Source organism: Acinetobacter sp. TSRC1-2, assembly GCF_049895885.1.
Lineage (GTDB): Bacteria > Pseudomonadota > Gammaproteobacteria > Pseudomonadales > Moraxellaceae > Acinetobacter.
This window is the reverse complement of record NZ_JAFCTF010000003.1, coordinates 172741-218841: the sequence shown is the minus strand read 5'-3', so window position 1 is coordinate 218841 and position 46101 is coordinate 172741. Positions and strand designations below refer to the sequence as shown.

Here is a 46101-nt window from a genome sequence, read left to right as displayed (position 1 = left end):
AATTCTTCGGTAAATTAAAAAGATTGGAATGAATCAAGCTGTCTTCAACATGCCGTACAATTCTTGAGGCTGTTGGCTCTGAAACTCCGTAACTTGTAGCCACATGAAATAATGTTCGGTATTCCCGCCAATAGCTCAAACAGAGAAGAATCTGATCTTCCACGCATAACTTGGATGGTCTACCTTTAGCAGGAATACGCTCCTGCAATTGCTCAACCATCAAATAGAAAGTTGACCATGAGATGCCAGTGTATCGCTTGAACTGTGTTTCAGAAAGCTTTTTTAAATCGATGTATTTCATCCGTAGATTATGCACGAATGCTAAAAATTCTGGGGTACAAATATAAATCAAAAAGAAGATCATTTTTTGATTTATGAAAGAGATCTATTATTAGATTTTATAACATCATTATTGCCATATTTGACTGATTTAATTTTTATACCTTTGGGTAGGCAATATCTCTACTTCTGAAAGGTCAAAATGAGAACATCAAAATATATTTTGAGTTCGCAAGAAAACCTTTTTGTTTCCCATAAACAACATCCTGAGCCAGTTTTAAGCACTGCTTTAAAATGCAGCGCAAGGAATGGGAAACGTGTGGCATCCATGCCACACTCATGAATCCAATACTTGTTAAAATCTATTTTTGATTTTAGATTTACAATTTATTGGTGGTCTTTGAAAAATGATTTATGAAAAGAAGTCTTTTAAAAACCTTTTAATGCTAACCATTCAAACAGCTGATGATAGACATTTTCGCGCACCGATTTTTCCGACAGCACCAAGTCATGTAAGCCATTTTTTATCTCGCTGATGGTGACATCACCGTTAATTTTTTTAGCATATTTATCAATATGTTTTACATCTAAAATCAAATCACTACTTTGTGCATATTTATGCCATTTTTTAGGATTTTTAGTTTGATCTGAATGCATCACTAAAGCAGGGATTTTTAAGGTCACGCCTTGATGAATTTCCTTTTGCGCTTCAAAAATTGCCCGTACAAAACTTAAACGAACCAAAGGGTAAGTGATTTTTTTCCATTCAAGATTAAACTCCCATTCTCCTTTTAAGCTTTTGTGCAAACTGGTCACATACCATTTATTCAGTTCACTGGGGAATTCTAAATCTGGACAAATTTTACCGACACGGCTTAAATTAGGCAGGCCCAGTTTTTTCTTGATTGGATTCATGTTGAAGTCGTAAAAGGGGCTATTGACCCACAGTGCTTTAATTAAAGGATGATCCGGATAATGCGCTGCATATAAAGTCGTGATTAGACCGCCAGTCGAATGTCCGCTCAGTATAATAGCATCATGACCTTCTGCGCCAATAATGTCTAAGGCTTGAGTGATTTCAGCATCGTATTCAGCAATTTCACGCACGTTATAATATTTTTGATGGGGAAGGTGGGAACGACCGTATTTACGTAAGTCGAGTGCATAAAAGTCAAAACCATGCTGGTTGAACTGTTTTGCCATTTCAGTTTGAAAAAAATAATCAATAAACCCATGAATATATAAAACTGCCTTGTTGGTTGTTTGCACCGTTTTTTTACGCACCAAGGTAGCTATAACTTGACCTTCATAATCATCGGGGAAATTTAAGGTGGCTTGTTCATAGCCTGAACCTAAGATATCAAGTTGATAAAGCGGTTCAATTATCTGTTCTGTCATTATTGTGCTCATTTGGAATTATCAATTTTCTTTTATCCTTCATGATGAGCAGTGATTTGTCAAATGACTTTAAGATCAATAATAAAAAAAGGGCAATCTAAATTCCACATCTTTAAGAAAATGGAGTTTAGATTGCCCGAAATGTAAGTCAGAGATTGGAAGAGAGGACTTACATGGAGGTTTTACATCGCTGCTTTAAAAATATCGACGACTTGAGCATTTGCCTTTAACGCTGCTTTAAAGATATTCACCACTTGATCATGTGTTGCTTTGCGTGGATTGGTTAACATACAGGCATCTTTCTGTGCATTTTCAGACATCACATGAAGATCTTGCTCTTTCACACCAAGTTCCGACAAACTTGAAGGAATACCAATCGATGCTGATAATTCACGAATGGCATCAATGGCTGCATAAGCTGCTTCTGTTACGGTCAGTCCAGCAATATTTATACCCATTAATTGTGCAATTTTGGCATAACGGTCAGGGCAGGCAATCAGATTGAACTCACAGACATGCGGCAGTAGTATTGCATTACATACGCCGTGGGGCAGGTTGTAAAAACCGCCAAGTTGATGTGCCATGGCATGTACATAACCTAGCGAGGCATTGTTAAAGGCCATACCGGCAAGGTATTGCGCATAGCTCATGGCATCACGTGCTTCTAAATTCTCACCATTGGCAACCGCAGGGCTGAGCCATTCACTAATCATGCTAATGGCTTTTTCTGCACAGGCATCGGTAATTGGAGTGGCTGCTGTCGATACATAAGCTTCAACAGCATGTGTCAATGCATCCATGCCTGTTGCTGCAGTTAAACTGGCAGGTTTAGCGACCATCAGTTTAGGATCATCAATGGCTATCAATGGGGTGCAACGCCAGTCTACAATTGCCATTTTTACATGGGTATCGGTATTGGTAATAATACAGAAGCGCGTCATTTCAGATGCTGTACCTGCCGTAGTATTGATGGCGATCAGTGGCGTCATGGGTACTGTGCTTTTATCAATCCCTTCGTAGTCACGAATATGACCACCGCCCGCTGTTACCAAGCCTATACCTTTGGCACAGTCATGCGATGAGCCACCGCCTAAAGAGACGATGAAATCACAAGCATTGTCGTCATAGGCTTGTACGCCGTTATGTACGTTAATATCGGTAGGATTCGGTTCTGCACCCGGGAAAATGTGACTGTCGACGCCAGCTTCTTTTAAATAAGCTGAAATGGTATCTGCGACACCAAATTTAAAAAGACCTGCATCTGTCACAATCAGGGCTTTTTTAGCACCTAAATTTTGTGCTTTAGCCCCAATTTCTTTGGCACAGCCTGGACCAAAAAGAGAAACACAGGGAATATAAAAACCGTTCGTTTGATCTGCAATATTTTTAAAAGCCATGGTGCGATTCCTTCTACCATTGGTATGTTGTTATCGGTGACCCTCACCGTGAATTGAGTATCAAAGGAACAGCGAAGGAATCCTACCTACCAAACACCTACCATTTTAAGTGATTGAATTTTTATTGTTTTTTAGATTTTTTTTGGGTGATTATTCAATCAGAATTTAAGAATTCATTTTTTTTACTGTAGTGGATAAATCAGGATAGTTTTAGAAGAACTGTTATGACAAAAAATGTAAATCAGGTTTAAGGTTGAGATTTTTGGATTAATGAATAGAGATGAAAGGTATTGGTTTGATAAAAATATAATTTTCTATTTGGTAAATAAGTTATTTATGTTATTTATTACATGATCAATGTTTTTGCAGATTGAGGATTTGAAATCCGTATTTTTCATCGGGCAAAGGAATTTAAAATTTTATAAAAGTACAAGTTAGAAGATATTATTAAAAAAAACTTGATCATATTGTTGAGCGTAAATTATAGTCAATTCATATGATTTTTATATTAAATTCCTAAGGATAGGGGAGGTTTAATGAAAGTCGAACATACGAATGATGCAACATTATTATTACATGCAATTCATAAAGTTTTACTCAAAGAATGGGATCCTTTAGGAATTCGTAGCATTCCTTCGATGCGTGACGAATATGAAGATTATTTACCTAAACTTTTTATGATGATTTGTGACAATGCAGATGAATCAGAGATTTTTGAATATTTATGGCGGATCGAAAATAAAGTCATGGAAAAAAGAGGCAATAGGCAACATACCTTGCGTATTGCCAGTTTACTCAAAGATTTGCAATTGAAAAAATGAAGTCAAATTTTTTAGTAGCAAGCAGAATCTTTTTAAATATAAATGATTGACTGCAAGGATGTTAATGAGGAAAACCGGTGCTTGAGCACCGGTTTTTGTTTTTAGAATTTCTTTTCCAGACTCATTAATACACTTGGAATCGCCTGATTCCTCCGTGATTCATAAAGACTACCATCGGCCTGACTGGTGAGGCGTTCTTTATAATCTGTGCTGAGGATATTGCGTGCATTGAGTGTGGTTGCCCAGCCATCGGTAAAGCGTTTGGTGATGCTGATATCCATGTTGACACGTTCATTGCTGGTACGGTCATAAGGCTGGTTATCCAGAACACGGGTAAACTCAGGCACATAGTTCAGATTGACACTGGTTGAAATGCGCCAGGGCTGATAATTATAAGATAGACCCGCACTTGCTGTATAAGGCGCAACATCGCTGACTAGACGTTCTTGATGGTTTTCATCTTCAACTTTTGCACGCACGGTAGACAGCTGTCCATTTAACATAAATGAATGACCATTTTCCGTTTGTTTTAATGCATAACGTCCTGCAAGTTCAACTCCATAAGTGCTGGCATTGTCCCGATTTTGTGGGCGTTCTACAAAACGCGTACCTTCCTGACGAATCACTTTTTCGATGTAGTCATCAATTTCACGTTGATAGGCAGTGATATTGATACCACCTGACGAGGTGTTGTAGCCCAAAGTCGACTCAAAAGCAGTGATTTTTTCAGGACGTATATTAGGATTACCACCACGATCTGGATTGTTCAGGCTACCGGCATCGCTATCGGTAGATACTGAAACCGTTGGCAATAAACGATCTGCTTTAGGGCTACGAAAAGCCTGGCTAATATTGGTTTGTAATGACCAGTGATCATCAAAATCAAAACGATGCGCCAAGACTGGGCTTAAGTGACTGTCGCTATAATCCACTAAACCAGAACGCTCGATCCATTCTTGACGGGCACCTAAAGTCACGGTTTGGCGATCGGTAAATTTCCAGCTACCTTCTGCATATAAGGCATAGAACTGTTCGTCTAAACTTTGGCTGACATTGCTGTCGAGTTCATTGGCACGAGCATTTGCACCAAATTTAACCTGTCGAGTTTCATTGAATTTTCGAACACCATCATAAGCAATACCATATTCATTTACGGTTTCATCGGTATAGCTGTTGAATAGAGGAGATTGAGCCGACTGAGTCGATTCCGTTTCATTCTGCTGTTCAACTGAAAGCCGAATCTTATCTGAATTGCCTTTGTCTTTACGTTCATAACGCGTATTTAAGCGGATACTGTCATTTTTATCATGCTGAAACTGCTCGCCACGAACACCATCACTTTCGTTATTACGATAGAATAATTCCGCAACCAGTTTCTGCTGATCATCTAATTCATATTCAACACGGGGTGAGACCATTTGTGACTTGCGTTCAGTCACTCGTTTTTGCTCGCGCGTTTCGCTACTGGTTTGTGTTTGCGTGATCGAAGTCGTGTCATTCCACATCTGGTTGGCAGACAGACTGTATAACCATGCGTTATCACGACCATCGACCTGAACACTCATATTCTTACGTTGTTCTTCTTTTTGATCAGATTTAGCTAGACCATATCCGAGACGGACATTTCCGCTTAAGCCTGCATTGTTTATCGGTTCTTTTAAAATAATATTAATTACGGCAGAAGATGCGACAGAAGCTTGAGCCACACTCGGCTGTTTGGTGATTTCAATCCGCTCAATCATGTCTGGAGTAATGCTGTCGACTACCGACATACCGCCTCGTGGACCGCCTTGAACCGCTTCGCCATTAATCAAGAATACCGGAGCACCGCCACCACGAAAACGCATACCTGAAGCACCGCCACCCCCACGTGGACCTTGGCCGGATGTTGGCATTTGAAAACCAGCTGCACGACGTAAGGCATCATTCACGGACTGATCACCAAATTGCAGCATTTCTTCGCGAGTAACAATGGTTTTCGCAACTGCACTGATATCAGGATCTTTTGCCGTTGTCGGGGTTGCTTCAAACTTTAAGGTTGCCAAAGTTTGTACTGGAGCAGCTTGATTAGTAGCGTTGTCTGTTGTATTTGTAATGGTATCAGCAGCCCAAGTTAGGGGCATAAAAGTGAACAATGCACAACTTAATGCACTTAATTGCCAACGCGGTTGTATGCGTTTCATTATTTGATGTTCCGAATGTAATTTTAGGTAAGATAACGTAAAAATGTGGAGAAAAATTGTGGAAACGAGCAGAATAAAAAATAAAAGATAAAAATCTGATCGCAAGTAAAAATAATCAAAATGAATGATTTAGCCCCACTACATTGATTTGAACTATGAGGTTAGGACGATGATCGAATTTTAATAACTGAACCTAGGGGCGATAAATAAAATCTCCCCTATCTTTAAAATGATTCACTGAACCTTGTGTTCAAAGTTAATATCCATTTGTAAACTAAATGCTCATCTTTTTTAGTAATTACACTCCAGCTTTATAGATAAAGCGGGCTTTAAATGCTTGGCGTGGGCGTTGCCATACTGTTCTAAGAGGATGAGGATTCCAAAGTATATTTTGAGTCAGAAAGACAAAAATTATTTGTTTCGTATCAAACAGCTTTGGATGTTCAATTCTTTCTCATATTTTATATGGACGCATAACATCAGTTAATTGTTAAAACGATAAAATACAGTTCTGGCTGATTTTTTCAATAAGTGCTTCGCTGATGCTGATTTGATCCCATTTGACCATTTGCTGAATCAGCCATTGAAAATCTTCAAGCTTGGGCTGAGATGATTCATTGACAAAATGACGGATAATATTTTGAATGGAGTGAAATTTTTGCACATGAATGCTGTCTGAACATTGAAACTGGATAATATTGAAGTCAATCAGCATTTGCCAAACTTGCGTATAATCCGTTAAAGCTTTCAGTTCCTGTTGTGCTTTTTGAAGTGCCTTAATTAAAGCGCGGTGAGTGTTGGGATATTGTGCTGCCCAGTCTGCTGTTACTGCCAGAACTTTATCCGCCACTTGGGGAATAATATCCTGACTGCATGCCACAATCTGGCTGATACCCAACAGTTCACCTTGCGTATTCCAGGGTTCCCCAACACAAAAACCATCAATCACATGATTACTCAAAGCTTCAACCATATAAGGAGGCGGAAGTATCGCGAGTTTCATGTTCTGTGCAATATTACGGTCAGCAAGGGCGAGCCATTCTCTTAAACAATAGTGATGAATCGACTGTTTAAATACATGCGCCAGTTGAATATTTTTTTGCTGTTGAATCGCAGCGACTAATTTTTGTGCCGATTGTTGCGCTGTATCTTGATTAGAAATATTAAGTTCAAAGCATAATTTTTGACTCAAACTAATAAAGGCACGGTTATGACTTAAAACCAAAGCCGTTTGCAGGGGAATGCCCAGCTGGTCTTCACCCAACGCTGCAGCAGGAAGCATGGCAGAGAGACAATGTGCAGCATCATCCTTCAATTGGTTGTGTAACAGTTGTTGAGCATCTAACAGACGTCGTGCCATTTCTCCAATGGTCATACGATGACTCATGGCGTTTTTACGAAGTAATTGAAACGCCTGATCTTCAGTGAGTGAATGTAGTTTCATCATTAACACTTTGGCTTTTTCCACATCTTTACGGTCGGCCAGTTTATTTTTGGTATCTTCCAGATCACTGAGTAATTTCTTGTGTTTTTTAAACTGTTCAATCGAGATTTCTAAAATGCTTTCCAGTTTAGAAGGGTTAATACCATCGACGATATAAGCTGTGACACCGGCATCGATGGCACTTTTAATGGTGTCTTTATGGCTATTTTTAGTGAATAGAACTGTTGGCAAATCGAATTGGCTGACACAGCTTTCAATGATGTCACGATGTGGATGGTCCATATCCAATAAAATCACGTCGGCATACAATTGTTCTAAACGGAACATACTTAAATGGTCAATGGTCAGGCAGGCGACCACCTCGAAATTGTGCTCGATCAGGGAGGCCTTTATATAATTGGCACGTTCTTGATCGTCATCAATCAGTGCGATTTTCAGTTTTGGCATATGGGCTAAAATATCATCAGGCAAAGCCTGAAAGAAAAGTCATAGCAAATGCAAAGCAATTAAAATGCCAAACCAGTTAAAACTGCATTAATTCAATAAAAATCAGATATAAAACTTAACCATCAGCGGGTTGTGCACTGTATTAATGCAAAAATGCGCTACAAGGAAGCACAACCGCAATCCATTTCCTTAGCTCTAGCGTTGTTCATCAGATGAACTTGCTGTGATGATGAATATCAAAAATGATTAATGCATCATAAAAATTTATAAAAAATATTGAGTTAATGATATTTTTATCATGTTGGCATAGACATTGCTTAATTCATGTTGAGTCAAAGACGACTCTAAAGAATTTGTAGACGGCCAACGATGTCCGCTCTGATCGAATCTGGTATGCAGCTATCCGCATAGCAGACAACCCAATACGTTCAGTTCAGGAAGGAGAAGGTTATGTCTTCAAATTTATATGAAAAAAAAGCCACAAAAATAAGTCTTTTTAATTTTAGCAGCGCAGCGATGAGAGCCTTCCACATGAGTTGGCTCGCTTTTTTTGTCTGTTTCTTTGCCTGGTTTGCCTGTGCGCCATTGATGCCTGTGATTGCAGGTGAGTTCCATTTAACCAAAGATCAAATCGCCAATATTAATATTGCTGCAGTCGCAATTACCATTTTGGTTCGCCTGATTGTGGGGCCTTTGTGTGATAAATACGGTCCGCGAAAAACCTATACTGCCTTACTCATTATCGGCAGTATTCCTGTCTTTGGCGTGGCCTCTGCCAACAGCTATGAATCTTTCCTTTTCTTCCGCTTATTGATTGGCGCGATCGGTGCCAGCTTCGTCATCACGCAATATCACACCAGTATTATGTTCGCACCGAATGTGGTCGGGACTGCCAATGCAGCATCTGCAGGTTGGGGGAATGCCGGCGGTGGTGCAACACAAGCCTTAATGCCGTTAATGCTGGCTGCCTTGGTGATGTTTGGGGTGGAACAGGCGATGGGTTGGAGAATTGCTTTATTGGTGCCGGGTATTCTGATGCTGATTGTCGGAGCCATGTACTGGAAATTTACCCAAGACTGTCCACAAGGCAACTTTAAAGAACTTCGTGCGCAAGGCATTCAAGTTGGTAGCGATAAAAAAGGCGGCATGGCGATTCTGATGCATGCTGCACGCAATTACCGGGTCTGGATTTTATTTGGTGCTTATGCTGCGTGTTTCGGTATTGAAATCTTCATTCATAACATCGTGGCAATGTACTACGTTGAACATTTTAGCTTTGGCTTAAAAGAAGCGGGTTTGGCAGCCGGGATCTTCGGTTTGCTGGCACTGTTCGCGCGTGCTTTAGGCGGAATTGTCTCGGACAAAGTCGCAATGAAAAAAGGCCTGGATGGTCGTACCAAAGTGCTGTTCGGCATGATTTTGATGGAAGGTTTGTTCCTCATCGTGTTCTCTCAAATGAATACCGCAGTTCTCGCAATTCTGGTCATGACCATATTTGCACTCTTTACGCATATGGCTTGTGGCGCAACGTATGCCTTGGTGCCATTCATTGACCGTGATGCTTTGGGTGGTGTTGCTGGCATTATTGGTGCAGGCGGTAATGTCGGTGCAGTCGCCGCAGGTTTTTTGCTCAAAGGTGTGCTGGATATTCAAACCTGTTTGATGGCACTCGGTGGTTTGGTGGTGATTGCAGCCAGTTTTGTCCTAATGATTCGGTTCTCGGTTGAGCATAAAGAAAAAGAACAAAAACTGTTTGAAGATGCAGTGCTTGAACGAAACAACATGGCTTAAATCAGAAGATTAAAAGAATAGGAGAGGCAATATGAAACTGGTAATGATTGGCCACGGCATGGTTGGACACAAATTTATTGAATCGGTACTTGAGCATGCCGGTGATGAAGTTGAAATCACGATTCTGGCGGAAGAACCACGTTTAGCCTATGACCGCGTACATTTAACCGAATATTTCACTGGGAAATCTGCCAAAGACCTCACCCTTTGCCGTTCAGACTTTGCCGATGCTTATGGGATTGATTTACGCCTCAATACCAAAGCCAATGCAATCGACACTTTAAATAAAACGGTGACCACCCATCATGGTGAGGTACTTGCTTATGACAAACTAGTGCTTGCCACTGGTTCATATGCTTTTGTTCCTCCTATTCCAGGCAATCAGCGTGAAAACTGCTTTGTATACCGCACCATTGACGATCTGGATGCCATTCGTGCAGCAAGTTTAAATGCAAAAACCGGCGTCGTCATTGGTGGTGGTTTGCTGGGTCTAGAAGCAGCTAAAGCCTTACGCGATTTAAACCTGGAAACCCATGTGGTCGAGTTTGCACCCCGTTTAATGGCGGTACAAATTGATGATTTAGGCGGTAAGGTTTTACGTGCAAAAATTGAGAATCTGGGGGTGAAAGTTCATACTCAAAAAGCCACTCAATGTATCGAAGCAGGAAGCACTACCACGCATGTGATGAAATTTGGCGATGGTTCTGAACTGGAAACCGACATTATTTTGTTCTCTGCCGGTATTCGCCCACGTGATGAATTGGCGCGTCAAAGCGGTCTGGTGCTTGGTGAGCGTGGCGGTATCGTGATCAATGATTATTGCCAAACTTCCGATGCTGACATTTATGCCATTGGTGAATGTGCATTGTGGCAAAACAAAATTTATGGCTTGGTGGCTCCGGGCTACGACATGGCACGTATTGCTGCGAAACATGTTATGGATCAAGCCTGCAACTCATTTGCCGGCGCGGATATGAGTACCAAGCTGAAACTGATGGGTGTAGATGTAGCATCGGTGGGTGATGCGCATGCCATGACGCCGAATGCCTTAAGCTATTTCTATGCCGATGAAGATGCCATGATTTATAAAAAAATCGTGGTGAATAGCGAAAAAACCAAATTGCTGGGTGCTGTACTGGTGGGCTGTGCCAAAGAATATAATGACCTGCTGCAAATGATGCTGAATGGCTTGGCTGTACCAGAAAATCCAGAAAGTCTGATCATGCCGGGTTATGCACAATCATCAGCGAAAACAGGTGGCAGTGGTGTCGATTTACTGCCAGACAGCGCAACCATCTGTTCATGTAATAACGTCTCTAAAGCAGATATTTGCAGTGCCATCGCCGATGGCTCAACCTCGCTCGGTGCCTTAAAAAAATGCACCAAAGCCGCAACAGCTTGTGGTGGATGTGCAACACTCCTGACGCAAGTATTGAAATCTGAATTACAACGTCAAGGGGTGACTGTTAACAATCACCTTTGCGAGCATTTTGCCTATTCACGTCAAGAGCTATATCACTTGGTGCGGGTCAATGAAATCAAAACTTTTGATGATCTGATCGGGCAACATGGTCATGGTCTGGGTTGTGATATCTGTAAGCCAACGGCGGCGAATATTTTGGCCTCTTGCTGGAATGATTTTGTACTCAAACCAAGCCATGCAGGATTACAAGACAGTAATGATTACTACCTCGGTAACGTTCAAAAAGATGGTTCCTATTCGATTGTACCGAGGATCGCAGGCGGTGAAATTACCCCGGAAGGTTTAATCACGATCGGACAGGTTGCGAAAGACTATGGTCTATATACCAAAATCACCGGTGGACAACGGATTGACCTGTTTGGTGCGCAAGTGCATCAACTGCCTGAAATTTGGGAAAAATTAATTAATGCCGGTTTTGAATCCGGTCATGCTTACGGCAAATCATTGCGTACTGTTAAATCGTGTGTCGGTAGCACGTGGTGCCGTTATGGTGTCGATGATTCTATGGGCTTGGCCATCTTCCTGGAAAATCGCTACAAGGGCTTACGTTCACCACACAAACTGAAAATGGCGGTCTCTGGCTGTACCCGTGAATGTGCTGAAGCGCAAAGTAAAGATGTCGGTGTGATTGCCACTGAAAAAGGCTGGAACCTGTATGTGTGCGGTAATGGCGGCATGAAACCACGCCACGCGGAGCTACTTGCGTCTGATCTGGATACCCAGACTTTAATTCGTTATATCGACCGATTCTATATGTTCTATATCCAAACCGCAGATCGTCTGCAACGTACGTCAGTATGGCGCGACAATCTGGAAGGCGGTCTGGATTATCTTAAAGCTGTAGTGGTTGAAGATTCTTTAGGACTAGCTACCGAGTTAGAACGCCGTATGGATCACGTGGTCGGCACTTATCAAGATGAATGGCGCACTGCAGTTGAAGATCCGGAAGTACGTAAACGCTTTATCACCTTTATTAATGCCAAGGCTGAAAAACAGAATGATCCACATATTCAGTTTGCTGCTGAACGTGGACAAATTCGCCCAAAAACGGCAGGGGAAAGAGATCTTAATCGTATTCCTGTGGTTGACGCTTAAAGAATTAATGAATTAAAAGCTTCTTTTATTAAAGCATTTTTTTTCTCTTGCACTTGGTTTTAAAGCAGTGCTTAAAACCAAGCTCAGGGAGAAAAAGAAAGAGGGTGTAAAAATTGATGAAAGAAGCAAAAGAATAGGACGGATAAGATGACGATTTTAAAAGAAATGAATGAACTGGAATGGGTTGAAATTTGCAGCCTTGATGACATCATCCCAAATACCGGTGTTGGTGCGCTGATCAATGAGCAACAAATTGCACTGTTCCGTGTCGGTAATGAAAAACGGGTGTATGCCTTAAGTAACCAAGACCCCTTTAGTCAAGCTTTTGTCATGTCGCGCGGCATCATTGGCGATCTGCAAGGTGAGCGTGTTGTTACATCTCCGATTTATAAACAACATTTTAGTCTGGCAACTGGGCGTTGTCTGGAAGATAAAGATCAAAAGTTATTGGTCTTTCCAAGCAAGATTGAAAATGGCAAGGTTTGGGTCAGTCCAACACCGCAAAAAACCTATATTACCAATAATGGCACTTCAACAGACAAGATGAAACTGGTGCTGGTGGGCAATGGTCTGGCGGGTATGCGCTGTCTGGAAGATTTACTGGATATGGCACCCGAGCGTTATGAAGTGACGGTCATTGGCGAAGAGCCGTGGGGTAACTATAACCGAATCATGCTTTCACCCGTGTTGTCGGGCGATAAAACCATTGATGACATTATGCTGCATCCACATGCCTGGTATAGCGACAAAAATATTCGCTTTATTGCCGGTGATGCTGCGGTGAAAATTGATCGCGCACGTAAACAGGTCTGTACCGAAAAAGGCGAGATCGTTGATTATGACCGTTTGATCTTGGCAACAGGTTCTAAACCTTTTGTTCCGCCTATTCCCGGCTCGGACTTAAAAGGCGTGATCAGTTTCCGTGATATTTATGATGTCAATACCATGCTGGATTACTGCAAAAACAAGAAAAATGCCGTGGTGATTGGTGGTGGATTACTGGGTCTTGAAGCGGCTTATGGTCTGAAACAGCGTGGCATGAATGTGACGGTTTTACATTTGATGGATCGCATTATGGAACGTCAATTGGATAGTCGTGCAAGTCGCTTGTTAAGACAAAGTATTGAAGCAAAGGGCATCAATATCATCACTCAAGCCAATACTGAACAACTCATTGGTGAAAATGAGCATGTCACCCAAATCAAGCTGAAAGATGGCACGGTGCTGGATGCTGATCTGGTGGTTTTTGCCGTGGGTATTCGTCCGAATATGGCATTGGCACAAAGTGCGGGTTTACGTTGTAACCGTGGTGTGATGGTGAATGACACCATGCAAACTTTTGATCCAAGTATTTATGCAGTGGGTGAGTGTATTGAGCACCGTAATCAAACTTTTGGTTTGGTTGAACCACTTTGGGGCCAAGCCTTTATTTGTGCATCACATTTAGCCGAACATGGCAGCTTAACTTTTAAAGCACCGACAGTTCCGACGCAACTTAAGGTTAGTGGTTGTGATGTATTTTCGGCAGGCCGAATTGATTTAGAAGATAGCGAACCACAAGATGATTATGAAGACATTATTTTGAATGATGAAAAACGTCAGATCTATAAACGTATTATTATTCAAAAAGATAAGGTGATTGGTGCGGTGTTGTTTGGCGATACTGAAGATGGTGCTTGGTATGCAGAGCTGATTTCTGATCAAACCCCAATTGCAAATATTCGTAATAAGCTGCTCTTTGGTAAAGATTTTGCATTAAAGAAAGCAGGTTAATCACATGAGTGGTATTTGTTCAATCTTAAATATTTGCACAGCCACACTTTGCACTAATAAGTAAAGAGTAATTGCATAGGCATGATCTTACTTTTGAAAGATCAAAAGTAACAAAAATCTTTGTTTCCCATACATTACGTCCTGTAATGATGGGAAACGGTGGCATCCATGCCACCTCGACAGAATACATGCTTACGTGAACTCTAAAGATTTAGATAGCTTGGAAAATAGAAGAAATTATTCAAGTGAATTTATTCGATAAAAAGGAGCATCTATGAATAGTATTCCCGTTATGGAACTGCATAGCTCCACAGAAATAAATACCAAAATCACCAATACCACCTGTCCATATTGCGGGGTGGGTTGTGGTGTAACTGCGACTGTACAGGATACAGCTTTAGGTCAAAAAGTTTCGGTTGCAGGGGATGTCAATCATCCAGCCAACTACGGCAAGCTGTGCATTAAAGGCAGTAATCTGGCTGATACATTGGGGCTGGAAACGCGTGTTCTTCATCCCATGCTCGGCAGGAAGAATCAGCGTGAAAGCACTGACTGGGATACTGCAACGGATTTAATTGCCAATAAGTTTCAGCAATGTATGGATCAATATGGTCGTGACAGTATTGCCTTTTATGTGTCCGGGCAATTACTGACTGAAGACTATTATGTGGTGAACAAGTTCGTCAAAGGTTACCTCGGTACAGCCAATATCGATACCAATTCACGACTCTGTATGTCATCTGCGGTTGCGGCACATAAACGTGCCTTTGGTGAAGATATTGTTCCGGCGAGCTATGAAGATTTTGAATATACCGATATGGTGGTGCTGGTCGGTTCCAATACTGCATGGTGTCATCCGGTGCTATATCAACGCATCATGAAAGCCAAAGAACAACGTGATCTGTTTGTGGTGGTGATTGACCCACGCTTTACCAGTACCTGTGAAGCAGCAGACTTACATTTGCCGATTTTACCGGGGCAAGACGTCGCATTATTTAACGGCTTATTACAATATCTATCGAAAAATGGTCATGTAGACCAAGATTTTATTGCTGCACATACTCAAGGTTTAGAGCAAGCTTTAACACACAGTCAAACTGAATCGTCCATTGAAGATGTCGCAGTGCGTAGCGGTATTTCACTGGAAAAACTGCAAGTTTTTTATCAGAAATTTGCCAAAACTGAAAAAGTCATGACCCTGTTTTCGATGGGGGTGAATCAATCTTCACAAGGCGTCAATAAAGCCAACAGCATTACCAACTGTCATTTATTCACGGGAAAAATTGGCAAGCTCGGCGCTGCACCATTTTCCATGACTGGGCAGCCGAATGCCATGGGTGGACGTGAAGTCGGTGGTTTAGCCAATATGCTGGCGGCACATTTAGAACTGGAAAATGAAAGCCATCAGCAACTGGTGCAAAACTTTTGGCAAAGTCCTTATATCGCCAAGCAAGCTGGTTTTAAGGCGGTCGATTTATTTCATGCGGTAGAAAGTGGCAAAATTAAAGCCATCTGGATTATGGCCACCAATCCGGTGGTGAGCTTACCCGATGCTGACCAAGTCAAACGTGCCCTAGAAAAATGTGAATTTGTAGTGGTGTCTGACATTTGCCAAGATACCGATACCACTCAATATGCTGATGTGCTTTTACCAGCACTGGGCTGGGGAGAAAAAGATGGCACGGTGACCAATTCCGAACGCCGTATTTCAAGACAGCGTGCATTTTTAGATGAGCCAGTTGAAGCGAAAGCGGACTGGTGGGCGATTAGCATGGTCGCTAAAAAATTAGGTTTTAGCGGTTTTGATTTTAAAAACAGTCATGATATTTTTTTGGAACATGCTCAATTGTCGGCAGAGCAAAATTCAGATCCGGAACATCGAGGTGAAACCTCCACTTTCCGTTATTTCAATTTAAATGGCTTAAGCGATTTAAATAAAACTGAATATGATGAACTGGAACCGGTGCAATGGCCGGTCTGGACTAAAGATCAAGCAGATGGTTCCGTAGCTCGACTTTATCCTAAAGGTCAGTTTAGTCATGCTGATGCTAAGGCCAAATTTATTGCCATTACTGCGGTAGATCCGGTCAATCAGGTGTGTAGTGAATTTCCTTTGGTGCTGAATACCGGCCGGATTCGTGATCAGTGGCACACCATGAGCCGTACCGGACTATCTGCCAATTTAAGTACCCACCGCGCAGAGCCTTTTTGTGAAATTCATCCGCATGATGCCCTGAAATATGGGGTCAAAGATGGCGAACTGGTAGAAGTCAAATCGAAATGGGGTAACTGTGTTTTACGCGCCACGGTTAGTGATCATATCCGCCGTGGACAGGTCTTTGCACCCATTCACTGGAATGACCAAGTCGCGTCTGATGCCCGGATTGGTAAAGTGGTCAATCCAGTCGTAGATGCCATTTCTGGTGAACCCGAATTTAAACATACCCCTGTGATCATCCATCCATTTTATAGCCAATGGCAAGGCGTATTTTACGTGCGGCAGGGCTTTGAAAAAGTCGTGCAATCATCCATTGAAAATACGGTGTGGTGGACGAAAATCACCACAGCCAAAGCCATCCGTTATGAACTGGCAGATCGTAAAAAATTTCTAGAGACCACAGAGCATTTAAAAGAACTATTACCGTTTCAGGATGAAAGTTTTGAATGGCTGAATATTGAAGATCAGACTGCGCATATCAGTCACAGTGTTGTATTGAAAGATGGTCATTTAATTGCCAGTTTATATATTGCACCGAAAGCACTATTGCCCGATCGGGATTGGGTCGCCAATCTGTTTAAACGTGAACGTTTAAGTGCGATGCACCGTAAGGCGCTGCTTGCCGGACAACCGATATCGATGGCAAATAATGAAGGGCCATTGGTGTGTAGCTGCTTTAAAGTCGGTAAAAACCGCATTATTGAAACCATTAAAACCCAAAATATCACCGATGAAAAACAGGTCACTGCATGCTTAAAAGCAGGTGGTAATTGTGGTTCATGTCTGCCTGAAATTCGTGGCTTGATTAAAGCCTGTCAAAGTGAGGCAGTGGAATGAAGATAAAAGTGAAGCAAGGAATGAATAAATCAGTTTATCCCGATACTGATCTGGTCATTTTAGCCGGTGGACAGGCACGGCGCATGAATGGCATCAATAAGCTGTTGCAAAAATTTGATAATCAAATTCAGCTGATCAAGATTCATCAACAGCTTAAATCCAGTGTTGCACAGGTTTGGATCAATAGTCATCGTGATGGTTCAATCTATCAAAAAATGATTCCGAGCATTCATTGCTATCAGGATGATGAAGGTGGTTTTTTAGGACCACTGATGGGAATAAAAAGTGCCTGGTTCCATGTACAGGCAGACTATGTGCTGTTTGTACCTTGTGATGTGACTTATATCCCTTCAAAAGTGCTACTCAAACTACATCAGGCTTTAGCCAAAAACAGCTTGGCAGAAGTGGCTTATGTTGAAATGAACGGTGAGGCACTGTACCCATTTTGCTTGGTTAAACGCAGTAGCTTGGCCACATTCACGAGTCATCTTGAACATAAACAGCGCAGTTTAAAGCAGTGTTTTATAGATTTGCACGCACAAGTGGCACGTTTTAAAAATCATGCACTATTTTTTCACAGTATTAATTCAATGGATGAGCTGCAACAGCATCAACAACTTAAATTTCTGCATTAAACCTGAATACTTCGCCTTTGGCACAAAGTTGGAACACTTATTGCAAATCTAATCATAACAAGATTGGGCGAGTTAAGGCTTGCGCACAATGTGGGTGCAATCACAACAAGATGCCGGAAAATGGATGTTCAACATGAATATGATGACAGAGCTTAAAACCGAAGCGCAATTTGTCGATCAATTTGGTCGTGGCAAGCGCAAACTGCGGATTTCAGTGACCGATCGCTGTAATTTTAAGTGTGTCTATTGCATGCCTGAACATCCAGAATGGATGAAAAAACACGACTTGCTCAGTTTTGAAGAACTCTACCAATTTTGTGATTTTATGGTGCATCGTGGTATTGAATCTATTCGGATCACGGGTGGGGAACCGTTAATGCGTCAGGGCGTGGTGCATTTTGTTGCGCAACTGCAAGACCTAAAAAAGCTCGGGCTGAAACGCATTTCCATGACCAGCAATGCACATTATCTCAAACAATATGCACATGCTTTAAAACAAGCGGGACTGGATGATTTAAATATCAGTTTAGACAGTCTGGATACTGCCCAGTTTAAACAACTCACTCAAAAAGATTTAGCACCGGTAATGGATGGAATCCATGCTGCTCAAGCCATTGGACTACCGATTAAAATCAATAGCGTATTAATGAATGGTAGCAATGACGATCAAATTCTGCCTTTGGCACGCTGGTCAGTTGAGGAAAAAATCAACTTACGTTTTATCGAATTTATGCCACTGGATGGTGACCGTAAATGGTCGGGCGCACATGTGGTTAGTGAACAACAGATTTTAGAAATATTAAATACTGAATTTACAGTAACGAGCCAAGACGTTTCTTCAGTTCGTTCAAGTTCAGATCCGGCACGACAGTATTTTATCGATGGTCATCCGATCGGGATAATATCCACCATTACCCATTCATTCTGTGGAACGTGTGATCGGGTACGTTTAACTGCACAAGGCGACTTTTATAACTGCCTGTTTGCACCGAAAGGTTTGAATCTAAAAAATGAAATCAAAGCCCTGACTTTAGCTACAACCTTGAGTGAGGTGAGCTTATACAGCGCTTTATCAAACTATATTTGGAACAAAGAACAGGGTTTTCACGCCATTGAGCAGCGTTTAAAAAATCAAAGTATGGATAAAAGCAGTCGCAAAATCAGCATGCATATGCTTGGAGGCTAAGATGCCACAGATCAAAATCAAAATTGAATCCTTCGGTGCGGTAGAGCGACAGTTACCCGCGCATTTAGAAATACAATGTAATCCAAATACACAGGTTGATGAGATTTTGGCTCAGATTGCACAGGATTATCCTGCGGCTTTTCAACTCTTAGAACGCTGTGCCTGTGCCATCGGTGAAGACATTATTTCACGTCAAACTCAATTTCACGCGGACAGTACTTTAGTGCTGCTTTCACCCGTGGCAGGAGGCTGAAATGGATGTATTGAAACAATTTTCACGGATTCAGGATACCGCCTTGGCATTAGGTAGTTTTGATCAGATTCAGACTTTTCCTGAATGTGGGGGTATAGGTGTGTTTATCGGCACCGTGCGCAATCATCATGAAGGCAAAGCGGTTAAAGCGCTGAAATATACGGCTTATGCACCTGTGGCAGAAAAAATGATTCGCCAGATTGAGCAGGAGATTCAAGCCAAATATGGCGTGTCTTATGTGCGCGTCATTCACCGTGTGGGTGCTTTAGACATTAGTGACAAAGCCATTATCGCGATTGCCTATGCAGCGCATCGCAGAGAAGCCTTTGCTGCCTGTGAAGAGGCGGTAGAACGGGTCAAGCATGAAGTGCCAGTCTGGAAAGAGGAATTTTATCTGGATGGCAGCAGCCAATATGTCGAAGGCTGTTGTATCCGTAAGGATGGCGTAGAAGAGAAACATCCTGATCATCATCGAGTGAGCTCTGAACATGACGCACATCAACATTGCCATCATGCGAAAGAGCATGATCCACCAATGGCCGCTTTAAGTTAAAAACACCTGTATAGCAAAAATGAATCAAAGGAACATGCAATGAAAAATGTCGGGATGAAAGCAGAGAGTTATCGAACTGCAGTGGCAACAGGAATTTTGCACGCACCGCCGCATTGCATTAAATTGCTACGTAATGGCAATACCGACAAAGGCGATGCTTTAAAGACGGCGCGAATTGCAGGAATTCTGGCTGCGAAACGGACTGATGAGCTGATTCCACTGTGTCATCCACTACCGATTTACCGTGCCGATGTGGAATATGAACTGTTTGAAGCGCATGTCGAGATTATAGCAGTTGTGGAAACCATTGGCCCGACGGGCGTAGAAATGGAAGCTTTAACCGCAGTAAGTCTGGCCGGTTTAACTTTGTATGACATGCTGAAACCGCATTGTGAGCCTGAAGATTTATGTCTGGATCAGGTTAAATTACAAAAGAAAAAGGGTGGAAAATCACACTTTACTCGTGTACTCAAAGAAACGTTATCGGCATCCATTATTGTACTGTCAGATACGGTAGCATCCGGTAAAAAGCCAGATACCGCAGGTCAAAATGTCTTGGAAATATTACAGGAAGCTAATTTCAGCAATATTTCATATCAAGTGATTCCAGACAGTCCAGAACAGTTGCTGACATTGATAGCACAGCAAAAAAATCATTATCCATTGATATTAACGGTGGGGGGTACAGGGCTAGGGCAGAAAGATTTAACCGTGGAAACCATTCAGCCTTTATTAAAACGGGAAATTCCCGGATTAATGGAAGCATCGCGCAGTTTTGGTCAAAAGCGTACTCCGTATGCTGCTTTAAGTCGTGGCGTGGCCGGTTACATCGACAACAGTCTGGTGATGACCTTGCCGGGGAGTCGTCAAGGTGCGAAAGAATCCTTGATTGCAGTGCTGCCTGCATTAGTGCATTTGTTTGATGTACAAAAAAATATTCCCCATCCAGGGGGATATGAATAATGTCAGAATGCGGCGCTGAACATGGCCTGATTACTGTGGATCAGGCTTTGGATCTGGTTTTAAATAGGACCAAGTCCTTAACAACTGAGACTCTTGAATTAAATCAGGCTTTAAATCGCTATTTAGCAGCCGATGTTTACTCGAATATCAATCTGCCCTTATTTTCGCAAAGTGCGGTAGATGGCTATGCTCTGTGTGCCCAGTCAGCGATTGAGCCTCATGCAGAATTTGAACTGATCGGTGAAATTCAAGCAGGACATTTGTCCGAACTACAACTCAAAGCAGGACAAGCCGTTCGAATCTTTACCGGTGCCAAAATTCCTGTGGGAACGACTACGGTCGCACGTCAAGAAATTGTCAAAGTCATCAATATATCCAAAATTATAATGACTGAAAATTTAAAATCCAATGCCGATATTCGGGAGGTTGGGGAGGAAATTTCAATCGGACAATTACTGGCAAATAAGGGGCAAGCCCTCTCTGTCGGTGCAATTGCATCTTTAAGTATGGCAGGAATCAGTACGGTTTCAGTATTTAAATATCCTAAAGTGGCAGTCATCATTACAGGTGATGAGGTGGCGACAACAGTAGAGGATTTTGTATCCGGTAAAATCTTCGATGCCAATGCACCTTTAATTAAAGCTTGGTTTCAAAATGCAGGACAGCAGATTGAAATTTTCCATGTAGCGGATACCGAAGAGGCAGTCAAAGAGTTAATTCAGAAATTATCGAAAAGTTATGATCTGATTTTAACCACAGGCGGCGTATCGGTCGGGGATTATGACTTTATTCGACCTGTAACTTTGGATCTGGGTTTCGAACAAATTTTCTGGAAAGTGAAGCAGAAGCCGGGCAAGCCGATGTTCTTTGCGCAGTTAGAACGAGCTGATGATTCACATTGCTATTTATTGGGTTTACCGGGTAATCCTGCGGCCGTGTATGTTGGGATGCAAATTTACACCTCAACTTTGCTGAATGCTTTGCAGGGGCAGAAACAACAACCGAACTGGTTTAGTGCGGTACTGACTCATGATATGAAATTGGATGGCCGAGAACGTTTTTTAAGAATGTCAGCCAGCTTTGATCAATCGATTTTAAAAGTGAAAAGTCTGTCCAAACAGCAGTCGCATATGCTGAGTAATTTAATGCAGGCCAATTGTCTGGTCCGGATTCCTGCGGGATTGGCGTTTTCAGAAGGGCAAATTCTGCAAGGTCTATTTATTCACTGATTAGGTAAATGCACATGAAAAAATCCCTGTTTTTATCAATGTGCCTCGCCATGATATTTTCCTCTGCATATGCAGGCACAGTCAAAGTCTATGCGGCTGCAAGTCTTGGCAATGCCATGACCGATATTGCCAATATTTACCAAGCTAAACATCCACAAACTAAAATTGTATCCATGTTTGGGGCTTCATCCACTTTGGCGAAACAGGTGGAAGCAGGTGCCAGTAGTGATCTGTTTTTATCAGCCAATCAGGACTGGATGAATTATTTAGTTCAAAAAAATGTGGTCGATTCAAGCTTGGTTAAACCACTGCTGTTTAATCAGCTTGTCGTCATCAGTCCAAAACATCTGAATATTCTATTTAAAGCACAGCAAAATTTTAATTTTGCACAGTCTTTTAAAGGACATCTCTGTACTGGGCAAATGGAATCTGTCCCTGTGGGTAAATACGCCAAACAAAGTCTGATCAAGTTAAATTGGTTCAATAGCCTGAAGGGTCGCATCGTCGGTACGGATGATGTGCGTTCTGCACTCGCTTTTGTAGAACGAGGCGAATGTGAGGTGGGGATTGTCTATAAAACCGATGCCTTGATCAGCCAGAAAGTCAAAATTATTGGAGTATTCCCGAGTAATTCACATAGCCCGATTGTGTATCCACTGGCATTGACCAAACAGGGTACAAAAAATAAAGAAGCCATACAATTTGAACAGTTCGTAAAAAGTAGTCACTTAGCCAAAACCATTTTCCAGAAATATGGTTTTAATGTGAAATCTTAAGCAAATACAGCAGGAGACAGCGACCCTATGTTAAGTCCCGAAGAGCTCAGTGCACTGTATCTGTCTGCCAAGGTGGCTTTGTTTGCAACAATCTTTAGTCTGCCTTTTGCTGTCGCCTTAGGCTGGTATTTGGCGCATTATGAATTTCGGTTGAAGTTCCTTGTAGAAGCCCTATTACAGTTGCCCATGGTGTTGCCGCCAGTTGTTCTGGGTTATTTGCTCTTGATACTGTTCGGCAATCAGGGATTTATGGGCAAATATTTAAATGCGATGGGTATACAGTTGGCATTTACCTGGAAAGGGGCGGTTTTAGCGTCCATGATTGTGGCATTTCCACTGATGGTACAACCGATTCGTCTCTCCTTTCAGTTAATGAATCAACAGCTAGATCAGATCGCAGGTTCATTGGGTGCGGCACCGTGGAAAGTGTTTTTGACGATTAATTTACCCTTGGCGATTCCCGGCATCGTGATTGGGAGTATTTTGTGTTTTAGCCGAAGTCTAGGTGAGTTTGGCGCAACCATTACTTTTGTCGGCAATATTCCTGATGAAACCCGCACCATTCCGATTGCGATTTACTCATTCCTGCAACAACCCAATGGCGAAAACATGGCCATGCGTTTGGTTGCCTTGTCCTTGGTTTTAGCGTTTTCAGCCTTAATTGCTAATTATTTTATTCTGCAAAGGTATCAACGGAAATTGGGAGGCTGATATGTTGAAATGTGATTTTCAATATCAACACGCTGATTTTATGTTAAATGTTGAACTGGAGATGTCGCAGCAACTTTTAGGCATTGTCGGTGCTTCGGGTTGTGGCAAAAGTACATTGCTAAAAAATATTGTTGGGCTGTTACAACCTCAACAGGGTTCCATCCAGTTTAAGCAGCATATCTTGCTGGATACACAGCAAAATATTCATGTACCGATGCATCAACGTAAAATTGCTTTAATTTTCCAGAATGCCTTGCTGTTCCCACACATGAATGTACAGCAGAATCTACGTTATGCAGAAAAATTAGTAGCCAACTTGGAAGGAAAATTTCAGTTTGAAGAAGTGCTGGAATTACTGGAATTAAGACCCCTGATTCAGCGTAAAGCACATCAACTTTCAGGCGGGGAAGCACAGCGTGTGTCGATTGGCCGTGCCTTATTATCTTCACCGAATTTATTGTTACTGGATGAGCCTTTAACCGGATTGGATAGCAAACTAAAACAGCAGATTTTACCGTTTTTAAAACGGATGAAAGATGAGCTGGATTTACCGATGATTTATGTCACTCATCATCTGCAGGAACTGGAATATTTAGGGGCAGATATTGTGCAGTTAAACCAAGGGCAACTACAGAATAAGTAAAATCCAATATCTAAGAGATAATCTTACTTCATTTAATAAAAAATGAAATAGCCTAAGCATTTCAAATCCTAAGATGCTCAAGCTATCGCCATAAAAATTAAAATAAATTATTCAGGTTTTTGATATTCATTGATGACTTCAAGTGCGGCACGAAAGGCTTCTTGGGTTGCGGGCGCGCCACAGTAGGGCAAGCTGTGAAGCAATACTTCCTGGATTTCTTCTACCGTCGCCCCGTTATTGAGTGCACCACGGACATGACCCTTAAGCTCAGTTGGGCTTTTTTGTGCAGTTAAAAATGCAATGGTAATGAGTGAGCGGTACTTACGTGGCAATACACCTTCACGTTGCCAGGTTGAGCCCCAGGCATGTTCATTAATCCAGTCCTGCAAGGGTTGAGTAAAGGGCACAGTATTGTCTTGCGCACGTTTTACGAAAGATTCGCCCATGACTTCGGTACGGACTTTTAAGCCATTTTCAAAATCTTGTTGTGACATATTTTTTACTCTTTCAAGTTCTATAAAAAAGAAGTGATCAAAGTTTATTCCCTAATCACGTTCATGCGTATAGTTTTATGGTCGTAGCTCGATTGGAATTTTTACTTACTTTCCTACGACGTGTATTTTAATGAATCATTGAGTACTCAAATACAATCAAAGCAGCCGGAGCTACTGTAATTGTTACCTGACTATTTTTAAAATGTTAGGCTGCATTTGAATCAGAGACGATCAATTTTACACCTGTCGCTGCTTGCATCTGCTTTAAAGTTACGTCTTTAGCAAGTTCAACCAGTTTAACCCCGTCAGCCGTAATATCCATCACGCCTAAATCGCTAATCACCCGGTTGACTACACCTTTACCGGTTAAAGGCAGGGCACACTGATTGACGATTTTCGGGCTGCCGTCTTTGGCATTGTGTTCCATTAGCACCACCACTTTTTGTACCCCAGCAACCAGATCCATGGCACCACCCATGCCTTTAACTTTTTTACCCGGGATCATCCAGTTGGCCAGATCACCCGTTTCAGACACTTCCATGGCACCTAAAATGGCAATGTTGACATGACCACCACGGATCATGGCAAAAGATTCTGAACTGGAAAAAAAAGCTGCACCTTTGCGTGCAGTCACAGTTTGCTTGCCTGCATTAATCAGGTCGGGATCAACCGTTTCAGCGGTAGGAAATTCATCAATACCTAACAAGCCATTTTCTGACTGTAACCAGACATTGATGCCTTCAGGAATATAGTTGGCAACTAGGGTCGGCAAGCCAATCCCCAAGTTCACATAGAAGCCATCTTCAAGCTCAAGTGCAGCGCGCTGCGCCATTTCATTGCGAGTCCAGGCCATGATTTAAGCCTCCGTCTTTAAGGTCATTTGTTCAATGCGTTTTTCAGGTGAAGCATTCACCACAAGTCGATTGACATAGATGCCCGGCAAATGGATATCATCCGGATTAATTTCACCGATCTCCACAACCTGTTCAACTTCAACCACGGTGAACTTTCCTGCAACAGCACATTCAGGGTTAAAGTTACGTGCGGTTTTACGGAACACGAGGTTGCCGGCTTTATCTGCCTTATAGGCTTTAACCAAAGCCACATCGGCAGTCAGTGTGTTTTCCAAAATGTATTCTTTACCATCAAAAAAACGGCTTTCTTTACCTTCAGCAATCAGTGTGCCGACACCGGTTTGGGTATAGAAAGCGGGAATACCTGCCCCACCGGAACGCAATTTTTCAGCCAGGGTGCCTTGCGGGGTCAATTCAACTTCAAGTTCACCATTTAAATACTGACGCTCAAATTCCTTGTTTTCACCGACATAGGATGAAATCATTTTTTTGATTTGTTTGGTTTGCAGCAATTTACCTAAACCAAAATCATCCACACCGGCATTGTTGGAAATACAGGTTAAACCTTTCACTCCAGTTTGTTTTAATGCATCAATCAGTGCTTCAGGAATACCGCATAATCCAAAACCACCCACGGCTAAAGTTTGGTGATCCGCGACAATATCTGCTAATGCTTCTTGTGCACTGGCAACGACTTTATTCATGACTCAATTTTCCCATGATTTTTTAGATCAATAGCCTAGTTTTTTAGATCAATACCCTAATTTTTAAATCAATACTTAGGCATCAACTTTTGCAAGTGCAGAGACTTCGTCTAGTTCATCTGCATGCAAGAAATGGGTGTGGTGGGGCGCACGTTTATTTCGGCTCCACTGTTCCAGCATTTCGTATTTCATTTCTTCCGTGATCATGGCGATTTTTGCCGGTGCTTTTTCATCATCATATGCCAGCTCTAAACGATGACCATTTGGATCGAAGAAGTAGATTGAATGGAAAATGCCGTGATTGGTGATTCCTAATACGTTGTTGCCATTGGCTTCTAAATGTTCTTTTGCTTCAAGTAGTGCTGCGCGATCTTTTACTTTTAATGCAATGTGTTGTACCCATTTTGGTGTGTTTTCATCACGACCCATTTCAGGTTGTGTCGGCAATTCAAAAAAGGCCAAGACATTGCCATTTCCCGCATCTAAAAATAGGTGCATGTAGGGATCAAAGGCTTTGGTTGAAGGTACATAGTCTTCAGCAAAGGCTAAAATAAAATCCATGTTAAGGTTCTTTTTGTACCATTCCACAGTTTCTTTGGCATCTTTACAGCGGTAAGCTACATGATGAATTTTTTCAATTTGAATCGCCATATAAATATCCTTATTTAAAATTTAAGCTGCATCGGCTTGCGCTTCAGGCGCAGCGTGCTGGAATGCAGAGAGCGTATTGCAGTGTTGATAAATCGCAGCAATTTTGGGGTAAGCTGCTAAATCAATATTGAAACGTATTGCGTTATACACTTGTGGCACTAAGCAGCAATCAGCAAAGGTGGGACTTTCACCAAAGCAGAATTTGCCATTCGAATCTTGAAGCTGTGTTTCTAATCCGGCAAAACCGACTCCCACCCAATGTTTATACCAAGCGGATTTTTGGTCATCAGACACTGTTAAAGTACCGGATAAATATTGCAGAACCCGTAAGTTGTTCAGTGGATGAATATCGCAGGCAATGCTTTGGCTAAATGCACGAATCAAAGCACGCTGTTCAATGTTTTGAGGCAATAAAGCTGTTTCTGGATGCTTTTCTTCTAAGTATTCCAAGATGCTTAAAGACTGAGTCAGGGTGAAACAACCTTCACTCGCATCCTCAACCAAAGCAGGTAATAGTTCACTTGGATTAATCTGACGGTATTCAGCGCTATGCTGCTCCCCGCCATTTTTAAGCAAATGCACAGGGATAACTTCAGCTTCCAGACCTTTTAAGTTCAAGGCAATGCGTACACGGTATGCAGCAGAACTTCGAAAGTAGCTATACAGTTTCACTGAGTTTCTCCTCAGCGACATCTGTAGCGAAGTCAAATTCAATCGCAGGCAGCACTGTGCCAGACACTTCACCAAAACCGATGCGTAAGCCATCTTTTTCACAGTAGCCTTTCATGATCAGTGTGTCGCCATCTTGGATAAAGCTGCGCTGCTCACCATTGGAAAGGGTCAGTGGTTTAGTCGCATTCCAGGTGATTTCCAGTAATGAGCCATAAGAATCAGGTGTAGGACCAGAAATTGTCCCTGAACCCATCAAGTCACCGACTTGCACGTTACAGCCTGCAATGGTGTGATGTGTTAACTGTTGAGACATCGACCAGTACATATATTTGAAGTTGGTTTGGCTGATCACGTCTGCTTGTTCTGCACCTTCGGCCTGAATTTCTACAGATAAGTTGATGTCATAACTGTTATTTGAATGATCTTCACGTAAGTAAGCCAGCGGCTTTGGTCCCTGAACAGGTGAGCTTGTTTTAAATGGCTCTAGAGCTTCCATGGTCACAATCCATGGCGAGATTGAAGATGCAAATGTTTTTGCATTAAAAGGACCTAGCGGTACGTATTCCCACTGTTGTAAATCACGTGCCGACCAGTCATTGAACAGCACCATACCGAAGATATGATCCCAGGCATTTTCAATGGAGATGGGTTCACCGAGTTTATTGGGTTTACCCACAATGAAACCGGTTTCAAGTTCGAAATCGAGTTTGCGACAAGCGGAGAATACAGGCCGATCATTATGTGGAAGTTTGATCTGGCCTGATGGACGTACCACATTCGTACCACTCACAATTACCGAGCTGGCACGACCGTTATAACCGACTGGAAGTTCGGACCAGTTGGGTAAAAGTGCATTTTTAGGATCACGGAACATGCAACCGACGTTGGTGGCGTGTTCTTTAGACGAGTAGAAATCGGTATAGCCGGGAATATGTACCGGTAAATGCAGGGTTACATCTGCTTGTTTAAAGAAAGCCTGCTGACGTAAGGCTTGATTGTCACGCAGGGTTGCATTATCTGCAGATAAAATATTTTGCAGTTCTGCACGCACTTTAGACCAGTTGGCTTTGCCAGATTCAATGAACTTGTTCAATGTCGGTTGATTGAAGTAAGTATCACCTGAATTGATTTTTAAGAAGCCATTCGCTTCAAGAGCAGCAAGATCGACCACCCATTCGCCCAATGCGACACCTACACGACGCTCGCCTTCAGCTGATTCACTAAATACACCAAAAGGTAGGTTCTGGATTGGGAAATCCGAATCTTGTGCGACCTCAATAAATGATTTTAACTGACCTGTCATATAAACATTCCTTGTATCGAAAGGGAGTAATTTCTGGATATTGTCTGACTCATTGAGTTCTAAGAATTATCCATCTGACTTAGACTTTGTTTTTGAATGTTTTAAATTTAAATTTTCATTTAAAAACAAAGAATTAATAAAGTTGAAAAACTTATATAACGTTTGTCTAAGCAATCTTGATTTCTGCTGTTCATCCCATAATACTTATTTTATAAAATTACGCAATATATAATTTAATTATGTATTTCGTAATTAATTTGAAATTTTAGAGGATGAGAAGAAAAAAATAAAGCTACCCAAAAAGCCATTTTTTCTTGTGCAATGCTTTGAAATTGAGTTGCTTCGAGTAGAATGCTGGTCATTCCAGTAATGAGTTTGAAAACCGATGTCAGAAGAAAAAATACAAGGTGGGGTTCAATCTTTAGAAGTAGGGTTAAAGGTACTTGATGCGCTGATTGCACATCGAACCCCCATGATGCTGAAAGAACTTGCTGAAAATTTGTCGATGCATCCTGCAAAAGTTCATCGTTATGTGGTGAGTCTGGTACGAATGAATTACGCCAAACAGCAGGGTGATGGACGATATGCACTGGGGGAACAGGCATGGCGTTTAGGTTTAAGTTGTATTCAACGAACCGACACGATTCAGGCGGCTCAACCGATGATTTACGATTTGCACCGCAAGATTGACTGCGGTTTACAGATCAGTAAATGGACATCACAGGGACCATTGATCGTGCAATGGATTGAACCGAATCAACAGGTTTCAGTCATTACGCGAGTGGGTTCAATTATGCCGTTATTGAACTCAGCAACGGGTCGTGCCTATGCTGCATTTATGGCAGAAGATATTGTTCGACCATTGATGGAACGTGAATGGCAACAGAAACAGGCGCTCAATCAACAGGTTTATCCTGCCAATTGGGACGAGTTTCTGGAATTGAAACAAAGCATCATCCAGCAAGGTGCTGCGACAGTTTCAGGCGATATGCTGGTAGGTGTAAATGCGATCTGCGTACCAATTTTTAATAGCCATGGCGAGATTGAATTTTGTATTGCAGCGTTAGCAAGCGAATTGCATCTTCCTATTGATTTTAAACACGAAAGAGTTAAAGCGTTGAAGGAAACAGCAGCAGCTTTAACTCGTTACATTACTCAAGGCTAAAGTCTATCTGAACTGTGTTTTCTCCTTGAGTTGTGTAGTCTGCTTATAAGGAAACGGGGAAAGCACAATGAATGACTCGAACAATTTTTTCTATGGTTGTGGATTTTTGCATTAATGGCAGTATCAGGTATCCCCATTGCACTGATCATTACTACTTTCACTATTTATTTAAATCAGTTTATCCAGACTATTGGCATTTCACTGACGTAATTTGCTTTGTGTTCAAGTTTAAGATCATGACCCTGCAATGACCTAATATCTATGCCCAGCTTATTTTGCAGTATTTGTACTGATTTGGGTGGGATGCCTTTAGCTTAAGATCATCATTATTTTATTGCATGTGAATGCTTATTCTGGTGAATGGGAGTGCCAAAATAGAATGCCTATTTTGGCCGAATTCGTGCCTTGAGGTAAAAAGCAGGGATAAAGGATTAAGATTAAACCTATAAAAGTAGTGATATAAAAAAAGCCCTGATCATTGATCAGGGCTTTTTCGTATTCTGGAGCGGGAAAGGAGACTCGAACTCCCGACCCCAACCTTGGCAAGGTTATGCTCTACCAACTGAGCTATTCCCGCAATGGTCTGCATTATAGAGAATTTCACAAAACTGTCAACTCTATATGGATGTAAATGATTAATTAATCAGCACGACGCCAAATGGTACCTTGACGGGTATCTTCCAAAACCACACCTTGATCGAGTAAAGACTGGCGAATTTCATCGGCTTTGGCAAATTCTTTGGCTTTTTTCGCATCTTTACGTTGTTGAATCAAATCTTCAATTTGTTCTGCACTTAAGCCCAAAGCTTCCTGACCAATATCAGATTTTAAGAAATCGTCCACATTGTGTTGAACTATGCCAAGAATGTTGGTGAGGTGGCGTAAAGTTGAATAATAAAGCGTTGCCTGTTCTTGGTTTTCATCTTTCACTGCGCGGTTGAGTTCTTTATTGATTTCGAACAATACCGCAATTGCTTCAGAGGTATTGAAATCATCGCGCATTGCCGCATTAAAACGCTCAACCAAATCGTCATCTAAAGTAGCAGTAGTTTTTTCACCATACACCGCCTGATACGCTTTAAATGAATGATAGAAACGCGAAAGGGTATTTTTTGCTTCTTTCAGTGCAGTGTCCGAGAAATTGACTGGACTGCGGTAGTGTGACGAGACAATAAAGTAACGAATCACTTCAGGATGAAATTTATCCATCACATCACGAATGGTGAAGAAGTTGCCTAAAGACTTCGACATTTTCTCGCCATCGACATTAATAAAGCCGACATGCATCCAGTAATTGACATATTGTTCATCAGTCGAAGCTTCACTTTGTGCAATTTCATTTTCATGATGCGGGAACATCAAGTCGGAACCGCCACCATGAATATCAAAATGATTACCTAGGCAGCAAGTCGACATGGCTGAACATTCAATATGCCAGCCCGGGCGACCATTGCCCCAAGGTGAAGCCCAAGAAGGTTCGTTTTCCTTGGTATGTTTCCAGAGCACAAAGTCAAATGGATGTTTCTTTTCAACTTCGACATCGACGCGCTCAGAGGCTCCGGCTTGCATATCTTCGAGTTTACGACCAGATAAACGACCGTATTTAGCAAATTTTTCAACCTGGAAATACACATCACCATTTGATGACGGATAAGCCGTGCCTTTGTTGACCAGATTGCCAATCATGTTTTGCATTTGATCAATATAGTCAGTCGCACGTGGTGCTTCATCCGGGGCTAAGCAGCCCAGATTTTCAGCATCGTCATTCATCGCTTGAATAAAACGATCGGTCAAAGCGGTAATGCTTTCGCCATTTTCATTGGCACGTTTAATAATTTTGTCGTCAATATCAGTAATATTGCGAACATATTTTACCTTCCAACCTTGACTGCGCAAGAAGCGAATAATGTAGTCAAATGCAACCATGACTCGAGCATGTCCAATATGACAGTAGTCATATACGGTCATACCGCAAACATACATATCGATATGTCCCTCCACACGCGGAACAAATTCTACTTTTTTACGTTGCTCTGAGTTATATAGAACAAAAGGTTGCATAGGTCTTCAAAAGGCTAAATATAAGATGGCTCATCTTAACCTAAGCATTTTTTTTCATAAAGTTTTATACGCTTTTTTTATATGCGTGTGAAAAGTTATACATTTAGAAACGTGAGATTTGCATAGATATGATAAAATTGCGAAAATTATTTTTGCTTGAATAGAGTCAACGCTTTACAGCGTTAAGGTAAACCTACTTTGAACCCACCAAATATGCCAAATCAAATAGACTTCCAAAAAGTCGCATTAGAAACTTTGCGTATAGAAGAACAAGCGCTAGGAATATTGGCGACGCAAATTGATGACCGTTTTAGTCATGCATGTGAAATTATTTTGCATTGCCGAGGACGATTAGTCATTACCGGTATGGGAAAATCTGGTCATATTGGTCGTAAAATGGCAGCAACCTTTGCATCTACCGGTACACCATCTTTCTTTATGCACCCGGGTGAAGCAGGGCATGGCGATTTAGGCATGCTGGTGCCGGGTGATGTCCTGATTGCAATTTCAAACTCGGGTAAGAGTGATGAAATTATGATGCTGATGCCCTTGATCAAACGTCTAGAAATTCCTTTAATTACCATTAGCGGTGATGATAAAGGGCCGATGCCGCAAAATGCAGACGTGGCTTTAACCTTGGGCAATATTCAGGAGGCTTGTCCACTGGGTTTGGCACCAACTTCAAGTACTACGGCAACTCTAGCCTTGGGTGATGCACTGGCTGTGGCTTTGCTTGATGCACGTGGTTTCACTGCGGATGATTTTGCCATGTCACATCCGGCGGGTGCATTGGGTAAACGTCTCTTGCTGCATGTCAAACACTTGATGCATACCGGTGCAGAATTACCAAAAGTATCTCCAGATACACCAATGAATCAGGTTTTATACGAAATTTCAAACAAACGTCTAGGTTTAACCACAATTGTAGATCAAAATGATGCTCTACTTGGTATTTTTACCGATGGTGATTTACGTCGTCTAATTGATAAGCAACAAGGTTTTGATGTGAATTTGGTTGTCTCGGAAGTGATGACTAAAAATCCTTTAACCATTTCGCAAGAAGCTCGCGCGGTTGAAGCATTAGAGCGCATGAACGAAAAGAAAATCAATCAATTTGTTGTTGTAAATGATGTAAATAAAGTCATTGGTGTCATTAGCATGCATGACTTGATTCAAGCTGGGGTAAATTAATAAATGGCATCTTATATTTTATTGGAACAGGCGCGTCATATTGAAGCTTTAGTTCTTGATGTCGATGGTATTTTAAGTGATGGCTTTGTGACACTCACCAATACTGGGGATGAAATTAAATCTTTCGATATTCGTGACGGCTTAGGTATGAAACTTGTACAGCAAGCGGGTGTCAAAGTCATTATTATTACTGGACGTAAAAGCAATATTGTTGAAAAGCGCATGTCTGATTTAGGTATAGACCTGGTTTTTCAAGGTCGTGAAGATAAAGGTACTGCATTGCGCGAAGCATGTGCACAATTGAATGTTGCTCCAGAAGACTGTTTATATATGGGTGATGACTGGCCTGATCTTTCTGCATTTGCCATTGCAGGTATGAAAGTGACTGTGCCGAATGGTCATGTCGAAGTCCGTCGTCGTGCCGACCTGGTGACTCAGGCAATGGGTGGACGCGGGGCAGTACGTGAAATCTGCGATATGATTCTGATGGCGAAAGGGGCTTACGAAACGCTTCTTGAAAAATATACGTCTATCCCACATTAATAGTTAAATAATTCATTTAATTTGAGTTAAGTACCACACTTATGGATACAAAAGTTTTATACGTAACTGCTATAGCCATTGCAGCTATAAGTGGTGGTTACTACTATTACAGCGGTAAGGGCAATAAACTTGAGGTTGATTCAGCCAGGAGTATGACCTATTCCGCTGAAAAAATTAATCTTACCCAAACTGATGATAACGGTCATTTGTATGTCCGTGCTCAGGTCGATCGTCTTGAACAGGACATGCAAAAACAAACCTCAAAACTCACCAATCTGAATGCGTCTATGTATAAAGATGGCGCAGTCGATGCTACTTTCTATGCCAAAGTCGCGAATGGTTATGATGATAATGAGCGCGTTGTTTTGTCTGGAGATGTATTAGCGGTAAAGTTGATGCAACAGGGCAAAATGCAGTTTCGAACCACAGAGTTGACTGGATACCCTAAAACTCGTGAAATTGAAACCAATAAACAAGTAATTGTGCAATCTCCGCAAGCTGAATTTGTAAGCCAAGGTTTGAAAGCCAATTTTAATACCGGTCAATACGAATTTTTTAATATTCGAGGAAAATATGAACCAAAATCTTAAGCTTACATTTTCTAAAACCTTGCTTCAGCAAGCAGCTTTAGTCGGTTTGGTTGTATTCTCATCGGCAACGGCATTTGCAATTCCTTCTGACAGAAATCAGCCTATCTCCCTAGTGGCTGACCGTGCAACTTATAATGAAAAAACAGGTGTCACGACCTATACGGGTAATGTCATCATCGAGCAAGGCACAATGAAATTGCAGGCTAATTCCATTGTTGCCAATTTGAATAGTCAAAAAGAAATCAGCACCATTACCGCGACAGGTGGTCCTGCGCGTTTTCAGCAAAAAGTAGATGTCAATAAAGGTATAGCCAAAGGGCAGGCACAAAAGATTCTTTATAATGCCCAAACCGGCATTATTACCTTGTCTGGCAGCGCATCGTTACAGCAAGATGGGGCAAGCATTCGTGGTAATACCCTGAAATATAGTATGAATAAGGGTGATATTGAGGCTACAGGGACTCCAAATAGCACAGGTTCTTCATCAGGCCGTGTACAAATTGTAATTCCATCTTCCAGCTCAAAATCGTTCCCGGGAGCACGTGATTAATGGATCAGTCGTTAAATCAACCACAAACCCTGTGTATTAAACATCTGGCAAAAAACTATAGTAAAAGATGGGTGGTTAAGGACGTTTCTTTTCAGATGCAAAGTGGGCAGATTGTCGGGTTACTTGGGCCAAATGGTGCAGGTAAAACCACGAGTTTCTACATGGTGGTTGGTTTAGTCCGCATGGATAAAGGCGAGATTTATTTAGATGATCTTGATTTGTCTGATTTGGCCATGCATGAACGGGCCCGTAAAGGGATTGGTTATTTACCGCAGGAAGCTTCTATTTTTAGAAAATTGACCATTTCTGAAAATATTATGGCGATTCTTGAAACCCGTAAGGATTTAAACAAGCAGCAACGCCAACAGCGTTTAAATGACTTGCTGGCTGATTTTAAAATCACCCACATTAAAGATTCTTTAGGGATGAGTGTTTCGGGTGGTGAACGTCGTCGTGCTGAAATTGCCCGTGCCTTGGCTGCGGATCCTAAGTTTATGTTACTCGATGAGCCTTTTGCTGGGGTCGATCCTATTTCTGTAGGCGATATCAAAGACATTATTCGTACTTTAAAAGATCGGGGGATTGGAGTCTTAATTACTGATCATAATGTACGCGAGACACTCGCGATTTGTGAGCGTGCTTATATTGTCAGTGAAGGAGCCGTGATTGCAGAAGGAACACCGCAAGAAGTACTTGAAAATGAAACAGTGCGCCAAGTGTATTTAGGTGATGATTTTACGGTTTAAAAAGTTTAAAAAATGTTCAAAATAAAAGATGATCTTGTTATAAATAAATGACAAGATCATCTTTATATGTAATAAGTATTAAAACAATAATTACGTTACAAAAATAGAAGTGTTCTTTATAAAGTACGTTAAATATTCATATAATAAAAATTATCATTCAAATAATGCTAAAGAATCAAAACAACAAGATAGATTTGTGTCAGAAGTTATTGCTAAGAAGCATGCAGTGTTTGATATGCAATATATCTCTACACAAATCAGCTATGCACAGGCAGACAGTTCAAAAGATTTCATGCAATCGCTCAAGTCGGGGATGAATCAAATTTTTGTTCCTAAATCCAATGAAAACTACAATAAATCCGATATTCATGCTCTCAGTAACTTTCAATTGGATACCGCTAAATTTCAGGAATTACCTCTAATACAAGGTACAGATCGAACACATGCTTTTTCCAAGAATCAACCGATGTTTGAGCCTGTTATGTTACTCAATTAAGCTTCAATAAAACCATCCTTCGAGCATTACAGCGTAGTCCAAATGTTTCACAGAGTATCTGAGTTTTAGCTGCATAGGATGCTTATATTAATGTTGCCAAAGCTGGGTCTTATCCACAGCTTTCAGGTAGATTTGTCGACCGGAGACTTAACTTCCGGGGAGCGTGGACGCCAACTCATTGGTCTCAATACCGCCTACATGCTATACGATTTTGGTTAGGTGAAAAGTGGGGTTGCTGTTAATGTCCAGCAGGCAAAGCTTGTAGCTGAACAGGCTAATTTAATTGCGCAATTCTTACAGGAGGTTTTTTTTATTGTCTGCAGATGCTTTAAAACACGTTATAATTTTACAGTGATTTTTTTATTGTTAGATTTATGCCCTTTACGATTACCTCAGCCGTTACTTTCGAAGAAGACATCAAAAAAAGTCGCTTTCAAGCCATTGCTGTGCCTGTTGAAAGTGAACAGGCAGTAAAGGATTTTTTAGAGACTCATAAAGATCTCACCACAACACATCAATGTTGGGCATGGAAAATTGGACACAATGTCCGTTTTAATGATAATGGTGAGCCATCGGGAACCGCGGGAAGACCTATTCTAGCCACTATTGAAGGCAATGAATTAACCAATATTCTGGTTCTGGTAAATCGCTGGTACGGTGGCATCAAACTCGGAACAGGTGGCTTGGTTCGCGCTTATGGTGGCTGTGCAGGACAATGTTTATTACTGGCTGAAAAAATTGAACTGATTGAAAAGAAAAAAGTCAGTTTTGCCTGTCAGTTTAATGAATGGTCGATCTTTCAATACGAACTCGATCAACAGCAAATCGAATTTAAAGCAGACTATACCGCAACGGGGGTAGAGGTTGAAGCTTTACTACAAATTCATCAAATTGAAGCCTTGTCATTAAAAATTCAGGATGTGACGCGCGGTCGTGAACAACTCAAAATTGTAGAAGAACCACAGAATGACTGAACAAGATCCATTGTTAAAATATCGTGAACAGCATAAGCACCGTTTGAATTATATGCCGTGGTTATATTGGTCATTAAAACCGAAAAACCGGGATTGGGCCGAAGCATGGCAAAAAGAATATCAAGCCTATTTAATGCAAATGGAAACGGTTGAGATTGGGGAAAACTGTTTTATTTCACCTCTGGCGCATATTTTTGCTGAGCCGGGCCGAAAAATTTTGATTGGGGACAATACCTTTATTGCAGCAGATTGTACTTTGCATGGACCCTTGGAAATAGGCAATGAAGTTGCGATTAACCATCATTGCATTCTTGATGGCGGACGTATGGGGATTAAGCTACATGATCAGGTCCGGATCGCTGCATATTGTCATTTGTATGCCTTTGATCATGGTATGGAGTTAGAGCAGCCAATTTACCAACAACCCGTACGTTCACGGGGTATAGAGATTGGGCAAGATGTTTGGCTGGGGGCACATGTCGGTGTGAAGGATGGCATAAGCATTGGATCGCATGCCGTGGTGGGAATGAATAGTATGGTGACTAAAGATATAGAACCCAGAGCCATCGTTGCAGGCAATCCTGCCAGATTTATTCGTTATCGGGATTAAAAAATTCTAATAAAATTAAGATAGATATCATCGTAAGTTGTGATTACATAAAAGCATGCACAGTAGGAAAGAGATATGCTAAGTTAAAAGTAATAAAGAGACTTAAAGCCTTCAACGGCGAAAAGCGAGGCGAAAATAAAATGAAACGTGTAATCGCTTGTATTGATTCTTCTCCATGCGTAAATGCAGTTGCTGAAGCTGCAGCATGGGTTGCGAAGCAGACCCAGCGTGAATTGGTGTTATTACAGGTTTTAGATTATTACCCTGCCAGTTATCACTTGGGGGAAATAAGTGGGGTGATAGGGTTTGAAAGTAATGCAATGTTACTGAAAGAACTGGCTGAACTTGAACAGAAACAAAGTGAATTGGCACTCAATTATAGTAATAATCTACTCGATCATATTAGCGAACTGATTCAGCAAAAGTATGGTTTAAATGCCTCACATCTACAAGAAAAAGGCGATTTTTTAGAGCAAAGTTTTAATGTGCTTAGAGATGACGACATTGCGATTATTGGTCGAGTCGGGGAGCGGTCTGCAGAGCGGAATAAACCAATTGGCAGTAATGTTGAAAACTTTATTCGCGGGGTAAATTGTACCGTAATGACCGTAGGTGAAAACTTTAAGCCACCGACGCGCTTTATTTTTGCTTATGAATATTCACCCACCTGCGTCAATTTAATGAAACGAATTGCACAAAGTGATTTGTTAAGACTGTTACAGTGTCATGTACTCTATGTGGGTGATCATCCAGAAATATTGAATGAACCAGCACAATATTTAGGTGATGCCGGGCTTGATGTGGTAATGGAATATCGTTATGGCGATGTTTCTGAAAATATACTTGAATATCAAAGTGAACATGAGATACAGCTGATTGTACTCGGTGCATTTAGTCACAGCAAAATTCACCAGTTCTTTTTGGGCAGTGTTGCAACGACTATTTTCCGAAATTCAACTGTACCGTTATTGGTTGTAAAATAAGCAAAAGTGTTGCTTATAAAGGATGCTTAAAAATTGGTCATAGTTATCCGCATAACTTGTGGATAACTATATGGACAGTCTGTGTAAATTGCTAATAAATAAATAAAAAAACACTGCGATTGTTTTTTGATCTTTGTGTCAAATTATTTCACTATGGCCAATGCAAAGCCATCATGGCCCTTGCTGCCTACGGTTTGCAATGCAGTACAAGACAAGATTCGGGGATGGTTTTGTAAAGCGACAAACATCTCGCGGATACCTTCAATACTGGGTTTGTGATTTTCAGGATTGATGATATCGCCAGCACGAATTACGTTATCAAGGAAAATAATGGTTCCCGAATGAGACAAGTCTAGGCTTAATTCTAAATATTCAGGGTAACTCTGTTTATCAGCATCAATAAAGATAAAATCGAAAGCTTCGAAGTCAGCAGGCAAGGCTTTTAATACATCAGCTGCACGTCCAACTTTCAGGTCTACCGTTTGCGGAAGTTTGGCATTGTCGATGTTTTCTTGACCCAAAGCGGCATGTGTATCGCGACCTTCAATGGTTAAGATATACCCATCTTCAGGCAGGGCACGGGCCAGCCATATGGTGCTGTAAGCTGCAAAAGTACCGAGTTCGAGTACACGCTTACACTTGTTCATCTGAATGAGCATTTGCAGCAGCATGCCCTGATTGGGAGCGACTGCAAGGTGATCTGGAAAACCTCTTTCTTCGGTGTTTTTTAAAGTCTGTAGAAGAATAGGGTCTTCTGGAATTAAATGTGAATCGATGTAGGCATCAATCTCTGTCCACATTTTTTGCATAGTTTCGTCACCTTTGTTGCGATGCAAGCATTTTAAACCTTTCCATTCAGAGTGCAATTTATCGTTTAGGTTTATTGAAAATAGGGCAATAAAAAAGAGATCCTCAAGATCTCTTTTTATCTGAACTAGCTTCTAGTAATTGCACATAGATGAATGACGCGATAAATCAGGTCCCCAAGTACGGTAACCTTGGGTATCAATATGGATTTGACCTGAAGCATAGAGTCCAAGTCCCATATTCAGGCTTTGACCATGTTGCGCCCAGAATTGGCATAATTTGAATTTTGAATTTTCGATGAAGGCGTAGTCTTCAGCTTGAGGATATGCAGGTCCAATACGGAAATCGATGGCAGAGTTAAATAAATGACGAGATGAGTTTGCCCCGCCCGCACACTGATTCAGTGGTAAATCACGGTAAACTGAAGTGACTTCAAAGTCTGTGAGAACTTTAGCTGCAACCAGATATTTAAATACACGCAAAGTCGAAATTTGATTGTCCCACAATTCACGGTTTGGAATCATGTATTGTGAACGGGCGCATTTTTGCCAATCACGTGCTGTACGCATCAGTTCAAAACTGGGAATGATATTGCCCACGCCATTACGTTCAAGAAACACTTCATATTCACGCACGCGTCGTAAATTATCGCCTATAGCCACCCAAGCATTATAAGCATAAGGAACTGTTTTAGGCGGAATAGGGCGTTCAATGATGATGCGTTCTTGTGGAATGAAGATCCTTTTTCCATCGGGAGTCGTGCTGGTACGTCCTTGTTTCTGAGGAGATGTCGTACATCCAATCATGACAAGCGGGATTAAACTGAACCCGATTAATCCCTTTAGAAAATGCTTCATTATAGAAATCAAATATTTATAAATACCTGTACTATTTTAATCTAAATTAAGGGATAAAATTTGAAAATATTGCAATCAAATGTGTGTTTTAGGTATAAAAAAAGATCAGCAATTGCTGATCTTTTTTTTAGTCTAAAAATACTGTTATTTTTCCAAGTATTGTAACTTGTCAGTTTTACCATTCCATTCTTCACGGTCAGCAGGCTGATCACCGATCTGAGTGATATTTGGCCATTTTTGTGAAAGTTCAGTATTCAGTTCAATAAAGACTTCTTGACCTTCTGGTAATTCATCTTCCGAGAAAATAGCATTCGCAGGGCATTCAGGTTCGCACAGTGCGCAGTCAATACATTCATCAGGGTTGATGACGAGGAAATTCGGACCTTCGTAGAAACAATCCACTGGACAAACTTCTACGCAGTCTTGGTATTTACATTTAATACAATTTTCAGTGACAACAAAGGTCATGGCGACAGCTACCTAAAAAATATGGTTCTAATTACTCTTGCTGTATTTTAGGCAAAAATGCATGTAAGTAACAATTGCTTTTATTGATATTTGTTATATATAGGGCTGTTAATTTTAATAAAACCTGAATATCTGCCTAAAAGTGGGTTATAAATGAAAAAGACTCCTGTTTAGAAGTCTTTTTCATATTCAGGACGGTTTTAAATTAAGCCTCTAGCGCATCTTTCAAAGCATAAATTTGTTGTAGTGCTTCACGGGGTGAAAGATTATCGACATCTAAAGCTCTTAATAGATTCAGCGCAGGCACATCTTTTTCCACTTCCACAACACGTTCAATCACCTGAATGGAAGACTTATCCGCCACACTGAATAAATCATTTTGTACCGCTTTATTCAGTTGATGATGTTGCTGTTTTTCCAAAATCTTTAAGCGATTTTGGGCGTCTTTAATGACGCTGGCAGGAATACCGGCTAATTTCGCCACTTGCAGACCATGACTTTGACTGGCTGGTCCATGCTGAACTTTATGCAATAAAATTAAATTGCCATTTAATTCTTTGGCGGTAACATGGTAGTTATCGATGCCAGATTCTTTGCCGAGCTCAGTGAGTTCAAAATAATGGGTCGCAAATAAGCATAGGCATTTAATGCGTTTGCTTAAGTCAATTACACAAGCCCAAGCTAAAGATAAGCCATCATAAGTACTGGTACCGCGTCCTACCTCATCCATTAATACCAAAGACTGATTGGTGGCGTGATGCAGAATTTGTGAGGTTTCAGTCATCTCAACCATAAAGGTCGATTTGCCGGTGGATAAATCATCCGCTGAACCAATACGGGTAAAGACCCGATCAATTGGACCTAATACTGCAGATTTGGCCGGTACATAGCATCCACAATAGGCCAATAAACTAATCAGTGCAGTTTGACGCATGAAGGTCGATTTACCGCCCATATTGGGCCCCGTGACAATAGCCATACGGTGGTTAAAATCTAGAGTTGTATCATTTGGAGTAAAAGCTGTTTTGCTTAATGCTTCAACTACAGGGTGGCGACCGGCTATAATTTTAACCCCAATTTCAGGGCTGAATTCTGGACGCGACCAGTTGCGTAAACGCGCCTGATGAGCAAAGTTAGCCAGCATGTCAATCTGCGCAATCGCGCTGCTCATCATTTGTAAATTGCCGATGTCTTGACGTAATTCATCCAGCAGCATTTCAAATAACATTTTTTCACGTGCCAGCGCACGCGATTCACTGGATAGCACTTTATCTTCAAAAGACTTGAGTTCTGGCGTGATATAGCGCTCTGCATTTTTTAAGGTCTGGCGACGAATGTAGTGATCGGGTGCCTGCTCAGCTTGCGCGCGGGTCAGTTCAATGTAGTAGCCACTAACACGGTTATAACCAATTTTCAGGGTTGAAACCCCAGTATTTTCACGCTCTTGAGTTTCCAGATCAATCAGGAACTGACCGGCATGATCACGAATTTTACGAAGTTCATCCAGTTCACTGTCAAAACCTTCTGCAATGACATTGCCATCACGTAGTAATACCGGAGGGTGTTCAACAATAGCGGACATCAGGCGTTGGTATAGCCCTTTAAAATCACCCAATTCATGATCTAATTGCTGAATTAAGCTAGATTGCTTTGCCTGAGTAATCGGCTGAATGGCATGGCGTAATAAAGGAATTTGCGCACAGGCTTGACGCAATTGGACTAAATCACGTGGACGTGCACTGCCTAAAGCAATGCGACTGAGCACACGTTCAATATCACTAATGTCTTTCAGGACCAAGCGAATTGGTGATTCATGATAGCCATTGAGCATCGCTGCAGTTGCATCAAGGCGCGCATCAAGCAGTTTAGTGTCACGTAGCGGCTGCATTAAGGTGCGGCTGAGTAAACGCCCGCCCATCGCAGTTTGACAGTCATTGATCAGTTGAAACAGCGATGTTCCATGATCAAACAATGGCTCGACTAACTCTAAATTGCGACGCGTGACTGGATCTAAGGCAATAAAGTCACTGCTTTGTTCCAGTTGAATGGAACGGATATGCGGTAAAGCCGTTTTTTGGGTTTCTTTGGCATAGTGAATCAGTGCGGCTGCCGCAGCTTTCGCAAGCGGTAAATGATCAATCCCGAAACCTGACAGTGTCGATACGGCCAACTGATCACATAAGGTTTTTTGCGCATTATTTACGTTGAAATCGACATTTGGACGCTTGGTGACCGGGCACTCAAGTTGCTTTTTGATTTGCTCAATAATATTGGGATCAACAATATCTTCATCAACCAGAATTTCGCTTGGCATTAAGCGAGAAAGCTCAATCGCGAGTTGCTCATGTTGAAAGTCTTGTTGTTGGACTTTGAAAATACCTGCGCTTAAATCTAACAACGCAATACCAATTTGGTTTTGTTGAATGCAAAGCGCGACCAGATTGGAAGATTGATGGCTATTAAGCAGCGCATCATCAGTCAGTGTACCCGGCGTAATAATTCGAACGACACCACGTTCCATAGGTGCCTTACCGCGAGTGCCTGCGCTCTCGCCTTCACCGAGCTGTTCACAAATGACAACGGTTTCGCCTTTCTTTACCAGACGTGCCAAATAACCTTCAGCGGCATGGTAAGGTACACCCGCCATAGGAATCGGTTCACCATTGGCCTTGCCACGATGGGTTAAAGTAATCCCCAGTAATTTGGCAGCTTTATGAGCATCATCAAAAAACAACTCATAAAAGTCACCCATACGGTAAAACATGAGTGAGTGAGGATGCTGCATTTTGACGCTCATGTATTGCTGCATCATGGGCGTTAAAGTGGAAAGATCAGCCATGATTTCCGGGTAACTCATTGAGGTAAAATCCTTAAATATTTGAATAAATCTAGATCACTAAAAACTTGGCTGTCTCACCAATTTCAATTTTTTGCATGAAGATAAGTCAATTTAGTACTAAGACATTCAGCTTATATTTTTTGATTTTCTGGCCAGCCATGTCCATTAAAAAACTTAACTTCATTCGAGTGGCTTATCTTATCAAATTTGCATGAGTAGAGAAGAATGCTTTGCAATAAATACGTAAAAATGAGGAAACAGTTTTTTTGTTTTTCTATAAGGATATTAAGGGTGGATGAATATAGCTGTAATAAAAATCAATAGGCTAGATTTTAAATATTTTAATGATCCTTAAAATAGCCTAAGCAAATATATTTATACCAAATTGAATAGTAGATCAGTCGACAATGCTTTATCCACATGATCGACTGAAATTGATAAATCTTCGTCCTTAAGGTTTATGTAAACCTAATTGGATGAGATGGAGACGCAATATTCGACGTAATTCTAAAATGGCTTCTGGTGTTTCTTGAATAGAATGTCCGCCTTTAATGATCTTTTCAGAAACAGCTCCATCTAAGTGGGCGCTTTTATACGGCACAATATCATCGGTAATAATATTCAGATCCTCACTGTTGGTAATATTGCCCATAATAGAGTGGAAAATAAGACCTTTACGTGGAGTAATATCTTTAGTGAGTTCCATAAATTTTGATTGATGGCTTAAGTCGCTTGGACCATTTTGAATAAGACCATGATCAATCTGGGTTAATAGTTCTTTAACGTCCAGATCCTGGTTTTGTATGCTGTCACCGATCGCAGACAGGAAGGCACCAGGTATACGAATAATTTTACGTGCTGCCTTGGTAAACCAGCGATCTGCATAATCGGTTCCTTTATGCGGTGATGCGAGAAAAATTGCACGACTAAAATTAGGAATATCCTTCATGACCAAGCGTTGTGAAACGATTGGTAATTTTTGATATTTATTTAACTGGCGATTTTTCATCATGGCTAAGGCTTTTTTGGTCACATCTGCATCACTTACCAATAACCGGGCAATAATACCACCCATACTATGTCCAATCAGAACTGCATCTTTTTTGGCTGGTGCTTTGGCATCAACCTGTACAAAAGCTTGGTTAAGAAGGGCATAGATTTGAAAGCGACTTTCAATAATCGGCATATTGGTTGAATAGAATACTTGCCAAACCTGGAAGTTTTCCCGCAGTACCGCATCCCCCATAATATCATTAGTCAGTCGAATCCATGCTTCAGGACTACTGGCTAGACCGTGCACCAAAACAATGATTTTTTTATTCGGGTTGTAGGGCTCCAGCATGTATAAATGCGGCATGGTGAGATGATCATCACGATCAATCAGGGTTAAATAGGCAGCTTTGCCTAGATTATTTTGTGCCAGCCATAAACCATAGGGAGTCGAAAAGTTACCTGCAAGCGGGTAGGTCTTACCGGCCATGGTTACTTTTTCATATTTGTAAGGATCAAAGGCTTTTATTTCAAACTCTGACTTATTTAAAATGTCCTCAATATTGGTCGCAGATTTTGGCTGAGCGGTAATCGTGGCTGCCAAATAACGGGCCTGATGAATATTCGGATTGATGCCATTTTTGTAGCTAAAATTCATCGGGTCGATAATATATTTGTTTTTACCTTCGCCAATATCATCTTTAACTTGCGGTAAAACGACGACAAATTCTGAACCAAAACCATCACGGCGGTTAATCGAACGTAACCCTGAAAAATTCAGGTTATAACTTGAAAGTAACTGCTCAATTTTTTGTTCTTTAAGCTGTGGGTAATAATCAAAGTTAATGCTGTAGATGCTTTTTCCAACTTTGATCCGGTGTTCAACTTCCGTAGTTTTGTGACGCAGCGCATAAGCCGAAACCAATTTAGCCAAAGCTAAGTTGTAAAAGTCACGAATTTGAACCTGCCTGTTATCAAAAATACGGTCTTGGGGGCCGCGTTTTGTTTTAAACATGTAGGCATAACTGTATCGAATACTTTTATCCAACATGTAAAGCTGTTGGTCCAAACATTTATCATAAGTCACTTGCTGGAGCTGTTGTTTTTCTTGTGACTTGGTGTCAGCTAATATGCCGACCTTACAATCGCCTGAATTTTCAAAGGTTAAGGCTTTGGCTAAGTAGACTTCACTAGCAGTAGATAATAATTGTTCATCTTGAATTTGGGGGATTTGTTGCAGTTCCTGCACACATTGTTCAGGTTCATCAGAGCAGATTTTTGCTTCACGACCTGTCATTGAAAGCACGTTTAAACTGGCTTCACTCAATTTGTTGCGGGTGAGTATGCTTTCTCGTTCATTGGCGATGGTGACGTTGATGGCTTGGTTTTTAACACTTACGATTTGACATCCTGTCAGCAGAGAACTACTGAATAGCGC

Annotated in this window: 40 protein-coding genes, 1 tRNA gene and 2 pseudogenes (1 of these 43 only partly in view); 24 read left to right on the top strand and 19 right to left on the bottom strand. The window is 41.4% G+C overall.

Features of this window, described 5'->3' with window-relative positions:
• The 3 genes from ACP69Y_RS05735 to mdh form a co-directional block, all read right to left on the bottom strand.
• Positions 1-301 (bottom strand): helix-turn-helix domain-containing protein (locus ACP69Y_RS05735; RefSeq protein ID WP_425916932.1); only part of this gene is annotated, 301 nt, incomplete at its 3' end.
• 407 nt (positions 302-708) lie between these two features.
• On the bottom strand, positions 709-1677 hold the full coding sequence (locus tag ACP69Y_RS05730) for an alpha/beta hydrolase (protein ID WP_425916930.1): 969 nt from the start codon (positions 1675-1677) through the stop codon (positions 709-711).
• A 182-nt stretch (positions 1678-1859) separates the two neighbouring features.
• Positions 1860-3074, bottom strand: coding sequence for an iron-dependent methanol dehydrogenase (gene mdh / locus ACP69Y_RS05725; RefSeq protein WP_425916928.1), 1215 nt, complete (start codon positions 3072-3074; stop codon positions 1860-1862).
• Positions 3075-3610: 536 nt separating this feature from the next.
• Between mdh and ACP69Y_RS05720 the strand changes: the two genes are divergently transcribed.
• A complete protein-coding gene (locus ACP69Y_RS05720) occupies positions 3611-3895 on the top strand; it encodes a hypothetical protein (protein WP_425916926.1) in 285 nt (94 codons plus the stop codon).
• A 101-nt stretch (positions 3896-3996) separates the two neighbouring features.
• On the opposite strand, the gene ACP69Y_RS05715 is transcribed toward ACP69Y_RS05720, so the two are convergent.
• The 3 genes and pseudogenes from ACP69Y_RS05715 to ACP69Y_RS05705 form a co-directional block, all read right to left on the bottom strand.
• A complete protein-coding gene (locus ACP69Y_RS05715) occupies positions 3997-6078 on the bottom strand; it encodes a TonB-dependent receptor plug domain-containing protein (RefSeq protein ID WP_425916924.1) in 2082 nt (693 codons plus the stop codon).
• A gap of 490 nt (positions 6079-6568) precedes the next feature.
• Positions 6569-7384 (bottom strand): annotated as a pseudogene (locus ACP69Y_RS05710) (ABC transporter substrate-binding protein); the annotation flags it as partial.
• A pseudogene (locus ACP69Y_RS05705) lies at positions 7382-7969 on the bottom strand (ANTAR domain-containing response regulator); the annotation flags it as partial. The pseudogenes ACP69Y_RS05705 and ACP69Y_RS05710, both read right to left, overlap by 3 nt.
• Positions 7970-8419: 450 nt before the next feature.
• Between ACP69Y_RS05705 and ACP69Y_RS05700 the strand changes: the two are divergent.
• The 13 genes from ACP69Y_RS05700 (at position 8420) to ACP69Y_RS05640 (ending at position 24115) form a co-directional block, all read left to right on the top strand.
• Positions 8420-9760 (top strand): MFS transporter, encoded by a 1341-nt coding sequence (locus ACP69Y_RS05700; protein WP_425916922.1) that lies wholly within the window; start codon positions 8420-8422, stop codon positions 9758-9760.
• Between the two features lie 31 nt (positions 9761-9791).
• Positions 9792-12338 carry a nitrite reductase large subunit NirB gene (gene nirB, locus ACP69Y_RS05695; RefSeq protein ID WP_425916920.1) on the top strand — a complete coding sequence of 849 codons (2547 nt, stop codon included), beginning with the start codon at positions 9792-9794 and terminating at the stop codon, positions 12336-12338.
• A gap of 147 nt (positions 12339-12485) precedes the next feature.
• On the top strand, positions 12486-14111 hold the full coding sequence (gene nirD, locus ACP69Y_RS05690; RefSeq protein ID WP_425916918.1) for a nitrite reductase small subunit NirD: 1626 nt from the start codon (positions 12486-12488) through the stop codon (positions 14109-14111).
• A gap of 274 nt (positions 14112-14385) precedes the next feature.
• Positions 14386-17166, top strand: a complete 2781-nt coding sequence (locus tag ACP69Y_RS05685; protein WP_425916916.1) for a molybdopterin-dependent oxidoreductase — start codon at positions 14386-14388, stop codon at positions 17164-17166.
• Positions 17167-17186: 20 nt separating this feature from the next.
• Positions 17187-17801: a molybdenum cofactor guanylyltransferase gene (mobA, locus tag ACP69Y_RS05680; protein WP_425916914.1), complete on the top strand. Its 615-nt coding sequence runs from the start codon at positions 17187-17189 to the stop codon at positions 17799-17801.
• Positions 17802-17934: 133 nt separating this feature from the next.
• Positions 17935-18987 (top strand): GTP 3',8-cyclase MoaA, encoded by a 1053-nt coding sequence (gene moaA, locus ACP69Y_RS05675; RefSeq protein WP_425916946.1) that lies wholly within the window; start codon positions 17935-17937, stop codon positions 18985-18987.
• Between the two features lies 1 nt (position 18988).
• On the top strand, positions 18989-19240 hold the full coding sequence (locus ACP69Y_RS05670; RefSeq protein WP_425916913.1) for a MoaD/ThiS family protein: 252 nt from the start codon (positions 18989-18991) through the stop codon (positions 19238-19240).
• A 1-nt stretch (position 19241) separates the two neighbouring features.
• The gene (locus ACP69Y_RS05665; protein ID WP_425916911.1) at positions 19242-19793 is read left to right on the top strand and encodes a molybdenum cofactor biosynthesis protein MoaE; all 552 of its coding nucleotides are present in this window, start codon (positions 19242-19244) and stop codon (positions 19791-19793) included.
• A gap of 6 nt (positions 19794-19799) precedes the next feature.
• Positions 19800-20756: a bifunctional molybdenum cofactor biosynthesis protein MoaC/MoaB gene (moaCB, locus tag ACP69Y_RS05660; RefSeq protein ID WP_425916944.1), complete on the top strand. Its 957-nt coding sequence runs from the start codon at positions 19800-19802 to the stop codon at positions 20754-20756.
• A complete protein-coding gene (locus ACP69Y_RS05655) occupies positions 20756-21985 on the top strand; it encodes a molybdopterin molybdotransferase MoeA (protein ID WP_425916909.1) in 1230 nt (409 codons plus the stop codon). Before moaCB ends, ACP69Y_RS05655 begins: the two co-directional genes overlap by 1 nt.
• A 14-nt stretch (positions 21986-21999) precedes the next feature.
• Positions 22000-22761, top strand: a complete 762-nt coding sequence (gene modA / locus ACP69Y_RS05650; RefSeq protein WP_425916907.1) for a molybdate ABC transporter substrate-binding protein — start codon at positions 22000-22002, stop codon at positions 22759-22761.
• A 27-nt stretch (positions 22762-22788) separates the two neighbouring features.
• Positions 22789-23472 (top strand): molybdate ABC transporter permease subunit, encoded by a 684-nt coding sequence (modB, locus tag ACP69Y_RS05645; RefSeq protein ID WP_425916905.1) that lies wholly within the window; start codon positions 22789-22791, stop codon positions 23470-23472.
• A 1-nt stretch (position 23473) separates the two neighbouring features.
• On the top strand, positions 23474-24115 hold the full coding sequence (locus ACP69Y_RS05640; RefSeq protein WP_425916903.1) for an ATP-binding cassette domain-containing protein: 642 nt from the start codon (positions 23474-23476) through the stop codon (positions 24113-24115).
• Between the two features lie 107 nt (positions 24116-24222).
• On the opposite strand, the gene ACP69Y_RS05635 is transcribed toward ACP69Y_RS05640, so the two are convergent.
• From ACP69Y_RS05635 to fahA, 6 genes are all read right to left on the bottom strand, one after another.
• On the bottom strand, positions 24223-24609 hold the full coding sequence (locus tag ACP69Y_RS05635; RefSeq protein ID WP_131289657.1) for a carboxymuconolactone decarboxylase family protein: 387 nt from the start codon (positions 24607-24609) through the stop codon (positions 24223-24225).
• 205 nt (positions 24610-24814) lie between these two features.
• Complete coding sequence (locus tag ACP69Y_RS05630) at positions 24815-25462, bottom strand: 3-oxoacid CoA-transferase subunit B (RefSeq protein WP_425916901.1); 648 nt, start codon at positions 25460-25462, stop codon at positions 24815-24817.
• 3 nt (positions 25463-25465) lie between these two features.
• Positions 25466-26167, bottom strand: coding sequence for a CoA transferase subunit A (locus tag ACP69Y_RS05625; RefSeq protein WP_425916899.1), 702 nt, complete (start codon positions 26165-26167; stop codon positions 25466-25468).
• Between the two features lie 75 nt (positions 26168-26242).
• A complete protein-coding gene (locus ACP69Y_RS05620) occupies positions 26243-26818 on the bottom strand; it encodes a VOC family protein (protein WP_425916897.1) in 576 nt (191 codons plus the stop codon).
• Between the two features lie 21 nt (positions 26819-26839).
• Positions 26840-27490 carry a maleylacetoacetate isomerase gene (gene maiA / locus ACP69Y_RS05615; protein ID WP_425916895.1) on the bottom strand — a complete coding sequence of 217 codons (651 nt, stop codon included), beginning with the start codon at positions 27488-27490 and terminating at the stop codon, positions 26840-26842.
• Positions 27477-28793: a fumarylacetoacetase gene (gene fahA / locus ACP69Y_RS05610; protein WP_425916893.1), complete on the bottom strand. Its 1317-nt coding sequence runs from the start codon at positions 28791-28793 to the stop codon at positions 27477-27479. The genes maiA and fahA overlap by 14 nt, the downstream gene beginning before the upstream one ends.
• Positions 28794-29178: 385 nt before the next feature.
• Between fahA and ACP69Y_RS05605 the strand changes: the two genes are divergently transcribed.
• Positions 29179-29958, top strand: coding sequence for an IclR family transcriptional regulator (locus tag ACP69Y_RS05605; protein WP_425916892.1), 780 nt, complete (start codon positions 29179-29181; stop codon positions 29956-29958).
• Positions 29959-30459: 501 nt separating this feature from the next.
• Here the strand turns inward: ACP69Y_RS05605 and ACP69Y_RS05600 are convergent.
• A tRNA-Gly gene (locus ACP69Y_RS05600) sits at positions 30460-30535 on the bottom strand.
• 62 nt (positions 30536-30597) lie between these two features.
• Entirely contained in the window at positions 30598-32019 is a 1422-nt protein-coding gene (gene cysS / locus ACP69Y_RS05595; RefSeq protein WP_425916891.1) for a cysteine--tRNA ligase, read from the bottom strand.
• 213 nt (positions 32020-32232) lie between these two features.
• On the opposite strand from cysS, the gene ACP69Y_RS05590 reads away from it, so the two are divergent.
• The 9 genes from ACP69Y_RS05590 (at position 32233) to ACP69Y_RS05550 (ending at position 38702) form a co-directional block, all read left to right on the top strand.
• A complete protein-coding gene (locus ACP69Y_RS05590; protein WP_425916889.1) occupies positions 32233-33210 on the top strand; it encodes a KpsF/GutQ family sugar-phosphate isomerase in 978 nt (325 codons plus the stop codon).
• A gap of 3 nt (positions 33211-33213) precedes the next feature.
• Positions 33214-33753, top strand: coding sequence for a KdsC family phosphatase (locus ACP69Y_RS05585; RefSeq protein WP_425916887.1), 540 nt, complete (start codon positions 33214-33216; stop codon positions 33751-33753).
• Positions 33754-33794: 41 nt separating this feature from the next.
• Complete coding sequence (gene lptC, locus ACP69Y_RS05580; protein WP_425916885.1) at positions 33795-34343, top strand: LPS export ABC transporter periplasmic protein LptC; 549 nt, start codon at positions 33795-33797, stop codon at positions 34341-34343.
• Positions 34327-34893 (top strand): lipopolysaccharide transport periplasmic protein LptA, encoded by a 567-nt coding sequence (gene lptA / locus ACP69Y_RS05575; protein WP_425916883.1) that lies wholly within the window; start codon positions 34327-34329, stop codon positions 34891-34893. The genes lptC and lptA overlap by 17 nt, the downstream gene beginning before the upstream one ends.
• The gene (gene lptB, locus ACP69Y_RS05570; protein WP_425916881.1) at positions 34893-35639 is read left to right on the top strand and encodes an LPS export ABC transporter ATP-binding protein; all 747 of its coding nucleotides are present in this window, start codon (positions 34893-34895) and stop codon (positions 35637-35639) included. The genes lptA and lptB overlap by 1 nt, the downstream gene beginning before the upstream one ends.
• Positions 35640-35835: 196 nt before the next feature.
• Positions 35836-36135, top strand: a complete 300-nt coding sequence (locus tag ACP69Y_RS05565) for a hypothetical protein (protein WP_425916879.1) — start codon at positions 35836-35838, stop codon at positions 36133-36135.
• 374 nt (positions 36136-36509) lie between these two features.
• Complete coding sequence (locus ACP69Y_RS05560) at positions 36510-37109, top strand: IMPACT family protein (protein WP_425916877.1); 600 nt, start codon at positions 36510-36512, stop codon at positions 37107-37109.
• Positions 37102-37719: a DapH/DapD/GlmU-related protein gene (locus ACP69Y_RS05555; protein WP_425916875.1), complete on the top strand. Its 618-nt coding sequence runs from the start codon at positions 37102-37104 to the stop codon at positions 37717-37719. Before ACP69Y_RS05560 ends, ACP69Y_RS05555 begins: the two co-directional genes overlap by 8 nt.
• A 140-nt stretch (positions 37720-37859) precedes the next feature.
• Positions 37860-38702, top strand: a complete 843-nt coding sequence (locus ACP69Y_RS05550; protein ID WP_425916873.1) for a universal stress protein — start codon at positions 37860-37862, stop codon at positions 38700-38702.
• Positions 38703-38845: 143 nt separating this feature from the next.
• Here ACP69Y_RS05550 and ACP69Y_RS05545 read toward each other — a convergent pair whose 3' ends face one another.
• From ACP69Y_RS05545 to ACP69Y_RS05525, 5 genes are all read right to left on the bottom strand, one after another.
• On the bottom strand, positions 38846-39511 hold the full coding sequence (locus ACP69Y_RS05545) for an O-methyltransferase (RefSeq protein WP_425916871.1): 666 nt from the start codon (positions 39509-39511) through the stop codon (positions 38846-38848).
• A gap of 132 nt (positions 39512-39643) precedes the next feature.
• Positions 39644-40366, bottom strand: coding sequence for a peptidase M15 (locus tag ACP69Y_RS05540; protein ID WP_425916869.1), 723 nt, complete (start codon positions 40364-40366; stop codon positions 39644-39646).
• Between the two features lie 144 nt (positions 40367-40510).
• Positions 40511-40834, bottom strand: coding sequence for a ferredoxin FdxA (fdxA, locus tag ACP69Y_RS05535; RefSeq protein WP_053580096.1), 324 nt, complete (start codon positions 40832-40834; stop codon positions 40511-40513).
• Between the two features lie 205 nt (positions 40835-41039).
• Complete coding sequence (gene mutS / locus ACP69Y_RS05530; protein WP_425916867.1) at positions 41040-43691, bottom strand: DNA mismatch repair protein MutS; 2652 nt, start codon at positions 43689-43691, stop codon at positions 41040-41042.
• Between the two features lie 433 nt (positions 43692-44124).
• Positions 44125-46101: the 3' portion of an esterase/lipase family protein gene (locus ACP69Y_RS05525; protein ID WP_425916865.1), read on the bottom strand. The gene runs 33 nt beyond the window's last position; 1977 of the gene's 2010 nt are visible here — the last part of the coding sequence; the start codon falls outside the window, past its right edge — the gene reads right to left on this strand; the stop codon is at positions 44125-44127.

What these genes read in the sequence shown, in the direction of transcription:
- ACP69Y_RS05655 (WP_425916909.1), top strand. Translation starts at nt 20,756, where the DNA reads ATGTCAGAATGCGGCGCTGAACATGGCCTGATTACTGTGGATCAGGCT.
- nirD (WP_425916918.1), top strand. Translation starts at nt 12,486, where the DNA reads ATGACGATTTTAAAAGAAATGAATGAACTGGAATGGGTTGAAATTTGC.
- ACP69Y_RS05640 (WP_425916903.1), top strand. Translation starts at nt 23,474, where the DNA reads ATGTTGAAATGTGATTTTCAATATCAACACGCTGATTTTATGTTAAAT.
- nirB (WP_425916920.1), top strand. Translation starts at nt 9,792, where the DNA reads ATGAAACTGGTAATGATTGGCCACGGCATGGTTGGACACAAATTTATT.
- ACP69Y_RS05545 (WP_425916871.1), bottom strand. Translation starts at nt 39,511, where the DNA reads ATGCAAAAAATGTGGACAGAGATTGATGCCTACATCGATTCACATTTA.
- ACP69Y_RS05730 (WP_425916930.1), bottom strand. Translation starts at nt 1,677, where the DNA reads ATGACAGAACAGATAATTGAACCGCTTTATCAACTTGATATCTTAGGT.
- moaA (WP_425916946.1), top strand. Translation starts at nt 17,935, where the DNA reads ATGAATATGATGACAGAGCTTAAAACCGAAGCGCAATTTGTCGATCAA.
- ACP69Y_RS05635 (WP_131289657.1), bottom strand. Translation starts at nt 24,609, where the DNA reads ATGTCACAACAAGATTTTGAAAATGGCTTAAAAGTCCGTACCGAAGTC.
- lptB (WP_425916881.1), top strand. Translation starts at nt 34,893, where the DNA reads ATGGATCAGTCGTTAAATCAACCACAAACCCTGTGTATTAAACATCTG.
- lptA (WP_425916883.1), top strand. Translation starts at nt 34,327, where the DNA reads ATGAACCAAAATCTTAAGCTTACATTTTCTAAAACCTTGCTTCAGCAA.
- ACP69Y_RS05560 (WP_425916877.1), top strand. Translation starts at nt 36,510, where the DNA reads ATGCCCTTTACGATTACCTCAGCCGTTACTTTCGAAGAAGACATCAAA.
- ACP69Y_RS05670 (WP_425916913.1), top strand. Translation starts at nt 18,989, where the DNA reads ATGCCACAGATCAAAATCAAAATTGAATCCTTCGGTGCGGTAGAGCGA.
- modA (WP_425916907.1), top strand. Translation starts at nt 22,000, where the DNA reads ATGAAAAAATCCCTGTTTTTATCAATGTGCCTCGCCATGATATTTTCC.
- lptC (WP_425916885.1), top strand. Translation starts at nt 33,795, where the DNA reads ATGGATACAAAAGTTTTATACGTAACTGCTATAGCCATTGCAGCTATA.
- ACP69Y_RS05590 (WP_425916889.1), top strand. Translation starts at nt 32,233, where the DNA reads ATGCCAAATCAAATAGACTTCCAAAAAGTCGCATTAGAAACTTTGCGT.
- mutS (WP_425916867.1), bottom strand. Translation starts at nt 43,691, where the DNA reads ATGAGTTACCCGGAAATCATGGCTGATCTTTCCACTTTAACGCCCATG.
- fahA (WP_425916893.1), bottom strand. Translation starts at nt 28,793, where the DNA reads ATGACAGGTCAGTTAAAATCATTTATTGAGGTCGCACAAGATTCGGAT.
- fdxA (WP_053580096.1), bottom strand. Translation starts at nt 40,834, where the DNA reads ATGACCTTTGTTGTCACTGAAAATTGTATTAAATGTAAATACCAAGAC.
- cysS (WP_425916891.1), bottom strand. Translation starts at nt 32,019, where the DNA reads ATGCAACCTTTTGTTCTATATAACTCAGAGCAACGTAAAAAAGTAGAA.
- mobA (WP_425916914.1), top strand. Translation starts at nt 17,187, where the DNA reads ATGAATAAATCAGTTTATCCCGATACTGATCTGGTCATTTTAGCCGGT.
- ACP69Y_RS05630 (WP_425916901.1), bottom strand. Translation starts at nt 25,462, where the DNA reads ATGGCCTGGACTCGCAATGAAATGGCGCAGCGCGCTGCACTTGAGCTT.
- modB (WP_425916905.1), top strand. Translation starts at nt 22,789, where the DNA reads ATGTTAAGTCCCGAAGAGCTCAGTGCACTGTATCTGTCTGCCAAGGTG.
- ACP69Y_RS05685 (WP_425916916.1), top strand. Translation starts at nt 14,386, where the DNA reads ATGAATAGTATTCCCGTTATGGAACTGCATAGCTCCACAGAAATAAAT.
- ACP69Y_RS05700 (WP_425916922.1), top strand. Translation starts at nt 8,420, where the DNA reads ATGTCTTCAAATTTATATGAAAAAAAAGCCACAAAAATAAGTCTTTTT.
- ACP69Y_RS05715 (WP_425916924.1), bottom strand. Translation starts at nt 6,078, where the DNA reads ATGAAACGCATACAACCGCGTTGGCAATTAAGTGCATTAAGTTGTGCA.
- ACP69Y_RS05550 (WP_425916873.1), top strand. Translation starts at nt 37,860, where the DNA reads ATGAAACGTGTAATCGCTTGTATTGATTCTTCTCCATGCGTAAATGCA.
- ACP69Y_RS05540 (WP_425916869.1), bottom strand. Translation starts at nt 40,366, where the DNA reads ATGAAGCATTTTCTAAAGGGATTAATCGGGTTCAGTTTAATCCCGCTT.
- ACP69Y_RS05665 (WP_425916911.1), top strand. Translation starts at nt 19,242, where the DNA reads ATGGATGTATTGAAACAATTTTCACGGATTCAGGATACCGCCTTGGCA.
- ACP69Y_RS05625 (WP_425916899.1), bottom strand. Translation starts at nt 26,167, where the DNA reads ATGAATAAAGTCGTTGCCAGTGCACAAGAAGCATTAGCAGATATTGTC.
- ACP69Y_RS05620 (WP_425916897.1), bottom strand. Translation starts at nt 26,818, where the DNA reads ATGGCGATTCAAATTGAAAAAATTCATCATGTAGCTTACCGCTGTAAA.
- ACP69Y_RS05720 (WP_425916926.1), top strand. Translation starts at nt 3,611, where the DNA reads ATGAAAGTCGAACATACGAATGATGCAACATTATTATTACATGCAATT.
- ACP69Y_RS05585 (WP_425916887.1), top strand. Translation starts at nt 33,214, where the DNA reads ATGGCATCTTATATTTTATTGGAACAGGCGCGTCATATTGAAGCTTTA.
- mdh (WP_425916928.1), bottom strand. Translation starts at nt 3,074, where the DNA reads ATGGCTTTTAAAAATATTGCAGATCAAACGAACGGTTTTTATATTCCC.
- ACP69Y_RS05605 (WP_425916892.1), top strand. Translation starts at nt 29,179, where the DNA reads ATGTCAGAAGAAAAAATACAAGGTGGGGTTCAATCTTTAGAAGTAGGG.
- ACP69Y_RS05555 (WP_425916875.1), top strand. Translation starts at nt 37,102, where the DNA reads ATGACTGAACAAGATCCATTGTTAAAATATCGTGAACAGCATAAGCAC.